At 73.3% G+C, this 57671-nt stretch carries 41 protein-coding genes, 1 pseudogene and 1 riboswitch (1 of these 43 only partly in view); of the genes and pseudogenes, 17 read left to right on the top strand and 25 right to left on the bottom strand.

Features of this window, described 5'->3' with window-relative positions:
- Positions 1–77: 77 nt before the first annotated feature.
- Positions 78–151, bottom strand: a riboswitch (cobalamin riboswitch).
- A gap of 129 nt (positions 152–280) precedes the next feature.
- The 3 genes from cobG to ABD269_RS24415 all read left to right on the top strand — a co-directional run bounded on the left by cobG (position 281) and on the right by ABD269_RS24415 (position 3821).
- The gene (cobG, locus tag ABD269_RS24405; protein WP_344121039.1) at positions 281–1612 is read left to right on the top strand and encodes a precorrin-3B synthase; all 1332 of its coding nucleotides are present in this window, start codon (positions 281–283) and stop codon (positions 1610–1612) included.
- Between the two features lie 77 nt (positions 1613–1689).
- Positions 1690–2316, top strand: coding sequence for a precorrin-8X methylmutase (locus ABD269_RS24410; protein WP_344122056.1), 627 nt, complete (start codon positions 1690–1692; stop codon positions 2314–2316).
- Positions 2313–3821 carry a precorrin-2 C(20)-methyltransferase gene (locus ABD269_RS24415; protein ID WP_344121041.1) on the top strand — a complete coding sequence of 503 codons (1509 nt, stop codon included), beginning with the start codon at positions 2313–2315 and terminating at the stop codon, positions 3819–3821. The genes ABD269_RS24410 and ABD269_RS24415 overlap by 4 nt, the downstream gene beginning before the upstream one ends.
- Positions 3822–3911: 90 nt before the next feature.
- Here the strand turns inward: ABD269_RS24415 and ABD269_RS24420 are convergent, their stop codons facing one another.
- The gene (locus ABD269_RS24420; protein WP_344121043.1) at positions 3912–4682 is read right to left on the bottom strand and encodes a cobalt-precorrin-6A reductase; all 771 of its coding nucleotides are present in this window, start codon (positions 4680–4682) and stop codon (positions 3912–3914) included.
- A gap of 80 nt (positions 4683–4762) precedes the next feature.
- Between ABD269_RS24420 and ABD269_RS24425 the strand changes: the two genes are divergently transcribed.
- Entirely contained in the window at positions 4763–5908 is a 1146-nt protein-coding gene (locus ABD269_RS24425; RefSeq protein ID WP_344121045.1) for a cobalt-precorrin-5B (C(1))-methyltransferase, read from the top strand.
- 12 nt (positions 5909–5920) lie between these two features.
- Here the strand turns inward: ABD269_RS24425 and ABD269_RS24430 are convergent, their stop codons facing one another.
- The 3 genes from ABD269_RS24430 to cbiE form a co-directional block, all read right to left on the bottom strand.
- The gene (locus ABD269_RS24430) at positions 5921–6619 is read right to left on the bottom strand and encodes an ester cyclase (protein WP_344121047.1); all 699 of its coding nucleotides are present in this window, start codon (positions 6617–6619) and stop codon (positions 5921–5923) included.
- 102 nt (positions 6620–6721) lie between these two features.
- A complete protein-coding gene (cobM, locus tag ABD269_RS24435) occupies positions 6722–7462 on the bottom strand; it encodes a precorrin-4 C(11)-methyltransferase (protein WP_301891125.1) in 741 nt (246 codons plus the stop codon).
- 49 nt (positions 7463–7511) lie between these two features.
- A complete protein-coding gene (gene cbiE / locus ABD269_RS24440) occupies positions 7512–8804 on the bottom strand; it encodes a precorrin-6y C5,15-methyltransferase (decarboxylating) subunit CbiE (RefSeq protein ID WP_344121050.1) in 1293 nt (430 codons plus the stop codon).
- Positions 8805–8908: 104 nt separating this feature from the next.
- On the opposite strand from cbiE, the gene tsaD reads away from it, so the two are divergent.
- Positions 8909–9973, top strand: coding sequence for a tRNA (adenosine(37)-N6)-threonylcarbamoyltransferase complex transferase subunit TsaD (tsaD, locus tag ABD269_RS24445; RefSeq protein WP_344122058.1), 1065 nt, complete (start codon positions 8909–8911; stop codon positions 9971–9973).
- Between the two features lie 112 nt (positions 9974–10085).
- Here tsaD and ABD269_RS24450 read toward each other — a convergent pair whose 3' ends face one another.
- Positions 10086–11558, bottom strand: a complete 1473-nt coding sequence (locus ABD269_RS24450) for an SDR family oxidoreductase (RefSeq protein ID WP_301891127.1) — start codon at positions 11556–11558, stop codon at positions 10086–10088.
- A gap of 364 nt (positions 11559–11922) precedes the next feature.
- Between ABD269_RS24450 and ABD269_RS24455 the strand changes: the two genes are divergently transcribed.
- On the top strand, positions 11923–12222 hold the full coding sequence (locus ABD269_RS24455) for a chaplin (RefSeq protein WP_301891128.1): 300 nt from the start codon (positions 11923–11925) through the stop codon (positions 12220–12222).
- A gap of 62 nt (positions 12223–12284) precedes the next feature.
- Here ABD269_RS24455 and ABD269_RS24460 read toward each other — a convergent pair whose 3' ends face one another.
- Together ABD269_RS24460 and ABD269_RS24465 are read right to left on the bottom strand one after the other, a co-directional pair.
- Positions 12285–12476 carry a hypothetical protein gene (locus ABD269_RS24460; protein ID WP_344121054.1) on the bottom strand — a complete coding sequence of 64 codons (192 nt, stop codon included), beginning with the start codon at positions 12474–12476 and terminating at the stop codon, positions 12285–12287.
- Positions 12473–13291 (bottom strand): sigma-70 family RNA polymerase sigma factor, encoded by an 819-nt coding sequence (locus ABD269_RS24465; protein ID WP_301891130.1) that lies wholly within the window; start codon positions 13289–13291, stop codon positions 12473–12475. Before ABD269_RS24465 ends, ABD269_RS24460 begins: the two co-directional genes overlap by 4 nt.
- 196 nt (positions 13292–13487) lie before the next feature.
- Between ABD269_RS24465 and ABD269_RS24470 the strand changes: the two genes are divergently transcribed.
- Complete coding sequence (locus ABD269_RS24470) at positions 13488–15905, top strand: phosphoketolase family protein (protein ID WP_344121056.1); 2418 nt, start codon at positions 13488–13490, stop codon at positions 15903–15905.
- Between the two features lie 7 nt (positions 15906–15912).
- Here the strand turns inward: ABD269_RS24470 and ABD269_RS24475 are convergent, their stop codons facing one another.
- The 3 genes from ABD269_RS24475 to ABD269_RS24485 are packed head-to-tail and all read right to left on the bottom strand — an operon-like array spanning position 15913 to position 21832.
- On the bottom strand, positions 15913–16524 hold the full coding sequence (locus ABD269_RS24475; protein ID WP_344121058.1) for a hypothetical protein: 612 nt from the start codon (positions 16522–16524) through the stop codon (positions 15913–15915).
- Entirely contained in the window at positions 16521–16889 is a 369-nt protein-coding gene (locus tag ABD269_RS24480) for a hypothetical protein (protein ID WP_344121060.1), read from the bottom strand. The genes ABD269_RS24475 and ABD269_RS24480 overlap by 4 nt, the downstream gene beginning before the upstream one ends.
- A complete protein-coding gene (locus tag ABD269_RS24485) occupies positions 16886–21832 on the bottom strand; it encodes an HD domain-containing protein (protein ID WP_344121062.1) in 4947 nt (1648 codons plus the stop codon). The genes ABD269_RS24480 and ABD269_RS24485 overlap by 4 nt, the downstream gene beginning before the upstream one ends.
- A 204-nt stretch (positions 21833–22036) precedes the next feature.
- Here ABD269_RS24485 and ABD269_RS24490 point away from each other — a divergent pair, with 204 nt between their 5' ends.
- The 6 genes and pseudogenes from ABD269_RS24490 to ABD269_RS24515 all read left to right on the top strand — a co-directional run bounded on the left by ABD269_RS24490 (position 22037) and on the right by ABD269_RS24515 (position 28419).
- Positions 22037–23044 carry a LacI family DNA-binding transcriptional regulator gene (locus tag ABD269_RS24490; RefSeq protein ID WP_344121064.1) on the top strand — a complete coding sequence of 336 codons (1008 nt, stop codon included), beginning with the start codon at positions 22037–22039 and terminating at the stop codon, positions 23042–23044.
- A 13-nt stretch (positions 23045–23057) separates the two neighbouring features.
- Complete coding sequence (locus tag ABD269_RS24495) at positions 23058–24629, top strand: sugar ABC transporter ATP-binding protein (protein ID WP_344121066.1); 1572 nt, start codon at positions 23058–23060, stop codon at positions 24627–24629.
- A pseudogene (locus ABD269_RS24500) lies at positions 24619–26510 on the top strand (ABC transporter permease/substrate-binding protein). Before ABD269_RS24495 ends, ABD269_RS24500 begins: the two are co-directional and overlap by 11 nt.
- Positions 26511–26537: 27 nt before the next feature.
- Positions 26538–27440: a ribokinase gene (locus tag ABD269_RS24505; protein ID WP_344122060.1), complete on the top strand. Its 903-nt coding sequence runs from the start codon at positions 26538–26540 to the stop codon at positions 27438–27440.
- A 196-nt stretch (positions 27441–27636) separates the two neighbouring features.
- The gene (locus tag ABD269_RS24510; protein ID WP_162890441.1) at positions 27637–28140 is read left to right on the top strand and encodes a hypothetical protein; all 504 of its coding nucleotides are present in this window, start codon (positions 27637–27639) and stop codon (positions 28138–28140) included.
- 33 nt (positions 28141–28173) lie between these two features.
- Positions 28174–28419: a hypothetical protein gene (locus ABD269_RS24515; RefSeq protein ID WP_425572969.1), complete on the top strand. Its 246-nt coding sequence runs from the start codon at positions 28174–28176 to the stop codon at positions 28417–28419.
- Here the strand turns inward: ABD269_RS24515 and ABD269_RS24520 are convergent.
- The 5 genes from ABD269_RS24520 to ABD269_RS24540 all read right to left on the bottom strand — a co-directional run bounded on the left by ABD269_RS24520 (position 28406) and on the right by ABD269_RS24540 (position 36200).
- On the bottom strand, positions 28406–30490 hold the full coding sequence (locus tag ABD269_RS24520) for a SpoIIE family protein phosphatase (protein WP_344121069.1): 2085 nt from the start codon (positions 30488–30490) through the stop codon (positions 28406–28408). The genes ABD269_RS24515 and ABD269_RS24520 overlap by 14 nt on opposite strands.
- A 220-nt stretch (positions 30491–30710) precedes the next feature.
- Positions 30711–31148: an ATP-binding protein gene (locus ABD269_RS24525; protein ID WP_301891139.1), complete on the bottom strand. Its 438-nt coding sequence runs from the start codon at positions 31146–31148 to the stop codon at positions 30711–30713.
- A gap of 419 nt (positions 31149–31567) precedes the next feature.
- Positions 31568–32215 (bottom strand): DUF4360 domain-containing protein, encoded by a 648-nt coding sequence (locus ABD269_RS24530; protein WP_344121072.1) that lies wholly within the window; start codon positions 32213–32215, stop codon positions 31568–31570.
- 555 nt (positions 32216–32770) lie between these two features.
- Positions 32771–34768, bottom strand: a complete 1998-nt coding sequence (locus ABD269_RS24535) for an ABC transporter ATP-binding protein (RefSeq protein WP_344121074.1) — start codon at positions 34766–34768, stop codon at positions 32771–32773.
- Positions 34769–35267: 499 nt separating this feature from the next.
- Positions 35268–36200: a D-alanyl-D-alanine carboxypeptidase family protein gene (locus ABD269_RS24540; protein WP_425572970.1), complete on the bottom strand. Its 933-nt coding sequence runs from the start codon at positions 36198–36200 to the stop codon at positions 35268–35270.
- Between the two features lie 199 nt (positions 36201–36399).
- On the opposite strand from ABD269_RS24540, the gene fhuB reads away from it, so the two are divergent.
- Both fhuB and fes read left to right on the top strand, forming a co-directional pair.
- Positions 36400–38592: a Fe(3+)-hydroxamate ABC transporter permease FhuB gene (fhuB, locus tag ABD269_RS24545; RefSeq protein WP_344121078.1), complete on the top strand. Its 2193-nt coding sequence runs from the start codon at positions 36400–36402 to the stop codon at positions 38590–38592.
- A 40-nt stretch (positions 38593–38632) separates the two neighbouring features.
- Positions 38633–39874: an enterochelin esterase gene (gene fes, locus ABD269_RS24550; protein WP_344121080.1), complete on the top strand. Its 1242-nt coding sequence runs from the start codon at positions 38633–38635 to the stop codon at positions 39872–39874.
- 27 nt (positions 39875–39901) lie between these two features.
- On the opposite strand, the gene ABD269_RS24555 is transcribed toward fes, so the two are convergent.
- From ABD269_RS24555 to ABD269_RS24565, 3 genes are read right to left on the bottom strand one after another with little or no spacing between them, the layout of a single operon-like run.
- Positions 39902–41272 carry a DHA2 family efflux MFS transporter permease subunit gene (locus tag ABD269_RS24555; RefSeq protein WP_425572985.1) on the bottom strand — a complete coding sequence of 457 codons (1371 nt, stop codon included), beginning with the start codon at positions 41270–41272 and terminating at the stop codon, positions 39902–39904.
- A 47-nt stretch (positions 41273–41319) separates the two neighbouring features.
- Positions 41320–41520: an MbtH family protein gene (locus ABD269_RS24560; RefSeq protein ID WP_344121084.1), complete on the bottom strand. Its 201-nt coding sequence runs from the start codon at positions 41518–41520 to the stop codon at positions 41320–41322.
- 4 nt (positions 41521–41524) lie between these two features.
- Positions 41525–48700, bottom strand: coding sequence for an amino acid adenylation domain-containing protein (locus ABD269_RS24565; protein ID WP_344121086.1), 7176 nt, complete (start codon positions 48698–48700; stop codon positions 41525–41527).
- A 140-nt stretch (positions 48701–48840) separates the two neighbouring features.
- On the opposite strand from ABD269_RS24565, the gene ABD269_RS24570 reads away from it, so the two are divergent.
- Positions 48841–49965, top strand: a complete 1125-nt coding sequence (locus ABD269_RS24570) for a M20 family metallopeptidase (RefSeq protein ID WP_344121088.1) — start codon at positions 48841–48843, stop codon at positions 49963–49965.
- Between the two features lie 61 nt (positions 49966–50026).
- On the opposite strand, the gene ABD269_RS24575 is transcribed toward ABD269_RS24570, so the two are convergent.
- Positions 50027–51034, bottom strand: coding sequence for an ABC transporter substrate-binding protein (locus ABD269_RS24575; protein WP_344121090.1), 1008 nt, complete (start codon positions 51032–51034; stop codon positions 50027–50029).
- Between the two features lie 173 nt (positions 51035–51207).
- On the opposite strand from ABD269_RS24575, the gene ABD269_RS24580 reads away from it, so the two are divergent.
- Positions 51208–52008 carry an ABC transporter ATP-binding protein gene (locus tag ABD269_RS24580; protein ID WP_301891150.1) on the top strand — a complete coding sequence of 267 codons (801 nt, stop codon included), beginning with the start codon at positions 51208–51210 and terminating at the stop codon, positions 52006–52008.
- An 18-nt stretch (positions 52009–52026) separates the two neighbouring features.
- Here ABD269_RS24580 and ABD269_RS24585 read toward each other — a convergent pair whose 3' ends face one another.
- The 6 genes from ABD269_RS24585 to ABD269_RS24610 all read right to left on the bottom strand — a co-directional run.
- Positions 52027–52590: an RNA polymerase sigma factor gene (locus ABD269_RS24585; protein ID WP_344121093.1), complete on the bottom strand. Its 564-nt coding sequence runs from the start codon at positions 52588–52590 to the stop codon at positions 52027–52029.
- A 138-nt stretch (positions 52591–52728) separates the two neighbouring features.
- Positions 52729–53949 carry a hypothetical protein gene (locus ABD269_RS24590; protein WP_344121095.1) on the bottom strand — a complete coding sequence of 407 codons (1221 nt, stop codon included), beginning with the start codon at positions 53947–53949 and terminating at the stop codon, positions 52729–52731.
- Positions 53950–54167: 218 nt separating this feature from the next.
- Complete coding sequence (locus tag ABD269_RS24595) at positions 54168–54554, bottom strand: GntR family transcriptional regulator (RefSeq protein WP_344121097.1); 387 nt, start codon at positions 54552–54554, stop codon at positions 54168–54170.
- 55 nt (positions 54555–54609) lie between these two features.
- Positions 54610–55599 carry an ABC transporter permease gene (locus ABD269_RS24600; RefSeq protein ID WP_344121099.1) on the bottom strand — a complete coding sequence of 330 codons (990 nt, stop codon included), beginning with the start codon at positions 55597–55599 and terminating at the stop codon, positions 54610–54612.
- Positions 55596–56549 carry an ATP-binding cassette domain-containing protein gene (locus ABD269_RS24605; protein WP_425572971.1) on the bottom strand — a complete coding sequence of 318 codons (954 nt, stop codon included), beginning with the start codon at positions 56547–56549 and terminating at the stop codon, positions 55596–55598. The genes ABD269_RS24600 and ABD269_RS24605 overlap by 4 nt, the downstream gene beginning before the upstream one ends.
- Before the next feature lie 141 nt (positions 56550–56690).
- Positions 56691–57671, bottom strand: the 3' portion of a protein-coding gene (locus tag ABD269_RS24610; RefSeq protein WP_344121103.1) for a serine hydrolase domain-containing protein. The gene runs 276 nt beyond the window's last position; 981 of the gene's 1257 nt are visible here — the last part of the coding sequence; its start codon lies beyond the right edge, outside the window; its stop codon occupies positions 56691–56693.

Here is a 57671-nt window from a genome sequence, read left to right on the forward strand (position 1 = left end):
CGTGCGGGACCGGAATGTGCGCATGCGGCGGCAGGCCTTCCTCGGGGTCCGCGCCCCGGGCGGTTGGAGGACGGCGGGAGTTCCTGACTCGCCCGGCATCGCTGCCGGGCTCACAGTGGCGGGACCGTGCCGGAGTCTCACCGGCTTCCTCCCCTGGCGCCGTCGCTGGCGTTCGGTGCGGGCCGGACCACCTGGGCCGACCCTTCCGTGAGCATAGTAAGCGCTGGCGGGCGCCGTAGGGGCCGGTGCGCGGGGCGCGGTCGTCGGTATGCTCGCCGCCATGTCCGTCACCCCCACATCCGGCCCGGACCGGGATAACTCCGGCGGCGCCGCCGTACCCCCGGGGACACCCGTCCGCACGGGCGGTGACTCCTGTCCCGGCGCGCTGCGGCTGCACGCCGCGGACGACGGCGCGCTGGCCCGCGTCCGGCTGCCCGCCGGGCTTCTGACGATCCATCAGGCAGACGTGCTGGCACGGCTGTCCGAGGAGCTGGGCGACGGGAATCTCGACATCACCTCGCGCGGCAACGTGCAGTTGCGCGGCCTGTCCGGCGGCTGCGGCGGCGAGCTCGGCGAGCGGCTGCGCGAAGCCGGGATGCTGCCGTCCGACCGGCACGAACGGGTGCGCAACACCGTGGCGTCACCGCTGTGCGGCCTGGACGGCGCCGGGCACGGCGATGTGCAGGCCTGGGCACGTGAACTGGACCGGCTGCTGTGCGCGAACCCGGACGTGACGGGCCTTTCGGGGCGGTTCCTCTTCGGTCTGGACGACGGCCGGGGCGATATCGCGGCCCTCGTCCCCGATGTGACATTGATCGCAACCGGGGGCGACCAGGCCCTGCTCGGCTACGGAACCTCCGCTTCCGGCCTGCGGATCGCCGCCGGGCACGGGCCGCGGGCGGCGGTTCTCGCGGCGGAGCAGTTCCTGGAGACGGCGCGCGTGAGCGGCACCGCCGCCTGGCGCGTCAAGGACCTGCCCGAGGAACACCGGCCGCGCGTCGGCCCGTTGGCCCACCGGCTCGCTGTCGCGGGCATCGTCTCCGCGCCCGCCACGCTCGCGCCGCCGCAGGGCGCCCCGGTGGAACCGGGCCAGGTCACCGGACCGTACGGGCACACCGCCCTCTCGGTGGCGGCTCCCCTCGGCCGGCTGACCGCCGCTCAGTGGCGGCTCGTCGTGCGGACCGCGGCCGAGTACGGGGCCGGTGAGCTGCGTGTGACACCCTGGCGCGGCATCGTCGTGCCCGGCCTGCCGGCGGTCACGGCCCCGGCCCGGCTGGCCGCCCTCGCGGACGCCGGACTCGTCACCTCCGCCGATTCCCCCTGGCACCGGGCGGGCGCGTGCGCGGGCCGCCCCGGCTGCGCGAAGTCCCGCGCGGACGTACGGGCGGACGCGGTGGCCTGCCTCGCGCACCAGCGGACCGGCGGCCTGCCGGTGTACTGGTCCGGGTGCGAACGAAGGTGCGGCCACCCCGGAGGGGCCTGGGTGGATGTCCTGGCGACCGGTGACGGGTATGAAGTCGCCGTACGGGGCGGCACCGCGGACGGCACGGCGCGGACGGTGACGGCCGAGGAGTCGGCGGCGGCGGTGACGGCGGCGCGCAGGACGACATGAGCCGTACGGACGGACGACACAGCGGCACCGTGCCGCACACCACTGATCCACAGAGCGAAACCAGCAAGCGAGGCGATGTGTTCGAGTACGAAAAGGACGGCGCGTCCATCTACCGCCAGTCCTTTGCCACCATCCGCGCCGAGGCCGACCTCGGCGCCCTGCCGCCGGACGTCAGTCAGGTCGCGGTGCGCATGATCCACGCCTGCGGGATGGTCGATCTCGTACGGGACATCGCCTACAGCCCGCAGGTCGTGGCCCGCGCCCGGGAGGCGCTGCGCGCCGGTGCGCCGATCCTGTGCGACGCGAACATGGTCGCGAGCGGCGTCACCCGCAAGCGGCTGCCCGCGGACAACGAGGTGCTCTGCACCCTCGCCGACCCGGCCGTGCCGGAGCTGGCCCGCGCCATGGGCACCACGCGCAGCGCCGCCGCGCTGGAGCTGTGGCGGGAGAAGCTCGACGGGGCCGTGGTCGCGGTGGGCAACGCGCCGACGGCGCTGTTCCGGCTGCTGGAGATGGTGCGGGACGGCGCTCCGCGCCCGGCCGCCGTCATCGGCATCCCGGTGGGCTTCATCGGCGCCGCCGAGTCCAAGGACGCGCTGGCGGAGAGCCCGTTGGGGCTGGACTACCTGGTGGTGCGGGGCAGGCGGGGCGGCAGCGCCATGGCCGCCGCCGCGATCAACGCGATAGCGAGCGAGGAAGAGTGAGCGAGCAGCAGCAGACCACGGGCCGGCTGTACGGGGTCGGGCTCGGCCCCGGCGACCCGTCCCTGATGACCGTGCGGGCCGTCGAGGTCATCGCCTCGGCCGATGTCGTCGCCTACCACAGCGCCCGGCACGGCCGTTCCATCGCGCGCTCCATCGCCGAACGCCATCTGCGCCCCGACCACGTCGAGGAGCGGCTGGTCTACCCCGTCACCGTGGAGACCACCGACCACCCCGGTGGCTACCGGGGCGCGATGGAGGAGTTCTACGAGGAGGCCGCGGCCCGGCTCGCGGCGCACCTGGACGCCGGGCGCAGCGTCGCGGTGCTCGCCGAGGGCGACCCGCTCTTCTACAGCTCGTACATGCACATGCACAAGCGGCTGGCCGACCGCTATCCCACCGAGGTGATCCCCGGGGTCACCTCGGTCAGCGCGGCCGCCGCCGCGCTGGGCACCCCGCTGGTGGAGGGCGAGGAGGTGCTGACGATCCTGCCGGGCACGCTGCCCGAGGAGGAGCTGACGGCCCGTCTGGCGTCGACCGACTCGGCCGTGGTGATGAAGCTCGGCCGGACGTTCCCGGCGGTGCGGGGCGCGTTGGAGCGCTCGGGCCGGCTCGCGGACGCGCGCTATGTGGAGCGCGCCACCATGGCCGGGCAGCGCACGGAGCCGCTGGCGGACGTGGACCCGGAGTCGGTGCCGTACTTCTCGGTGGCGGTGCTGCCGAGCCGCGTCGACGCGGCCCCGGCGGCCGGTGGCCGGGGCGAGGTCGTGGTCGTCGGGCTCGGCCCGGCGGGCCCGCTGTGGCTGACGCCGGAGGCGCGCGGCGAGCTGGCGGCCGCGCAGGACCTGGTCGGTTACAGCACCTACATCGACCGGGTGCCCGTGCGGCCCGGTCAGCGCCGGCACCCCTCCGACAACAAGGTGGAGTCCGAGCGCGCCGAGTTCGCCCTCGACCTCGCCCGGCAGGGGCGCCGGGTCGCGGTCGTCTCCTCCGGCGACCCGGGCGTCTTCGCGATGGCGACGGCCGTGCTGGAGGTCGCCTCGGAGGACCCCTACCGCGAGGTGCCGGTGCGGGTGCTGCCCGGCATGACCGCCGCCCACGCCGCGGCCTCCCGGGCGGGCGCGCCGCTCGGCCACGACTACGCGGTCATCTCGCTCTCCGACCGGCTGAAGCCGTGGGAGGTCATCGCGGAGCGGCTGCGCTCGGCCGCTGAGGCGGACCTGGTCCTGGCCCTCTACAACCCCGGCTCCCGCAGCCGCCAGTGGCAGGTCGGCAAGGCGCGCGAGCTGCTGCTGGAACACCGCACGCCGGACACGCTGGTGGTACTGGGCCGCGATGTGGGCGGGCCGTCGGAGAGCGTACGCATCGTGCGGCTCGGTGACCTGGATCCGGCGGAGGTGGACATGCGCACGATCCTGCTCGTGGGCTCGACGCAGACGCGAGCGGTCCGCCGCGGCGCGGACGCGACGGAAATCGTCTGGACCCCGAGAAGGTACCCGGAACGCTGACGCGCTGTCGCCGGACGGGCTGATTTCAGCCCGTCCGGCGTTTGAGGACACCGCGCGAAGCGCGGTCCGGGGTCCGGGGCGGAGCCCCGGTTACGGGAAGGGGCGGGGCTGGGGAAGAAGCTCCCTCAGCCACGACGCGGCCGCACCCGGATCCGCGACCTCACGCACACCGCGAGGCACACAAGGCCGCCGCACGACAACCACCGGTACCCCCACCTCCCGCGCAGCGACAAGCTTCGCCGAAGTCGCCGCCCCACCGGAGTCCTTCGTCACCACGACGTCGATGCGGTGCCGCCGCAGCAGCGAGCGCTCGCCGTCGAGCGTGAAAGGGCCGCGGTCGAGCAGCGTCTCCATGCGCGCGGGCACCGGCGGTTCGGGGGCGTCCACGGAGCGTACGAGGAACCACATATCCTCGAGGTGCGCGAAGGCGGCCAGCCCCATCCGGCCCGTGGTCAGGAACACCCGTTCACCCAGCGCGGGCAGCGCCCGCGCCGCCTCGTCAAGCGACGCGACGGAAGTCCAGCGGTCCCCCGGGCCCGCGACCCACCCGGGGCGGCGCAGGGCGAGCAGCGGGACACGGGCGTCCGCGGCCGCCTCCGCGGCGTTGAAACTGATCGTGCCGGCGAAAGGATGGGTGGCGTCGATGAGCGCGTCCACCTGCTGCTCGCGCAGCCAGCGGGCCAGGCCGCCGGGCCCTCCGAACCCCCCGATGCGCACCTCCCCCGCGGGCAGCCGCGGCTCGGCGACGCGCCCCGCGAGGGAGCTGGTGACGCGCAGGGCCGGGTCCGCGGCCAGCTCGGCGGCGAGGCGGCGCGCCTCGGTCGTGCCGCCCAGGATCAGGACGTGGCGCTCGGCGCTCACCGCGGGCCCTTCCGTTCGCTGTGCCCGTGCTGCTGCCGGGCGTTCATGGGTCGGGGCCCACTCTACGGCCGGAGGCCACCGTGACTGAGACCGAGGCCGCGCAGCCCAAGGGCGGGCGTACCGCGCAACTCGCGCACACCGGGCTGCGGCACGGCTGGACGACGGGTGCCTGCGCGACGGCCACGACGACCGCCGCCTACACCGCGCTGCTCACCGGCGACTTCCCCGACCCGGTGACGATCACGCTGCCCAAGGGCCAGACGCCCGCCTTCGCGCTCGCCGCCGAGGAGCTGGGCGGGGGCCGGGCCATGGCCGCGGTCGTCAAGGACGCGGGGGACGATCCGGACGTGACGCACGGCGCGCTGATCCGCTCGACCGTGCGCGTGCTGCCGCCCGGTTCCGGGGTGGTCTTCCGCGCCGGGCCCGGCGTGGGGACCGTGACCCGCCCCGGGCTGCCGCTGGCCGTCGGCGAACCCGCCGTGAACCCCGTGCCCCGGCAGCTGATGCGCGAGCACGTCGCCGAGGTCGCGGCGCGGCACGGCGGCACGGGCGACGTCGAGGTCGAGATCTCCGTGGACCACGGCGAGGAGATCGCCCGCTCCACCTGGAACCCCCGGCTCGGCATCCTGGGCGGGCTGTCCATCCTGGGCACCACGGGCATCGTCGTGCCGTATTCCTGTTCCGCCTGGATCGACAGCATCCGGCGCGGTGTGGACGTGGCGCGCGCGGCGGGCCGTACGCACGTGGCGGGCTGTACGGGTTCCACGTCGGAGAAGGTCGCGGTGGCCGTGCACGGCCTGCCGGAGGACGCCCTGCTCGACATGGGCGACTTCGCGGGCGCGGTGCTGAAGTACATCCGCCGGCACCCGGTGGACCGGCTGACGGTGGCGGGCGGTTTCGCGAAGCTGTCCAAGCTGGCGGCGGGGCATCTGGATCTGCATTCGGCGCGCTCGCAGGTGGACAAGGGGTTCCTGGCGGAGCTGGCCCGGCGGGGCGGCGCGGACTCCGGTCTCGCGGCGGCGGTCGCCGCCGCGAACACGGGCCTGGACGCGCTCCAGCAGTGCGCCGCGCGCGGCGTGCCGCTGGGTTATCTGGTCGCGGCCGCCGCGCGCGACGAGGCTCTCGCGGTGCTGCGGGGCGCGCCGGTCGCGGTCGACGTCATCTGCATCGACCTCGCGGGAACGATAGTGGGGCGGGCGGACCCCCGTGGCCCTCAGGGCGGTTGACGCCCCCCGGGACTACATCCGCACCGCGCCCAACTGCCGGGCCAGGCGCAGCAGGTCGTACGTCCACCAGCCCTCCTGGATCCGGCCGTCGCGGAAGAGGAAGACCGTGACGCCCGTCATCTCCACGTCGCGGTCGGTCGGTGCGACGCCCATGAACTCCCCCGTGTGCGTGCCCCGCCACGTCCACCGCGTGACCACCTCGTCGCCTTCGGCGAGTTGGCCGTGGAGGGCGAAGTGGAAGTCGAACGCGTCGCGCCAGCGGGTGACGTCGTCCTTGACGACGCCGGACCCGATCGCGGTGTCCGTCTCCTTGCCGATGTCGTGGTCGTGATAGTCGGCGGCGAACAGCTCGTCGACGAGGTCGAGGTCGCCCCCGACGGCGATGTCCTCGAAGAAGCGGCGGGCCGTGGCCTTGTTGAGCTGTTCGTCGCGGACCACGTCGAGGTCGGTGAAGACGGGCTCCCCCTCGCAGAGGGCCACCATCTCCTCGAAGATGCGGTTGGTCTCCGGGAGATCCGAGTTCTTCATCGCCTCCTCGTACGAGGGGAACTCTATGATCTCCACATAGTGATCGCTGTCGGAGCGGTCCCGGCCGACGACGGCGTGGGTGGCGGTGCGCTTGCCCTCGGTCGCCTCGACCCACTCGTCCATGAGCCGATTCATGTCGTCGTAACTGCGGGTCTTGCAGTCGACTATCTGCATAAATGCCATGACGGCCTCACCTCCCGGGTGATATCTCCAGGTTAGACCTGGTGCGTCCGCCCGAGCCGTGCGCCGATGCTCCGCGAGGGTCTACGCGGGGGTAGCCCCGCCTCAGCGCTCGCGCGTCGTGGAGTACAGGTGGCTGTCCGGGAACTGCTCAGCCGCCAGGGTGCGGCCGACGATGATGACCGCCGTCCGCACCACGCCCGCCTCCTTCACCTGTCCGGCGATGTCGGCGAGCGTGCCGCGCAGGACGAGTTCGTCGGGGCGGCTGGCCATGGCGACGACGGCGGCGGGGCAGTCCGCGCCGTAGTGCGGGAGGAGTTCGGAGACGACGCGGTCGGTGTAGCGGGCCGCGAGGTGCAGGACGAGCAGGGCGCCGCTGCGGCCGAGCGTGGCCAGGTCCTCGCCCGGGGGCATGGGGGTGGCCTGCTGGGCGATGCGGGTGAGGATCACGGTCTGGCCCACGGTGGGAACGGTCAGCTCACGGCCGAGCGCGGCGGCGGCCGCCGCGAAGGAGGGCACGCCGGGCACGATCTCGTACGGGATGCCCACGGCGTCCAGGCGCCGCATCTGCTCGGCGACCGCGCTGAAGACGGCGGGGTCGCCGGAGTGCAGCCGGGCCACGTCGTGACCGGCCTCGTGGGCGCGGACGAACTCGTCCGTGATCTGGTCCAGGTTCAGCCGCGCCGTGTCCACGAGACGGGCGTCGGGCGGGCACTCGGCGAGGAGTTCACGCGGCACGAGGCTGCCCGCGTAGAGGCAGACGCCGCAGCGGGCGAGCGTCCGCGCACCGCGCACCGTGATCAGGTCGGCGGCGCCGGGGCCGGCACCGATGAAGTACACGGTCATGACTGGAGGTCTCCTAACGGGATGGTGGGGCTGTTCTCTACCTGGCCGGTCAGGGACGTACCGGTGCGGCGCCGTCGGCTCCGGTCGCCGTCTTGACCGCCGCCCACTGCGTCACGGGCATCGCCTGCCGCCAGCCCGTGAAGCCGCCGACGGGGACGGCGCGGGCGACGGCGAGGCGCGTCAGCTCGCCGCCGTGGCGCCGGTACCACTCGGTGAGCAGTGCCTCGGACTCCAGGGTGACGGTGTTGGCGACGAGCCGCCCGCCCTCGGGGAGAGCGTCCCAGCAGGCGGCGAGCAGGCCGGTCGCGGTGAGCCCGCCGCCGATGAACACCGCGTCGGGCACGGGCAGTCCGGCGAGCGCGGCGGGGGCCGCGCCGGTGACGACGCGCAGCGCGGGCACGCCCAGCGCCTCGGCGTTGCGGGTGATGCGCCCGGCCCGTACGGCGTCGCGCTCGACGGTGACGGCCCGACAGGAGCGGTGGGCGCGCATCCACTCGATGCCGATGGAGCCGGAACCGCCGCCCACGTCCCACAGCAGCTCGCCGGGGGCGGGGGCGAGTGCGGCCAGCGTCACGGCCCGTACGTGACGCTTCGTCAACTGTCCGTCGTGCTCGAAGGCTTCGTCCGGCAGGCCGGGGGTGAGCGGCAGTCGGGGCGCGCCGGGCGCGCGCAGGCACTGGACGGCGATCACGTTGAGGGCGTCACCGGGCGGCCGCTCCCAGCCGGCGGCCGTTCCCTCGACGTGGCGCTCGCGCTCGCCGCCGAGCTGTTCGAGCACGGTCATCCGGCTCGGCCCGAAGCCGCGGGCGTCCAGCAGTCCGGCGACCTCGGCGGGGGTGTCCGCGCCGGAGCTCAGGAGCAGCAGCCGTCGCCCGTGGTGCAGGGCGGCGGAGAGGGCCGCGAGGGGGCGGCCGACGAGGCTGAGCACCTCGGTGTCGTCCAGCGGCCAGCCGAGCCGGGCGCAGGCGTACGACACGGAGGAAGGGTGCGGCAGCACCCGCAGGCGGGCGGTGTCGCCGAGGACGTCCACGAGCGTGCGCCCGATGCCGAAGAACATAGGGTCGCCGCTGGCGAGCACGCAGACCCGCCGCCCGGCATGCTCAGCCAGCAGCCCCGGCACGGCGGGACGCAGCGGCGAGGGCCAGGGGACGCGCTCCCCCGCGCACTCCTCGGGCAGCAGCTCCAGCTGGCGGGGGCCGCCGATCAGCACGTCGGCGCGGCACAGCGCTTCCCGGGAGGCCGGGGCGAGACCGGGCCAGCCGTCGGCGCCGATGCCTACGACGGTCACGGGGGCGTGGCTCACGGGGGCGCACCTTAAGGATCTGCGGTGGTCAGGGGGCATCGGAACTCTACTGACCTGGGGTGACGGCGGAACAGCCGGGATCCGCACCCCGCCTTGTTGCATATGATGTGCATTTACTTATCGATGGCAGGAGGCGTGGCGTGGTGCGTTCACCGGTGGTGCTGGGGATCGAGTCGTCCTGCGACGAGACCGGTGCCGGTCTGGTCCGGGACGGGGAGCTGCTGGGGCACGCGGTGGCCTCCAGCATGGACGAGCACGCGCGCTTCGGCGGCGTAGTCCCGGAGATCGCGGCCCGCGCGCACGTGCACGCGGCAGCGCCCGTGGTGCGGGCGGCGCTCGCCGACGCGGGGCTGTCGATGGGCGACATCGACGCGGTCGCGGTGACGACGGGCCCCGGGCTGTCCGGGGCGCTCCAGGTGGGCGTCGCGGCCGCGAAGGGCTTCGCGTACGCGCTGGGCGTGCCGCTGTACGGGGTGCACCACCTCGCCGGACACGTGGCCGTGGACACCCTGGAGCACGGACCGCTGCCCGACCCCTGCATGGTGCTGATCGTCTCCGGCGGCCATACGTCCCTGCTGCTCGTGCGGGACCTGGCGCGGGATCCGATCGTCCACCTCGGCGACACGCTCGACGACGCCGCGGGCGAGTGCTTCGACAAGGTCGCCCGGGTCTTCGGCCTGCCCTACCCCGGCGGACCCGCCGTGGACCGGGCGGCGCGCGAGGGCGATCCGCGGGCCGTGCCGTTCCCACGGCCGCTGACGGGGCCGCGGGACGACCGCTACGCGTTCTCCTTCTCCGGCCTGAAGACGGCCGCCGCCCGCTGGGCGGAGCAGCACCGGGCGGCGGGGCGGCCCCTGCCCGTCGCGGACGGCGCGGCCTCCCTCCAGGAGGCGGTGGCGGACGTCCTGACGCGCAAGGCGGTCGCCGCGTGCGTCGAGCACGGCGTGGGCACGCTGGTCGTGGTCGGCGGCGTCGCGGCGAACTCGCGCGTACGGGAGCTGGCCCGATCGCGCTGCGCGGCGGCGGGGATCGAGCTGCGCGTACCGCCCATGCGGCTGTGCACGGACAACGGCGCGATGGTCGCCGCGGTCGGCGACCTGCTGGTCCGCGCGGGCGCGGAGCCGGCGCCGCTGGATGTCTCGATCGACCCTTCGGCGCCGCTCGAATACGCGGCGCTGCATCCCCGGGCGCGCGTACGGGCCGCGTAGCGCCTGCAGCAGGCGCGGCTCCGCCGCATATGCGAAATGCCGGGCGGGCCGGATTTCTCCAGCCCGCCCGGCATTTCGTGACATCGCAGGGGCTGGAAAGCCCGCCGCCCGGTTACCAGTTCGCCCGGGCGTAGTCCTTGAGGAAGCAGCCGTAAAGGTCCTCGCCCGCCTCGCCCCGGACGATCGGGTCGTAGACGCGCGCCGCACCGTCGACCAGGTCGAGCGGCGCGTGGAAGCCCTCCTCCGCGAGCCGCACCTTGTCGGGGTGCGGGCGCTCGTCGGTGATCCAGCCGGTGTCGACGGCGGTCATGAGGATGCCGTCGGTCTCCAGCATCTCCTGCGCGCTGGTGCGGGTGAGCATGTTGAGCGCGGCCTTGGCCATGTTGGTGTGCGGGTGGCCCGCGCCCTTGTAGCCGCGGCTGAAGACGCCCTCCATGGCGGAGACGTTCACCACGTACTTCCGGCGGGCCGTGGAGGCGGCCATCGCCGGACGCAGTCGGCTGACCAGCACGAACGGTGCGGTGACATTGCACAGCTGCACTTCGAGCAGCTCGACCGGGTCGACCTCCTCGACCGTCTGGATCCAGGTGTTCGTGGCGTCCAGGTCGGGCACGAGCCCGCCCGCGTCGATCGCGGTGCCGGCCTCGACCCGCGCGAGCGAGGCGGAGCCGGTGGTCAGCGCGAGCTCGGTGAGGGCCTGCGGGGTGAGCTCGTCGTGCTTGGCTCCCGCCGGGGCGGGCAGCGCCGCCTGGGCACCGCTGCCGAAGGCGCCGAAGACGACCGAGGCGGGCAGCTCACCGGCGGGCAGCGGGGCGGCCTCGGCGGTGACGAGCTCGCGGTAGGCGGCCGGGGAGCGGCGGACGGTCTGGGCCGCGTTGTTGATCAGGATGTCGAGCGGGCCCTCGGCGCTGACCGAGTCCGCCAGGGCGACGACCTGGGCGGGGTCGCGCAGGTCGATGCCGACGACCTTCAGCCGGTGCAGCCAGTCCCCACTGTCCGGCATGGCCTTGAAGCGGCGGATCGCGTCGTTGGGGAACCGCGTGGTGATGGTGGTGTGCGCACCGTCCCGCAGCAGCCGCAGGGCGATGTACATGCCGATCTTCGCCCGGCCGCCGGTGAGCAGCGCGCGCTTGCCGGTGAGGTCCGTGCGCGCGTCCCGGCGGGCCCGGTTCTCGGCGGCGCAGGCCTGGCAGAGCTGGTGGTAGAACGCGTCGACCTCGACGTACCGCGTCTTGCAGATGTAGCAGGAGCGGGGGCGCTCCAGGATGCCGACGATCTGGGCGGTGGTCGTGGCCGCGAGGGGGATGCCGCGCGTCTCGTCGTCGATCCGGTCCGCGGCGCCGGTGGCGGTGGCCTCGGTGACGGCCTTGTCGTTGGCGGTCTTGGCGGCCCGGCGCTCCTGGCGGCGGCGCTGCTTGACCGTGCGGTAGATCCCGGCGGTGGCCCGGCGGATCTCGATCGCGTGCGGGTGGTCGACCGGCAGCTCGTCGAGCTCTTCGAGCACGCTCAGGCAGACCGCCATGCGCTCCGGATCGATGCCCGACTGGTGGACCGCACCGTCGCGGCTTTCTTCTGTGACCGTCATCGGCGCTGTCGTTTCCCAGTTCGTCTGATCTATTGGAGCTTCGAAGAACTGTACGTAGCCGAAGGCTGTCTGGACAAACCCGAGCGCGGAACATCACACGATCCGGTCGCGCTCGCACGGGTCACCGAACCCTCACTGTCGGTCACGACCGGCACGGCGTCGCACACCGCAAGCCGCCAACGGGCGGAAGGCGCCTGCCCGGCAAGGGAGTTGGCCATTTCGAGGGCGAACTCCCCCCAAATGCAGCCCATATGACTTATTGGGCTTTCCGGGTTAATTATGGTGTTCGGCGCCGATATTGGGCGAATCCCTTTGGATTCTCCGGCAACAATTGCCGCTCAACACCCATGAGAAAGGTTTAGCCATGTCGCGTATCGCCAAGGCCGCCGCCCTGACCCTCGCCGCCGGCGCCGTCGTTTCCGGCGCCGCGGGAATCGCTTCCGCAAATGCTGGAGCAGAGGGCGCGGCCGTAGGCTCCCCCGGCATCATCTCGGGCAATGCCATCCAGGTGCCGATTCAGATCCCGCTCAACCTCTGCGGCAACACGATCGACATCGTCGGTCTGCTGAACCCCACCTTCGGCAACACCTGCGCCAACGTCGACGAGGAGCGTCACGAAGGTCACCACCACGAGGGTGGCCGCGGCGAGCACGGCCGCTGGTGACCCACCTGCCCGGAGCGCGCTTCTAGCCGCACCGCGCAACCCGCGCCGGAGAGGGGTCACAGTCAGCCGCCGGAGTCCTCACCTGCGCGTTCGTGGCGCCCATCATGGTCATCATGGTGGGCGCCACTGCCATGTGCGGATTCCTCGCCGGTGCCGTCGGCGGGCTTGCCCCGGGGGCGCTGGGCGCCGGGCAGGTCGGGGACGTCGACGATCGGCGGCAGATCGGGGGTGAGGTGGGTGTGGCCGGACGTCATGGTGATACGCCTCCTGCCGTGCGGCCCGGCGAACCGGTCTTGTCGAGCAGTTCCCGGCGGAGCCGGGCACAGGTGCGGCTGAGGATGCGGGAGATCTGCATCTGGGAGACGCCCAGCCGGGCACCTATCTGCTTCTGGGTGAGATTGCCGAAGAAGCGCCAGTACAGGACGTACTTCTCCCGCTCCGGCAGCGCGCTCAGCAGCGGCCGAAGGGCCTGCCGGTCGACCACGAGATCCAGTGCGCGGTCCGCCCAGCCGAGGGTCTCGGCGAGCGGGAGGTCGTCGGCGCCGAGGACCGGGTGGTCCAGCGACAGCGTGTTGTGCACGCCCTCGGCCGCGAGCCCGCGGCGCACCTCCTCCTCGGTCAGACCGGTCTCCGCGGCCAGCTCCGCCGGGGTCGACCGGGCCCGGGCGTCCCGGTGGCCGAGGACCGTCTGCGCGGTGCGGACGGCCGTGCGCAGCTCCTGGTCCCGGCGCGGGATGTGCACGGACCAGGCGTGGTCGCGGATGTGGCGCTTGAGCTCGCCGTTGATGGTGGGGACGGCGAAGGTCTCGAAGGCGTGGCCGAGGCCGGGGTCGTACCGGTCGACGGCGTTGACCAGCCCGAGGGCCGCCACCTGACGCAGGTCCGCGGGGCTCTCGCCGCTGCTGCGGAAACGCAGGCTGATGCGCTCGGCCATGGGCAGCCAGGCGGCGATCACGTCCTGCCGGAGCCGGTCGCGCTCCGGGCCGGGGGGAAGGGTCGCCAGGAGCGCGAAGGAGTCGGCCGTGTCGGGGGCGTCGCGGGTGCGGCGCCGGTGTGTCGTCTCGGCCATGATCACGCTTCTCCCCTCGCTCACGCGTCCAAGGAGTGCCGGCACCAGCATCCCCCGCACCACCGGACGGCGCGACTCGGAGCACGCGACGGTGTACGGAGGGTGACGCCGGGCGGGGTGCCGTTTCCCGCGGGAGGCGAGGGGTACCCCGTCGGGGTCCCGGACGCCGACCCGCCGCGCTCACCAGGAGCAGCACATGCCACAGGCCCCCGCAGACCCCCAGCGCCCCGACCACGCCGCCGACCCGGGCCGAGGCGGGCTCACCGACGCCGAGGTCGCGTCCCTGGACGCCCACTGGCGCGCGGCCAACTACCTCTCCGCCGGGCAGATCTACCTGCTGAGCAACCCCCTGCTGACCGTCCCGCTGGAGCCCGAGCACATCAAGCCGCGGCTGCTGGGGCACTGGGGCACCACCCCCGGGCTCAATCTGATCCACACCCACCTCAACCGGGTGATCACGGCGCGGGATCTGGACGCGATCTGCGTCTGGGGCCCCGGGCACGGCGGGCCGGCCGTGCTCGCCAACTCCTGGCTGGAGGGCAGCTACAGCGAGGTGTATCCGGACGTGAGCCGGGACGCGGAGGGCATGGGGCGCCTGTTCCGGCAGTTCTCCTTCCCCGGCGGAGTGCCCAGCCACGTCGCCCCGGAGACGCCGGGCTCGATCCACGAGGGCGGCGAGCTCGGTTACTCCCTGGCCCACGCGTACGGCGCCGCACTCGACAATCCGGACCTGCTCGTCGCCTGCGTCATCGGTGACGGCGAGGCGGAGACGGGGCCGCTCGCGGCCTCCTGGCACGCGAACAAGTTCCTCGACCCCATCCACGACGGGGCCGTGCTGCCGGTCCTGCACCTCAACGGCTACAAGATCGCCAACCCCTCGGTCCTCGCCCGCCTCCCCGAGGAGGAGCTGGACCGGCTGCTGCGCGGATACGGCCACGAGCCGCTGTACGTGAGCGGTGGCGACCCCGGCCGCGTGCACCGGGCGCTGGCCGCCGCGCTCGACCGCGCCCTGGACCACATCGCCACCGCGCAGCGCGTGGCCCGCGCGGAGGGCGTACTCGACCGGCCGCACTGGCCGCTGATCGTGCTCCGCACGCCCAAGGGCTGGACCGGCCCCGCCGAGGTCGACGGGCTGGCAGTCGAGGGCACCTGGCGCGCCCACCAGGTCCCCCTGTCCGGGGTCCGGGACAACCCTGAGCACCTGCGCCAGTTGGAGGGCTGGCTGCGCTCGTACCGGCCGGAGGAGCTCTTCGACGCGCAGGGGCGGCCGCTGCCGCAGGTCCTGGAGTACGTGCCGCGAGGCGCCCGGCGGCTCGGTGCCAACCCGCACACCAACGGCGGCCTGCTCACCCGCTCGCTGTCCCTCCCGCCGCTGGAGCACTACGCCGTGCCTGTGGAGCGGCCCGGCACGGCCCTGCACGAGCCCACCCGGGTCCTGGGCCGTCTCCTCGCGCAGATCATGGCCGACACCGCGGAGCGCCGGAACTTCCGGCTGGCCGGCCCCGACGAGACCGCCTCCAACCGGCTGGACGCCGTCTACGAGGCGACGGGCAAGGCGTGGCAGGAGCGGACCCTTCCCACCGACGAACACCTCGCCCACGACGGCCGGGTGATGGAGGTCCTCTCCGAACACCTCTGCCAGGGCTGGCTGGAGGGCTACACCCTCACCGGCCGGCACGGGCTGTTCTCCTGCTACGAGGCCTTCGTGCACATCGTGGACTCCATGGTCAACCAGCACATCAAGTGGCTCAAGACCTCCCGCGCCCTGACCTGGCGCCGCCCCGTCCCCTCCCTCAACTACCTGCTCACCTCGCACGTCTGGCGCCAGGACCACAACGGCTTCTCCCACCAGGACCCCGGCTTCGTCGACCACGTGCTCAACAAGTCGCCCGAGGTCGTCCGGGTCTTCCTCCCGCCGGACGCCAACACGCTGCTGTGCGTGGCCGACCACGTGCTGCGCAGCCGCGACCAGGTCAATGTGATCGTCGCGGGCAAGCAGCCGAGCTTCGACTGGCTGGGTCTGGACGAGGCACGCGCGCACTGCGCGCGGGGCGCCGGGGTGTGGACCTGGGCGGGCACGGAGACCGGCGAGCGGCCGCCGGACGTGGTGCTCGGCTGCGCGGGCGACGTCCCCACGCAGGAGGTGCTCGCCGCCGCGGACCTGCTCCGCCGCCACCTTCCCGAGCTGGCCGTACGGGTCGTCAACGTCGTCGACATGACGCGCCTGCTGCCGAAGGAGGAGCATCCGCACGGGATGTCCGACGCGGAGTACGACGCGCTGTTCACCGCCGACAGGCCGGTCGCCTTCGCCTATCACGGCTACCCGTGGCTGATCCACCGCCTCACCTACCGCCGCACCGGCCACGACCAACTGCACGTGCGCGGCTACAAGGAGACGGGCACCACGACCACCCCCTTCGACATGGTCGTCAGCAACGACCTGGACCGCTACCGCCTGGTCATGGACGTCATCGACCGGGTGCCGGGGCTGGGCGTCCGCGCGGTCCCGGTCCGGCAGGCGATGGCGGACGCCCGTACCCGCCACCGCGCGTGGATCCGCGAGCACGGCACGGACCTGCCGGAGGTGACGGACTGGACGTGGTCGGGCAAGTGACCCCCGGTCAGCGTCCCGGGCAGCTCCCGACCGGTTCCACCGAGGTCACCGACGCCGCCGGGATCACCCGGAGCAGGCGCTCACGGCCCTCGCCCGTCCAGACCGCCGTGCCCCGCGCGCCCGCGTCCGCGAGCTCGCCGCACACCGTGGCCGCCGGGGTGGTGACCCGGACGAGGTGCTCCGCGGCGGCGCCCGTCGTCGACCAGGCCACGGCGACCGCGGCGGCGACCAGCACGAGGCCCGTCACACAGCAGACGGCCGCGGTCACGATGCGCCGGGTGACGCGGACGACTTCGCGCTCGGTCCACGCGCGCAGCGCCTGGCCACCGAGCGTGATCTCATCGCCGGGGCGCCCGTAGGAGGCGCGTACGGCAAGGAGGGAGCCCGCGGCCAGGAGGAGGAACGCGGCGGCCAGCAGGGCCGTCGCCGCCACGCGGGCGGCGGACGGGAGGCCGTCGAGGTTGTCGCGGCCCTTGAGGACGACGAGGACGGCGAACAGGGCGGTGAGACCGGTCAGTCCGGTGCGCCAGCCCTCCGCCTGGCGACGCAGTTCGGGGAGCTGCCGGAGCTCCAGCTCGCGCGCCAGCTCCGCCCACCGCCGGTCCGTCGACCCGCTCACGGTCCGCCACCGGACGCGGTGTCGCGCACGCGCCAGCTCGCACCGCAGCCGACGAAGACGGCGTCGGCGGGCTGCCGGGGGTGGGGGTAGCCGCACTCGCAGAAGAGAACTTCGGTCGCGAGCGGATCGGCGTCGTCGGCCGCCGGGGTCCGGTGCAGGAGGCGGGAGAGCACACCCTTCGTGCCGGTGCCCGGCACGCCGCGCCGGAACTCCGTGGCCGTGCGCCCCCGGCAGCAGGGGCAGTGGCCCTCGACGACGACGGCGCGGCCGTCGGGGCCAGTGCGCCGGCTGAAGTCCGCGGGGACCTCGCCGAGGTCGCGTTCGGCGTAGACGGTGGCGAAGTCGTGGACAGGGGCGGCGGTCATGCGTCCTCCGGGGCGGGGAGTGCGGTGAGGTCGAGCGTGAACATCCGCGCGTAGAGCCGGAGTCGGGCCGTGACCCAGGCTTCGGTCTCCTCGATCTCGCGGGCCACGAGGGTCACATGGCGCGGGGGCACGCGGCCGGCGAGGGCGGGCAGCCGCCCGTCCAGGTGGACCGAGAGGATGGCCAGGTCCTGCCAGAGGGGGACGAGGTCCGGGGCGTGGGGGATGTCCGGCGCGGGGCCGAGGGGTGCGTAGGGCGCGATGCGCGCCCACGTGCGGCCGATGTCCTCGCCGAGGCGGCCCGCGATGCTGACGAGGTCGAGGGGGCACAGGGGTTCGGACGGCGGGGAGACCCGGTACGTACTGCCCAGAGCGAGCAGATCACGTCTGTCCGGAACGCCGGTGCGCAGGGAATCCAGCGCTTCCGGGGCGAGTTCGGGGATGAGGGCGCCGAGGGCGCGCAGCGGTGCGAGACGGCCGTACGCGGAGGCGGCGTCGGTGGTGGTGTGGTGGGCGTATGTGGCAAGCCTGATGGGTGAGAGCGGTTCCCAGTGGGGTGTTTCCTCCTCGTTGGTGTTCCAGTTGTCGAGGAGAATCCCCTCGTGCTGGGACGGGCGATGAACGGAGAGAGCTTCCGGGAGCTCCGGCACGCTCAGCCCGAACGGTCCGGCCTCCTGCCGGGCCAGCCGCCACAGCTCTCCCAGCGGCTCCTGGAGCTGCACGCCCGCGGCGAAGAGCACGCTGGAGGTGATGTGCGGCGCGGGGGAGGTGCCGTCGTCGTTCCACGGGTTCTTGCCGGACAGCACCACTTGGGTCAGAGGCGGCAGCTCCTCCCACCGATGAATCAGTTCGATGGTGTCCGGAACCGTCAGCCCGATCGCCCGTATCTCGGAGACGGCCCTGTCGAATTCCTCGCGGCTCGCCCCACGAGGTCGGCATGCGTAGAGCGTCTCCATGTCGATACTGTCGTCCAGGGTGAATCGCCACTCGTACGCGATCGCCTCCATGATGCGAGCGCACTCCCGGGACACCGGAGCACCACCGACGGGCACACCCCGGGACCTGTGCCGATAGGTCACGCCGAGGCGGTCGGTCGCGATGATCAGTTCAACATGGGCGTCGCAGAAGGGAATTCCGCGTTTCGCGGACAGCACGAAGGCCGCCTCCCAGCCCACGACGAGGGTCCCGTCGCCCAGGTGTCTCCCGTGCTCCCCCAGCACGGCGACGATGTCGTCCTCCAGACTCATCCATCTGTCGACCTCGTCGGCGGACGGCACAGGCCAGCCGAGCCAGGCGAACGCGGCCAAGTGCTCCAGCACCGCGCCCGGTGGAACGTCCAGCCGGGTGGCGACCTCGCGCACGTCCCACGGCCCGACGATCTGGCTCATGACCCCGATACCCCCGGGTCGCCGGGTGTACAGCAGGCGCTCATCCGCGTCACTGCACACGTGGTGTTCGTGGTGCTCGGGTGCGCGGGGAACCGGTCCTGTCAGAATCGGCGCATAGCGCAGGCATCTGCGGGTGAGCTGCCCGAGCGTCAAACCGTGCTGCCAGGACAGCTTCACCAGTCCCTCGAGCCTCCCGTCGGCGCCAGCGGAGTCCGTGCCCGGCCGGTCCCGCAGGATGCCCTTCAGCGCGGTGCTGATCTCTTTGTCCATCGGATCCGGCACCCATTCCAGGGCTCCCTCGACGACTTGAGGAGGCGCCAGCCTCGGATGCAGGATCCGCATGCGGCGCAGAGCCCGTACCGCGTCGATCACCGGCGTCGATGCGTCGGCCGCCGCGTCGATCACTTCGGCCCACCCCGGGTTGGCGAATCGCTGGCTCGTCCGTACGACGCCCGCATCACCCGGCACGGGCAACGGGTGCCCAACGAGCGACGAAGGGCTGACCGACGTCTCACCGAGGGGGCCCGGCCCGTCCCACACCGCCACCCGCCATGGTCCGGCGAGATCATTGCCTGTGATCGAGATGGACGTGCCATTCGGCCCGATCACCGTCGCGTCATGTCCGAACCACCCGACCTCGTCAAGGGAAACGCTCTTCCGCCCCTTCCGGTCGAGGTCCACACGCACGCCCTTGCCCCGCAGCTCCTCCCACAGCACACGGGCCACCGGAAGACTCGAACGCTCCAGCTCCCACAGCCATCTCATGGTCAGCCCGGACCATCGCGGCAGTGCCGCGGCCCCCAGCCGCCAGTTCTCCCGCGCCCACTCCTCGTCATGGTCGAGCAGTTGGTTGCGGTTGACACTCAGGATGCCCGCGTGGGTGCCGGTGAGGTTGAGGACGTAGCCGAACGGCTTCTTGTCCGTCGCGACGCCGTCGCAGAGGACGGCCCCTTCCCCGTCGACCCACCACAGCACATCCGGCACGGCCACACAGGGCAGACTCCGTCCGTGCAGTTCGTTCGGCTCCCACGTGTCCCGCGCACCGCTGTCGTCCCGCACCTCCATGTGGAACTCGCTCACCGCGACCAGCTCGCGCATCTTCGCCACGCACGACAGCTCCCCCGATTCGTCGTCGTCGCGCAGATACAGCCGGACGCGCGTTCCGCCCTCCGCGCGGCCGTCCTCCGCGTCGTCGTGCCGCTGGACGCGGAACAGGCTGCCGCTGCTGGGGATGTCGACGTGCAGGGCGTCCCCCGCCACCGCGCCCGAGGGGCCGACGCGGCGGGTGACGATCGTCATCTCGTCCGCCAGCATGAAGTAGCTGAGGACGCCGATGCCGAAGCGGCTGTTCGGGTGGAGCCGCAGGGAGGGGTCGCGGCGCAGCCAGCCGGCCTGCTCGCGGCGGAAGGCGCGGGACTGCTCGAACCGGCTGCCCGCCCGGGTGAAGGTGTTCTTGAGCTGCTCCAGGTCCATGCCGATGCCGTTGTCCCGGCATTCGACGTACCGGCCGCGCCCGTCCACGCCCTGGACGACGGTGATGCGGCCGGACCAGTCGGCGGGGCGGCGGTCCCGGTGGCGCAGATAGCTCCAGCGCATGGCGCGGTAGCGGCAGGCGTCCAGGGCGTTCTGGTAGAGCTCGCGGAGGGCGAGGGCGGGGTCGCCGTAGAGCTGACGTCCCATCAGGAGGTCGCGGACCTCGGTCTGGGCCAGGTGGAAGCGGAGCAGGGGGACTTCGTACGCCTTGCGGCCCTGACAGCTGCGCGGGCGCAGGCCGCGGGCCGTCACCCGGGCGGGCACCGCGGCCAGCAGGTCCGCCTCGTCCGACGGGAGGGCGGCCGCCAGTTCGCGGGTGAGCGCGGCCAGCCGGTCCGCGCGCTCGACGATCTCGGTGAGGGCGGCGTGCACGGCCTGGTGGGGGCAGAGGACGTCGAGGTGGAGGCCGTCGCCGTCGGCCGTCCAGTCCAGGCAGTGGCGGGCCAGTTCGAGGATGCCCTCGGGCCGCACCGGGTCCGTGACGGCGAGGTGGTCGGCGATGATGTCGGGGAAGGTGCGGACGTCGGCGGCGAGGGCGGCGGCCAGGCGCAGCAGCGCGCTCAGCGGGCGGATACGGAGGGGCTGGCGCCGTTCGGGCAGGCGCACGGTGCGGGCCGGGCAGTCCTGTCCGTCGTCGAGGGGGGTGTCGAGGCCGATGCCCGCGGCGAGGGAGGCGAGGGTGGCGGAGAGTTCGCCGACCCGGTCGGAGTCGCCGCTCCCGGCGTCGAGCAGGCCGGCGGCGAGCCGGTCGCACAGGTCGGCGGGGACGGGTTCCTCGTCGGTCTCGAAGCGTTCGGCGATCCAGCGGTGCACCAGCCACAGGGCGACGGCGTGTTCGTCCTCGGTCCGGCCGCGGCCGGCGCAGGCGGCCTGCTTGCGTGCGACGTGGGCGTAGTGGTCGCGCAGTTGCTCCAGGTGTCGGCGCTGCTGGCCCGCGCCGGGGAGCCGCCCGGGGCTGAGCGGTTCGGCCTCCTCGGCCTCGGCCAGGCGCCGGGCCCACGCGGCCTCGCGCAGGAAGGGGGCCGCGGCCAGGGCCGCCACTTCCAGGGCCGACAGCCGGGGCGCGTGCGACAGCAGGGGCAGCAGGGCGCGGCGCAACAGCCGTACGGGGAAGTCCTCGTCGGCCCAGGGGTCGGGCAGCGACTCCTGGGCGAGGCGGACCTCGCGGGCGCAGGATTCGACCAGGGCGGCCAGGGCGGCCCGGAGCCGGGGCGCGCTCGGCGCGGTGGCGGGGTCGACGAGTCTCCACAGGTCGTCGTCCTCCACGGCGGCCCGCCACTCCTCCAGCAGCAGGCGGCCTTCGCAGACGCGCGCGGCCCGGGTCTCCTCCTCCAGGTCCGTGCCGTAGCGGATCCACACCCTCTGGGTCATGCCGTGGCGGTGCGCGGTGCGGGCGGTGCGGGTGCGGGCCTCCTCGAACACCTCCTGGACGGTCTGCGGCGCCGACAGCGAGCCCAGCGCCCGGACCAGCCCCCGGGTGAAGAAGCTGCCTTCGGACGTACAGCCGCACCGTTCGCCGGGCGAGCAGCCGACCATGAGGGCGAACCGCCCACCCGGCGGCCCCTTGACGATGCCGCTGCCGAACGCCCCCTCCGCTCCGGGCAGTTCCTTGCGGCAGGCGTCGATGAGCCACAGGACGGTTCCGGCGCGGCAGCCCTTGAGGTATCTGCTGATGTCGGCGGGGAGGAGCGTGTCGAGGTAGGGCTCCTGCCAGACGCCGTCGGGGGGTGCCTGGGCGTCGGCCGGGACGAGGTAGTCGGTGTCGCCGTGGCGCACCCCGTGGCCGGTGAAGTAGAGCAGCAGCGTGCCGTCCTCGGGGACGGCGCCGGCCGTCTCGAAGATGCGGGTGCCGATGGCCGGGCCCCCGGCCCCGGACAGGGTCTCGACGTCGTAGCCGGACTCCTCCAGTGCCGCCCGCATGGCGCGCAGGTCGGCCTCGACCGCCTCGTCCAGGGCGTCGAACTCGCCGAGCGCGGCGGGCGAGCGGGCGACGCCGATCAGCAGCGCCTTGCGGACCTGTGCCATGGGCCTCTCCTTGCCGTGAAGGGACCATGATGACAGGGGAGTTGGCCGGTCAGGGACGGTTCCGCGGATGGGCCGACCGCGCACCCGCACCCCGGGAGCCGTGACGCGCGTCACGTTTGCGACATCTTGACGGGCCACCCGTGCAATCGATTACCTGAGCCGCACGAAATCGATTACATCCCCGGCCCCCACCTGTGGAGCACCATGGCGAACATCAAGGACGTGGCCGAGCGCGCCGGGGTGTCCGTCGCGACCGTCTCGCGGGTGCTCAACGGCCGCTCCCCCGTCGCCGAGACCCGCGACCGGGTCCTCGCGGCCGTGGCGGAGCTCGGCTACCGGCCCAACGTGGTCGCCCGCGCGCTGCGCACCGCCCGCACCCGCACGCTGGGCCTGGTCATCAGCGACCTGCGCAACCCCTTCTTCACCGAACTCGCCGACGCCGTCGAGCAGGAGGCCCGCCGACTCGGCTACAGCCTGATCATCGGCAACGCCGGGGAGAGCCCGGAGCAGCAGGACGACTACATCCGTACGCTTCTGGACCGGCGCATCGACGGCCTGATGGTCAGCTCCGCGGGCACCGGGTCGGCGATGCTCCGCGAGGTCGTCTCCCGTGACACCCCGCTCGTCCTCCTCGACCGCGCCGTTCCCGGCATCGCCGCACCCTGCGTCCGCGCGGAGGGCCGCCAGGCGCTCACCGACCTCGCCGCGCACCTGGCGGCGCTGGGGCGGCGCAGGCCCGCCGTCATCGTCGCGCCCGCCGGGACGCCCATCGGCGAGGAGCGGCTCGAGCTGTTCCGTACGGCCCTGGCCGGGCACCGGATCGACCTGCCCGGGGAACGGATCGTCTCCTCGCCCGACCTCTCCCCCACCGGCGGGCAGCGGATGATGCGCACCCTGCTCGACCTGCCGGAACCCCCGGACGCCGTGCTGGCCACGGACAACCTGATGGCGCTCGGCGCGCTGGACGAGGTGCGGGCACGGGGCCTGCGCATCCCCGGCGACGTGGCGCTGGTGGCCTTCGACGACGTGGCGTGGTTCGCGCACACCGATCCGCCGCTCACCGCCGTCGCCCAGCCGACGCGGGAGCTGGGCCGGGCCGCCGTGCACACGCTCCTGGAGCGCATCGAGGGGCGCGAGGCCCCCTCCGTCCTGCTGCCCGCGCAGCTCGTACCCCGCCGCTCGTGCGGCGAACAGCCAGAGACACGTCATTAGAGAGGGGCAGCGCATGACCGGCGTCAACGACGACGTACCGGCCGGCGGCCGCGAACTGCTGCGGGTGGAAGGGGTCACGAAGTCCTTCCCCGGCGTCCGGGCGCTGGACGGCGTGGACCTGAGCCTGCGGGCCGGCGAGGTGCACGTCCTGCTGGGGGAGAACGGCGCGGGCAAGAGCACCCTCATCAAGATGCTCTCCGGCGCCCACCGGCCCGACGAGGGCCGCATCCTGGTCGACGGCCGGGAGGCCGTCATCCGCTCCGCGCAGGACGCCGAGCGCCTCGGCATCGCCACCATCCACCAGGAGTTCAACCTCGTCCCCGGGCTCACCGTCGCGGAGAACATCTTCCTGGGGCGGCAGCCGCGCACCGCGCTCGGCCTCGTCGACCGGCGCGAGATGCGGGCCCGCGCCGCGGAGCTGCTGCGCCGGGTGCGCCTGGACGTCTCCCCTGCCACGCCCGTGGCCGAACTCGGCATCGCCCGGCTCCAGATGGTGGAGATCGCCAAGGCGCTCAGCCTGGACGCCCGCGTCCTGATCATGGACGAGCCGACCGCGGTCCTCACCTCCGAGGAGGTCGCCACGCTCTTCGGCATCGTCCGTGAGCTGCGGGAGGCCGGCGTCGGCGTCATCTTCATCACCCACCACCTGGACGAGATCGCCGCGCTCGGGGACCGGGTCACGGTGCTGCGCGACGGGCGCTCGGTGACCGAGGTGCCGGCCTCGACCGACGAGGACGAGCTCATCCGGCTCATGGTCGGCCGCGACATCGCCGAGCAGTATCCGCGGCGGCGCCCCGAGGGGCCGGGCGCGCCCCTGCTGAGGGTGCGCGGGCTGACCCGCGCGGGGGCGTTCGCCGACATCGGCTTCGAGGTGCGGGCCGGTGAAGTGGTGGGCCTGGCCGGGCTGGTGGGCGCGGGCCGCACCGAGGTCGCGCGGGCGCTGTTCGGCGTGGACCGCTACGACGCGGGCACCGTCGAGGTGGACGGCCGGGCGCCGGCCCGCGGTGACGTACGGGCCGCGATGCGGGCCGGGCTCGGGCTCGTCCCCGAGGACCGCAAGGGCCAGGGCCTGCTCCTGGACGCCTCGTTGCGCGACAACCTCACCCTGGCCCGGCTCGACCGCGACACCCGCGGCGGGTTCGTGGACCGGCGGGCGCAGCGCCGCGAGGCGGCGGCGGTGGCCGAGCGGCTGAAGGTGCGGATGAGCGGTCTCGAGCAGTCGGCGCGCACCCTGTCGGGCGGCAACCAGCAGAAGATCGTCATCGGCAAGTGGCTGCTGGCGGGCGCCCGGCTGCTGATCCTCGACGAGCCGACGCGCGGCATCGACGTCGGCGCGAAGGTCGAGATCTATCAGCTCGTCAACGAGCTGACGGCGGCGGGCTGCGCGGTCCTGATGATCTCCAGCGACCTGCCGGAGGTCCTCGGGATGAGCGACCGGGTGCTGGTGATGGCCCAGGGCCGGATCGTCGGCGAGCTGGCGGGCGAGGAGGCCACGCAGGACGCGGTGATGGAACTGGCGGTCCGCTCGCCCGGTGGCGTGGGAAACAGGAACGAGAGCGCGATGGAGGGCTCCGATGTCGGCTGAGGTGCTTGCGGCGCCCGGGAGCACTCCCGGGCAGTGGTTCACCAGGGCGGTGCTGCGCAACGGCCCGCTGGGCGGGCTGATCGCCCTGACCGTGGTGATGGCGGTGCTGTCCCGGGACTTCCTGAACGGGCAGAACCTCCTCAACGTCGGTGTGCAGGCGTCGGTGACGGCGATCCTCGCGTTCGGCGTGACGTTCGTGATCGTGTCGGCGGGCATCGACCTGTCCGTCGGCTCGGTGGCCGCGCTGTCGGCGACGGTGGTCGGCTGGGCCGCCACGTCGCAGGGCCTGCCGGTGGTGGTGGCGGTGCCGCTCGGCCTCGCGGTGGGCGCGGTGGCCGGGCTGGTCTCCGGCGCGCTCGTCGCGTACGGCCGGCTCCCCGCCTTCATCGCCACGCTGGCGATGCTGTCGGTGGGCCGCGGCCTCGCGCTCGTGATCTCGGGCGGCTCCCCGATCGCCTTCCCCGCCTCGCTCGGCCGGCTCGGTGACACCCTCGGCGGCTGGCTGCCGGTGCCCGTGCTCGTGATGGTCGCCATGGGGGCGGTCGCGGCGCTGGTCCTGGCGCGGACGTACACGGGGCGCGCGATGTTCGCGATCGGCGGCAACGAGGAGGCGGCCCGCCTTTCGGGCATCGACGTGCGGCGCCGCAAGCTCGTCATCTACGCCCTCTCCGGGCTGTTCGCCGCGGTGGCGGGCATCGTGCTGGCCTCCCGGCTGACCTCGGCGCAGCCGCAGGCCGCCGTCGGCTACGAGCTGGACGCCATCGCCGCCGTCGTCATCGGCGGGGCGAGCCTGTCCGGCGGCTCGGGCAAGGCGTCGGGCACGCTGATCGGCGCGCTGATCCTCGCGGTGCTCCGCAACGGGCTCAACCTGCTGTCGGTGTCGGCCTTCTGGCAGCAGGTCGCGACGGGGCTGGTCATCGCGCTGGCCGTGCTGCTCGACACGCTGCGCCGCCGGAGCGCGCGATGAGGGGGCGCGCGGGTGCGGTGGCCGCGGCGGCGGTGCTGGCCGGTTCCCTCGCGCTGAGCGGCTGCGACCGCGGCGGCCACACGGATCTGGGGCTCGCCCTGTCCACGATGAACAACCCGTTCTTCGTCGGCATCAAGGAGGGCGCGCAGGCGGAGGCGAAGGCCCGCGGCCTGAAGATCAACATCACGGACGCGCAGAACGACCCGACCCAGCAGATCAATCAGATGGAGACGTTCACCAGCCAGAACGTCAAGGCGGCGGTCATCAACCCCGTCGACTCCGACGCCGCGGTGCCCGCGGTGGGTGTCGCCAACCGCGCGGACGTCCCGGTGATCTCCATCGACCGCGGGGTCAACGGCGGCAAGGTCGGCTCGACGATCGCCTCCGACAACGTCGCGGGCGGGCGGCTGGCGGCGAAGGCGCTCGCCGAAGCGGTCGGCGGCAAGGGGAAGGTGGCGTTCCTGGAGGGCCTGCCGGGCACGTCGGCCGCCCGTGAGCGCGGCAAGGGCTTCGAGGAGGGCATCCGGGCCTGGCCGGGCATCGAGGTCGTCGCCCGGCAGCCCGCGGACTTCGACCGCACCAAGGGCATGGACGTCATGGCGAACATGCTCCAGGCGCACGGAGACATCGCCGGGGTCTTCGCCGCCAACGACGAGATGGCGCTCGGCGCGTCCAAGGCGCTGGGCTCCGCGTCCGGCAAGGTGAAGGTCGTCGCCTTCGACGGCACGCCGGACGGCATCGCGGCCGTACGGGACGGGGCCCTGACCGCGACCGTCGCCCAGCAGCCCAGGCTGCTCGGCAAGCAGGCCGTGGACTGGGCGGTCCGGGCCGCGGAGGGCAAGCCGCTGCCGCGCGAGGTGAAGGTTCCCGTGGTGCTGGTGACCCGGGAGAACGCCACGGCCTTCACGGGCTGAGAGGGTGGGAACGTGAACGAGAAGAAGATGTACGACGTGCTGGTCGTGGGCTCGGCCAACGCGGATCTGACGGTCCGGGTGAACCGGCGGCCGGGCGCGGGCGAGACGGCGCTGGGCACCGACCTGGTCGAGTCGGCCGGCGGCAAGGGCGCCAATCAGGCCGCCGCGGCCGCCCGGCTCGGGGTCCGTACGGCCCTGCTGGCGAAGGTCGGTGACGACGCCTACGGCGAGCTGCTGCTGGCCGCCCAGCGCGCGGCCGGCACCGGGCTGCGGCACGTCCTGGTGGAGAAGGGCGCGCGGACCGGCACCGCGATGATCGTCGTCGACCCGGACGGCGACAACAGCATCGTGGTCTCGCCCGGCGCCAACGCGCTCCTCTCCCCGGCGGAGGTGGCCGCGGCCCGCGAGGTGATCGCCGCGTCGGCGGTGGTCTCCCTGCAGCTGGAGATCCCGTACGGGACGGTACGGGAGGTGGTCCGCATCGCGCGGGAGACCGGCACCCGGGTCGTGCTCAACCCTTCCCCGACGCCGGAGGAGCTGGACCCCGAATTCTTCGCCGCGGCCGATCCGTTGATCGTCAACAAGCACGAGGCCAGGTGGCTCACCCAGCTGCACTGCGGGGGGCCCGACGAATGGGCCCGCGCGCTGCGGAAGGCGGGGGCCCGCTCGGTCGTGATCACCCTCGGCGAGCGCGGTGCACTCGTCCTGGAGGAGGGCGCGGCGGAGCCGGTGCGACTGCCGGGGATCGAGGTCGAGGCCGTGGACACCACCGGCGCGGGCGACGCGTTCACGGGCGCGCTGGCGGGCCGGCTGGCGGCGGGAACTTCGCTGGTGGAAGCGGCGCGGTTCGCCGTGCGGGTGGGTGCGGCGGCGGTGACCAAGCCCGGTGCGCAGCCGTCGTATCCGACGCTTTCGGAGCTCCCCGGGTAGCCGGGGAGCGGCCCGGAAGTTCGGATATCGTCAACTCCGTTCAACTATCGAACATTTGGCTATATCTCGCGGGTAACAATGTGTCGACAGACGGTCGCTCCGCGATACCGTCGGCGTCGAGGTGAACGCAGCGCCGGGCGGGACGGATGGGGGAACTCCGGGCCCGGGCTGCTCCGACTCGATCTGGAGGATCGACATGTTCCGTGACCGTCCCCGCCGCACGATGAGCATCGCCGCCGCCGCGGTGGCAGCCGCCGGCGCCGTGACGATCAGCGTGCTGTCCCTGCAACCCGCCGCGGCGGACGGGGAGAAGGATCTCCGCCTGACGACGGTGCAGAAGGTCGGCACCGAGCCGGAGCACCCCCGGACCGGGGACCGCTGGGTGACCTACTTCGACCTGCACTCCACGACCACGGACAAGGACGGCAAGGAGCGCGCGGGCAAGCGCGTCGGCGACGCGAGCGACCGCTGCGACGTGGTCCTGGCCCGCTACGAGGGCACGGTCGTCCAGTGCGAACGCGTCCTGCGCACGGACCAGGGCACCCTCGTCCTGACCTCTCTGACCGACCGCTTCGGCCGCCCGCCCTACCCGACGACGGCCGCGGTGACGGGCGGCACGGGAACGTACGCGGGGGCGACGGGCGAGGCACGCCTGACGCTGAACGGGGACGGGGCGTCGTACCGCATCCAGCTGCGCTGACCTCCGGCCGAACGCCCGGGGCGGAGCCCCCGGTTGCGGGAAGGGGCGGGCGGGCGGGGGCAGGATCCACCGGGCATCGCGCCCCGCACCCTACCGATAGGCAAGCTGTCGCTGAACAAGGCGCATTCGGGCTCGGGTTACCAAGGCTTCTCCCTCCCGCCCGCGCTGGACGCCAATCTGCTCAACATCGACGCCGCCGACCATCTGCGCCTGCGCCGCCTCGTCTCCCAGGGGTTCACGCCCCGCCGCGTGGAGGAGCTGCGCGTCACCGACCGGTAGGCGCGGGCCCCGGCTCGACGCGGGCGATGAGGAGGGCCACGTCGTCCTGGTCGTTGCCGTCGCGCAGGGAGCTCAGCAGCAGGTCGCAGGTCTCCTCCAGGTCGTGGGGGGCGTCGGCGAGGACGGCGAGGAGGGCGTCGAGGCGGGTGTCGATGTCCTCGTCGCGGGTCTCGACCAGGCCGTCGGTGTACATCACGAGCTGATCGCCGGGGGCCAGCCGCAGGCAGACGCTCTCGAAGGGGACGCCGCCGACGCCCAGGGGCGCTCCGGCGGGCAGTTCGATCAGCTCGGGACGGTGGCCGGGGCGTACGAGGGCGGGCGGCAGGTGGCCCGCGGTCGCGATGTGGCACCGGGCGCGGTGCGGGTCGTAGACGGCGTAGACACAGGTGGCGATCATCTGGTCCAGACCGGTGGCAGTGTGGTCGAGGTGGTGCAGCACCCGCGCGGGCTCGATCCCCAGCTGGGAGAGCGTGCGCGCGGCGGTGCGCAGCTGGCCCATCGCCGCGGCCGCGTTGATGCCGCTGCCCATCACGTCGCCGACGACCAGGGCACTCTTCTCCTCCGCCTGCGGGATGACGTCGAACCAGTCGCCGCCGACATTGCCTGCGGTGCCGGCGGGCTGGTAGCGGTAGGCGATCTCCAGGCCCACCGAGTGCACGGGCCGCTGCGGGAGCAGATTGCGCTGGAGGGTGAGGACGGTGCTGCGTTCGCGCTGGTACCAGCGCGCGTTGTCGATGCTGACGGCGGCCCGCGCGGCCAGCTCCCCGGCGAGCGCGATGTCGTCCTCGCCGAAGGGCCGGGGGTTGCCGATGCGCTTGAGGTCCAGCGCGCCGAGCACCTCGCCCCGGGCGATGAGGGGGACCGCGAGATAGGAGCGCAGCCCGGCGTGCGCCAGCAGTTCGGCCGCGTCCCGGTCACGGGCGATGCGCGGCAGGTCGCGGTCGTGCACGCGGGCGACGCACACCGGCCGCCCGGTGGTCACGCACCGGGTGACCAGCCGGTCCGCCGCGTACCGCGCGATCTGCCCCGGCGGGTCGGCGGCGCGGACGGCGTCGGCGGAGTCGGTGGAGGCCACGGCGAGCGCCCGGAAGACGGCGGCGCCCCCGTCCGGCGGGACGGCGCGCCCGCCGGCCAGCACCGTGTCGAGGACGTCGACGGCCGCGACGTCGGCCAGGCCGGGCACCACGGCCTGGGCGAGCTCCTGGGCGGTGCGGTCGAGGTCGAGGGTGGTGCCGATCAGCACGGAGGCGTCGGCGATCAGGGTCGTGCGCCGCCGGGCCTCGTTGTTGGCCCGGTGCCGGTCGGTGACGTCGACGACGGAGGTGGCGAGGCCCAGGGTGCGCCCGGCGGGGTCCTCGAGACGGTAGTACGAGACCAGCTGGGCCTGGTCCTCGGCGGCGCCGCCGCCCGCGCGGCCCACGGCGAACCGGTCGAGCAGCGGGGTGCCGGTCGCCAGCACCTCGCGCATGGCGGACTCGATCTCGGCCACGTCCGCGAGCGGCAGGGCCTCGCCGACGCGGCGGCCGAGGTGTTCCTCGGCGGACAGGCCGTGGATGCGTTCCAGGGCGGGGTTGACCATCACGAAGCGCAGGTCGGTGTCGAGGACGGCGAGGCCGATCGGCGACTGGGCGACCAGCCGGAGCGAGAGGGCGAGGTCCCGTTCGACGTGGCGGAGCACTTCCTGGTCGGTGGCCATCCCGAGCGCGTAGAAGTCGCCGCTGCGGTCCTCCAGCCGCATGTTGCGGAACTCCACCAGGCGGGCGGTGCCGTCCTTGTGCCGGGCGGGGAAGACGCCGGCCCAGGACTCGCCGCCGCCCATCACCTTGGCGAACAGCTCGAGCACCGAGTCCAGGTGCTCGTCGATGACCAGCAGCTGGGCGGCGTAGCGGCCGAGGGCCTCCGCGGCGGTCCAGCCGAAGAGCGCCTCGGCCTGCGGGCTCCACAGGACGATCCGCCCCTTCTGGTCCAGGACGACGGCGGCCACGTTCAGCACGTCCAGCAGGCCGCCCGGCTCGTACGGGGCGCCCGTGGCAGGGCCGGGTTCCGACCGGTACGCGTCGGTCGTCCCCATCGAGGTCCTCCTTCCGCCCGCGGAGGGTGGTGCGGCGGCCTCGCGCCGGTCGGGCCGGACCGGCAGTCCGTGCTCCCCGGGTCTCCCCCGGCTTCTCCGCCATGTCACCGCAGCGACTTCCATGGTCTCTCCGAACCCGCTCGGAGCGCAGCCCGCGGCACAGGGCGCGTTCGCGCGCAAGCCGTGGAGGACGTGGGGAGGAGGGGGCCGCCGGGGGGATCTACCGGGCGAAGGCGGGGAGCGCCAGCGTGAACCAGACGGTCTTGCCGCGGGCGGAGGGCCGGTGGCCCCACCGCGTGGCGATCTGCTCGACGAGCCACATCCCGCGCCCGTTCTCGCTGTCCGGGCCCGCCTCGCCGCACCGCGGCAGGTGCCCGCCGGTGTCGGTGACCTGCGCGATCAGGTGTCCCTGCGCCCGGGTCAGCGCGAGCTCGATGTCGCCGGCGGCGTCGGGCACGTGGACCACGGCGTTGGTGACCAGCTCGGAGAGGAGGAGGGCGGTGTCCCCGGCGAGCTCGTGCAGCCCCCATTCGGCCAGCAGCCCTTCCGAGAACCGGCGGGCGGCGGCCACGGACCGCACGGTCGCGGGCAGCGAGATCGTGCGGGAGGGGTGGGGCGGCGGGTAGTGCGGCTGCCGCCGCGCGGCCGGGCTGTGCATGCACAGGGGGATCCCGGCGGCCCAGGGGGGCCGGGGGCGCGGTGGGGAGGCCGCCCAAGCGGTGACCGGGTCTGGCACGCCGGCAGCGGCGTCGGCCATGTGCGGGGGACTCACGGTGTCGCGGCTGGTTGCAGGCATCTGACTCAATGGCAATCGAGGTAGCGCGAAGGGCGCTGGACGGAGGTGTCTCCGACGCCGGGACGGTCCTGCGGGGGCGGGTTCGGGCCGCTGGTCTTCGCGGTGGTTCCCCCCACATTCGCGCGCTTTCCTCCAGAGGTCTATACCCATAATGTGACCAAGGCCATGCGGAGTGCTATTTCCGCAGGTGGCGCCGGTTGTGTGCGGCGTAAAGTCCCGGCCCGCACCCGGGGCGGCGAGCCTGCGCCCGGCAGGCCCGCCGCCCCTCACAGAAGCCGTGCCTACTTCGGGCACTCCTTCCAGGACAGGTGGTAGGTCGTGTTGAGGTTGCCGTCCGTGGAGTCCATGGTCATATAGCTGGTGGTCTTCGTGGGGTCCGAGGTCCCGGCGTTGACGCGCAGCTCCGTGTTGATGTTGAAGTTGCGCTGCTCACCGCACGGCGCCCAGACCAGCGCGGCGACGTCGACGTTGTCGGTCGCCTGCCAGTTGTCGGCGTAGGAGCCGTTGAAGGTGTGCACGCTGGGGACGGTCTGGGACTGCCCCTGGAAGTAGTACGACGCCTTCTCGGAGCCGGTCGCGCCGCGCTCCAGCTGGGCGTAGCCGCGGTAGTCCGCGCTGGCGATGGCGTAGGTGAAGCCCTGCGGTACGTGGACGATCAGGTTGAGCTGGCAGTTCTTTCTCGCGTCCGTGGGCTTGGACCCGACACCCACCTGCGCGAGGTAGTCGCTGTAGGTGACCGTGAAGGCGGTGTTGTCGGGCGACACGGCCACGGCGGCGGTCCCTTGCGGACAGCCCGAGCCGTTGACGGTCGCTATCTCGATCACGATCTTGTCCGGCGGCGGATTGACGATCACCGAGGGGCCGTACGTGGAGAACGGCGCGCTGAACAGCGCCGCGATCGTTGCCCCTGCTAAAAGACCGGCGGGCATGGCTCTCCAATCGTTGTCCTGGACCGAGCGGATGCATTCCGGCCGGACACCGGGGACGGATTCCGGAAACGGAATGAATGAGAACTGAACATTTCAGGGCATGATCATGACAAGTCACACCCTGAGGGTGACCCGTGGGGACGGGAGCGTTCGAATGGTAGGAGGCGGCACACGGCTCCGCCAGAGTCGGCGTCGGCCATGCGGCCTCTTGGCCGGTATTGACCGACGCCCGACTCCGTTCACTTGGCCGAGAGTTCGGGAAACGCGTGGCTCAAGTGAACACAGATAAAGGAGATGAGAACCGCGGCCGTGATCACACCGAGGCACCCGAAGACATCGCGCAAGGTGCTCGCCAGCGGCCCCAAGGGCGGCCGGTCCGGCCGGGGTTGCGGAGACGAGGGCGGGGGTGACGGAGCCTCGGACGCGGGCACGGACCGGACCGCCGGCGAGGGCGGTGGGGCGGACGGGGAGGGCTGATCGGACGGGGGCCTGGGACGTGGCAGGGACGGAGCGGGGGGCGAGGGCCGGGACGGGGACGGGGCGTCGGTGCGGCCGTCAGGCCTGGGCGGGCTGTGCATGCGGGGAACCATTGCGCCTGGCGGGGTCGGGGACGGATCGCGGAGCGGACTCGATGCCGTACTGGGCGGCCTGGAGCTCGTACATCGAGCGGTACAGCCCGCCTTCGACGGCCATCAGCTCCTCGTGGGTGCCTTCGCCCACGAGGTGCCCGCGGTCCAGTACGTAGATGAGGTCGGCGGTCGCGGTCGCGGCCAGCCGGTGGGTGATCAGCAGAACGGTCGTGCCCTCGTCGGTCAGCGTCCGCAGCGACTGGAACGCCTCCGCCTCGGCCTTCGGGTCCAGCGCGGAGGTGGGTTCGTCCACGATGAGCAGGGGGGCGCGGCGGTAGCGGGCCCGTGCGCTGCCCAGCCGCTGCCACTGGCCGCCGGAGATCTGGGTGCCGCGCTCGAAGCCCTTGATCACCAGGCTGTCCCACTGGTGCGGCAGGGACTTGACGACGTCGGTCGCGTCGGCGTCGGCGGCCGCGCGGTCGATGAGGTCCTGGTCGAGCGGCTGCGCGGAGCGGCCGATGTGGACATTGGCCCGCGCGGTCATGGGCCAGCGGGGGAAGTCCTGGGACAGGACGGCGACCTGGTCGAAGAGCTGGTCGCGGTCGGCCTCCCGGACGTCGACGCCGTTCCAGGACAGACACCCCGACGTCGGCAGATAGAGCCCGGCGACCAGCTTGGAGAGCGTGGTCTTGCCGGAGCCGTTCGCGCCGACCAGGGCGACGACCTTGCCGGGCGGGATGGCCAGGCTGACCTCGTAGAGCGCCGGGGCGGTGGTGTCGGGGTAGACGAAGGAGACCTTCTCCAGCCTGATCTCCCGCACCCCGGCCGCCAGCGGCGTACCGCCCGAGGGGATGGCGTGGCGCTCGGCGGTCCGGCAGGCGTCCTCCAGGTCGCTCAGGTACATGGCCTCCTCGTAAAGGCGGTTGATCTGCATCACCAGGGAAGTGAGGCCGGCGCCGGAGGCGCGCACGGCGATCACGGCGGTGCCGGCGACGGCCAGCGGCACTCCGCCGGAGGCCAGCAGCAGCCACAGCACGCCGTACGCGGCGACGGCCGCCAGCCCGGACAGCGCCGAGGACGCGCTCTGGGTGGCCGCCTGGGCGCGGGCCAGGCGCTGCTGTTCCTTCTCCATGGTGGCCGCCATGTCGTCATAGGCGTCGACGAGCATCCGGCCCGCGCCGTGGACGCGGATCTCGGCGGCGGAGTCCTGGCTGGTCAGCGTGGAGGTGATGACGGAGATGGCGCGCCGGTGCTCGATCCAGGCGTGCCGCGAGGCGTACTGGCGGCGGGCCGAGACCACCGCGCCCCAGCCCTTGGGCGCCGCGATCAGCAGCAGCATGAACATCAGGGACGGGTGCAGCAGGGCCAGCACGCCGGCCGCGGAGACCAGCCCGATCAGGGCGTTGACGACGAGCACCGAGGAACCGAGCATCATCCGCACCGAGTCGGTGCCGAAGCGGCCGGCGTCGAGCTTGCGGTGGAAGTCCTTGTTCTCCAGCGTCGCGAGCTCCACCCGGACCGCGGTGCGGTAGAAGCGGGCGGTGCACACCCGCTCCACCTTGGGCTCCAGCTGCCCGGCGGCGGCCACGGAGACCGAGGCGAGCAGCGCGGAGGCCGCGGTGACCGCGGTGACGGCCAGGAGGGCGGGCACCGCGCGGTGGATCCGCTCGGGGGTGGGCCCGGCGGCGAAGAGGGCGACGAGCACCTGGTTGGTGGCCACCAGCCCGAAGGCGCGGGCGCCGCCCTGCCCCAGCTCGGCGCCCAGCAGGGTGAGCAGCGCCGCGGGGTCCTCGCGCCAGGCGGCCTTGGCGACGGTGCCGACCATGGCCGGGAACTGCCGCGCCATCGACCGGAAGGTGAGCCTCAGCAGGGGCCGTTCACGGTTCGCGAACGGCGCGTCGCACCGCAAGGCGCCGCCGAACAGCAGCAGTTCGCTCGCCGAGACGGGGATCGCGCGTGATGTCCGCCATTTGATGGCCGTCATCGTGCCTCCGGCGCGCCACTCGCCGCGGCTTCCTGGGGCTTCGGTGCGGCGGCCCGTGGCCGGTGGGCTCGCGGGCTGTTCCGGGGCTCGGTTCGGGCGGACATGGCGCCTCCAGGGTTCGGTGGACGAAGTGGTGGGGGTGCGCTCCCGTTCTTGGGCAGGGCCCATGGGCATGCGAAAGCCGCAGGGGTGGGCGGCGACGTGCCGAGGAGTCGGGGTGGGGGTGGCGGGCCCCGGCGCGCGGCGATGCGGTCCGGTACAACCGTCGGCGAACGCGGGGGCCCGATGTCCGTTTCCGGACAGGAAGGACTCTATCTCCCCCTGCGCGCCGGGGAGTTCGGCATCCGGTACTTCCCGTCCGACGGTTCACTCGTTCAGGTACAAAACAGTGCCGGTTCCTGGGATGTGACGGACACTCACACAAGGGTCCTCACATGCGGAGAGCCCGGACCTCCCGTCGGGGGTCCGGGCTCTCGGGGGCGCCGTGGCGCGGGCGGCCTCAGTCCTCGCGGGCCATCGGGGGGAGCTTGCGGAGCTTCAGCTCGGTGTGCTTGCCGTAGGCGTAGTCCAGCATCCTGGCGGCGTCGGGGTAGCGGCCGGGGCCGTCGTTGAGGATCACCCCGACCACGGTGCGGCCGCGCCGCTGCGCGGCGAAGACCAGGCAGGGGCCGGCGGCCGAGGTGGTGCCGGTCTTGATGCCGATGACGTCCTTGTAGGAGCCGAGCAGCTTGTTGGTGTTGTACCAGGTGTAGAGGCGGTTGACGTTGGTCGCCTTCTGCTGGGTGTTGAGGGCGCCCATCACCTCGCGGAAGGTGCGGTTGCCGAGCGCGTGCCGGGAGAGCTTCGCCAGATCGCGGGGGGTGGTGAGGTTGCCGCCCCGGGAGGAGATCCCGTCGAAGGAGTCGTAGGTGGTACGGCTCAGCCCGAGTTCGGACGCCTTCCTGTTCATCATGGAGACGAACGAACGGGTGCGTGCCACCTCGTCGTCACCGCTGCCGAAGGAATCGGCCAGCGCGTAGGCGGCGTCACAGCCGGACGGCAGCATCAGCGCGTAGAGCAGCTGCCTGACTGTCAGCTTGTCACCGGTGCGCAGGTCGGCCGTGCTCGCTCCGGTGCGTACGACGTAGTCGCGGTAGGACTGCTTGACGGCGATCTGCCGGTCGAGGTCCACGCCGGGCGCGTCGAGCACCACGACCGCCGTCATGATCTTGGTGGTGCTGGCCATCTGCCGCCTGGTGTCCGCCTCCTTGGCCCACAGCTGCTTGTTGGTGCCGCTGTCGAGCAGGAACGCGCCCTTCGCGGCGACCTTCGGCGGGCCGCTCGCACCGGCGGCCTCCGCCATGGGCGCCGGTAGCGCGAGGACGACGGTCGTGGCCGACGCGATCATCGCCGCTCCCCAGCGGCCGACCGATGCTCCCCCACATCGCTGCATTCAGGCTCCAATTACTCTGATAGTCGGTTCGGGCGAGCGCATCGTTGCACCCGTCGCCTCACGTGGCGAAATCCGCCCCACTAACGGGTGATGGGGCCTTGAAGTGCTGACGCCGAGAGGGTGCGGCCATCTGATAAGGACCCTGTCACCGCGGGCGACCGCCGACGGCAGCCAAAAACGCTTAGGCTAGCCTTACCTTATGACTCTGTCGCAAGTGGGCCCCCCGGAGGTGCGCCCCGACCGCCGACCGCCCCTGACGGTGCGCTCGCACGGGAACCGGGCCCTTCTGGCCGCCACCGCCACTCTCGCGCTGGCCGTCCTCGTGCTGACGGCCCTGTCGTTGTCCGTGGGCGCGGGCGAGGTCGGCCCCGGCGACGTCCTGGACTACGTCCTGGGGCGCAACGGCGCGCGCGACAGCTCCCGTCTCTCCCTGGTGGTCGGCGATCTGCGGATCCCGCGTACGCTCACCGCCCTGCTCGTCGGCGCGGGCCTCGGCACCGCCGGCTGTCTGCTCCAGGCGGTCACCCGCAACCCCCTCGCGGAGACGGGCCTGCTCGGCGTCAACGCGGGCGCCTCGCTCGGCGTCGTCGCGGGCATCATCCTCCTCGGCGTCCAGAGCAGCTACGGCTATCTGCTGTGGGCCTTCGGCGGCGCGGTGCTGGCCAGTGCGCTCGTGCTGCTCATCGCGGGCCGCCGGGGCGGGGGTTCGCCGATGCGGCTCGTGCTCGCCGGGTCCGCGCTGGGTGCCACGTTCGGCGGCGTCACCAGTGTGCTGATCGTGAACTCCGCCGAGGCGTACGACCGGTTCCGCTTCTGGGTGCTGGGGTCGCTCGCGGGCGTCGAGGGCTTCGGGAAGCTCGAGGCACTCGTGCCCGTGCTCGCCGTGGGCTTCGTCGTGGCGCTGCTGATCGCGCGCCCGCTGTCGGCGCTGGCGCTCGGCGACGACCTCGCCCGCGGCCTCGGCCACCGGCCGGGCGCCGTCCGCGTGGTGGTGGCCGTGGCGGTCACGCTGCTCACCGCCTCGTCCGTGGCGCTCGTCGGGCCGATCTCCTTCCTCGGGCTGCTCGCCGGCTTCCTCGCCCGGGCGATCACCGGCCCCCGGCTGCTCCCTCAGATCGGGCTCGCCGGGCTCATCGGGGCGGGCGTGCTGACCGGGTCCGACATCCTCGCCCGGGTGGTCTCCCGGCCCTTCGAGGCGCCGGTCTCCGTCATCATCGCCCTCTTCGGCGCGCCCGTCCTGATCGGCATCGTCCGCTCCAAGCGGCTGGGCGCGATGGGCATGACGGACCCCGCCACCGCCGAGAGCTCCCCGCCCGCGCGCCGTCTCGTCCCCGCGCTGCCGCGCCCGCGCCCGTCCGGGAAGCGGGCCGAGAGCCTGGTCGTACGCCGCGGCGTCCTGTCGTTCCTCGTGCCGCGCCGCGCGGCGGTCGCCGGACTGGCCCTGGCCGCGCTGCTGGTGGGGGCCGTGGTGCTGTCCGCGTACGCGGGGCAGAGCGAGATGGGGCTCGGCCGCACCTTCAGCGCGGTCTTCGGCTCGGGCGACCGCTTCGACGTGCTGCTGGTGCAGAAGTTCCGCCTCGGCCGGATCGTCGCCGGGCTGGCCGCGGGCGCGGCCCTCGGCCTCGCGGGCTGCCTGACCCAGACCCTCGCCCGGAACCGGCTCGCCACCCCCGAACTCCTCGGCGTCAACGACGGGGCCACCGCCGCCGTCCTGCTGTCCGCGACGCTCAGCGGCACGTTCGGCGCCTGGTGGGCCGGCCCGGTCGGCGCGCTCGCCGCCGTCCTCGTCGTCACCACCGTCTCCGGCGGCCTCGGGCAGCGCGGCTACCGCGTCCTCGTCGTGGGCCTGGCCATGTCGGCGCTCGCCTCCGCGGTCACCCAGGTCGTGCTCTCCCGCCGCTCCCTGAACTCCGCGAGCTCGCTCTACGTATGGACCTCGGGCAGCCTCAACGGCCGCAGCTACTCCGTGGCCGTGCCGGTGCTCATCGGGCTGGCCGTGCTCGTCCCGCTCGCCCTCGTCGTCGCCCGGCAGCTCAACGTGCTGCGCTTCGACGACTCCACGGCGGCGTCGCTGGGCGTCGCGCCGGGACGGGTGCGGCTGGTGTGCATGCTGCTCGCGGTCGGTCTCGCGGGTCTCGCGGTGGGCATCTGCGGGCCGGTGGGCTTCGTGGCACTGGCGTCACCGGTGATCGCGGGGCGGCTCGCGGGGCCGCTGCGGGTGCCGCTGCTCTCCTCCATGCTGGTCGGCTCCGTCCTGGTCGTCCTGGCGGACACGGTGGGGCGTGTGGTGCTGGACGGTGTGGAGATCCCGGTGGGGATCGTGACGACCGTGCTGGGCGGACCCTTCCTGCTGTGGGTGCTGCTGGGCCGGTCGGCGGCGACGCGCGTCTAGGACGCCGGTGTTTTTCCCAGCACAGAAACCGAGGAGCCCCATGAGGATCGACAGCCCGATACTTCGCGAGCTCGCGGAAGCCGTTCGAGGGGGCAGGCCGCACGCCCTCGAAGACTTCTGGCAGCGCGCCGCGGCGACCGGCACCCCCCTCGTCGAGCCCGACGCCACCGACCCCTCCTACCGCCTCGTCACCTTCCTCTGGCGGGACGACCCCCGGCGGCCCGCCACCGACGTCCTGGCCCTGCTGCACACGGTCACCGACAAGGACCGGCACTCCCATGACCTGAGCCCGCATCTGATGGCCAAGGTGCCCGGCACCGACGTGTGGGCGATCGGCCACCGGCTGCGGGCCGACCACCGGGCCGCGTACCAGTTCTTCGTGGCGCACGGGCCCCGCGAGGAGACGCTGCGGACGGACCGTCCGGCGTGGCTGCGGGTGCTGGACTCGGCGCTGCCCGACCCGCTGAACACCGCTCCCCCGCTGCCGTCGCGCGACGGCCGTCACCCGTCGTCCGTGCTGGCGCTCCCCGACGCGCCCGCGCAGCCCTGGGCGCTGCCGCGCGCGGACGTGGCGCGGGGCGAGCGGGTGGCGGCGGAGGTCGACGGGCGGCGGGTGACGGTGTGTCTGCCCGCCGGTCACGGGGGCGCGGGCAGCGGCCCGTACGCCGTGGCCGTGCTGCTGGACGGCGAGATGTGGGGGCCCGTGCTGGGCTTCGGCGACACGCTGGACAACCTGCACGCGGAGCGGGCCGTCGAGCCGACGGTCGCGCTGCTCGTGGACACCATGGGCCGGGACCGGCGGGTGGCGGACCTCAGTTGCAGCGAGGAGTTCGTGGACTGGCTGGCGGACGTCCTGCTGCCGTGGGCCGCGGAGCGCTACGGCGTGACGGCGGATCCGGGGCGCACGGTCGTCGCGGGGCAGAGCGCGGGCGGGCTGACGGCGGCGTTCGCGGCGTTCCGCAGGCCGGAGCGGTTCGGGAACGCGCTGTCGCAGTCGGGGTCCTTCTGGTGGCCCGACGGCACCGAGTTCGACAGCGGCAGCGAGTGGCTGACCCGGCAGTACGCGCTGCGCGAGAGGCTGCCGGTCCGCTTCCGGCTGGAGGTGGGGCTGCAGGAGTGGATGCTGCTCCCCCAGAACCGGCACCTGCGCGACGTGCTCCAGGCGCGCGGCTACGAGGTGGCGTACGAGGAGTTCAACGGCGGCCACGACTACGCCTGCTGGCGTGGGGGGCTCGCCGCGTGGCTCGCCGGGCTGCTGGGTCCGCGGCCGGCGCGCGGCTGAGCGCGCCGGCCGCGGAAGTCCCGCGGGTCAGGCCGCGGCCCGGGCCTCCTGGTCCTCCGGCTCGTCGTCGAAGGGCGGCGGGGCGGGGGCTTCCCTGGGCAGCCGCAGGGCGCACAGCGTCCCCAGCGCGACCAGTCCCGCGGTCGTGAGGATCGCCGCCCGGTACGGGCCGGGGGTCGCGTCGTGCGCGCCGGAGCCGCCCGCGGCGGAGATCACGGCCGCGGTGACGGCGATGCCCAGCGCGCCGCCGAGCGTGCGGACGATGGTGAACAGCCCCATCGCCTGGCCCATGGCCGGGGGCGGCACGTCCGCGAACCCGGCGATCTGGACGGTGAGTACGGCCGTGCCGAGCACGAGTCCGACGCAGAACATCAGGGCCCGCACCGCCCAGGCGTGCTCGGCGACGCCCGGCACCGCGAGGGCGGCGAAGACGGCCGTGGCCAGCACCAGGGCGGGCGTGGCGAGCAGCCGGGGGCCGAGCCGCGGCAGCAGCCGGTCGACGGCCTGCGAGGCCAGCATCAGGCCGAGTGCCTCGGGAAAGACGCTGAGCCCCGCGTCCAGGGCGGAGGCGCCGAGCGCCGCCTGGTAGAGCAGCGGGAAGGCGAAGAGGACGCCCATCAGCCCGGCGGAGGTGACGAGGGCGAGGACGGTGGCCGAGGCGAACACCTTGTCGGCGAGGAGCCGCAGTTGGAGCAGCGGTTCGGCCGCCCGGAGCTGGTGGACGCAGGCCGCTGCGATCAGGACGAGCCCGAGGGCCGCGCTCACGGCGATGCCCGGCGAGGTCCAGCCGTGTGCCGGGCCGAAGCCCAGCGCGTAGGTGAGGAGCCCGAGCGCGGGGGTGGCGAGCAGGAAGCCCGTGCGGTCGAAGCCGCCCGCCGTGCCCTCCACCTGTTCGCGCAGCCCGAGCACGCCGAGCAGGACGGCGGCCGCGCCGATCGGGACGTTGACGAAGAACAGCCAGTGCCAGGAGAGGTGTTCGGTGAGGAAGCCGCCCAGGGGCGGGCCGAGCGCCGGCATCAGGGCGGTCGGCACGATGAGCACCTTCGACAGCTTCATCCGCTCGTGCGGCGGGAAGGCGCGGAAGAGCAGGGTCATGCCGACGGGGGTGAGCAGGCCGCCCGCGATGCCCTGGACGACCCGGGCGAGCACGAGCGCGGTCAGGCCCTGGGCGAGGCCGCAGGCGGCGGAGGCCGCGGTGAAGACGGTGAGCGCGCCGAGGAAGACCCTCTTGGTGCCGAAGCGGTCGCCGAGCCAGCCCGCGACGGGCAGGGCGACGGCGAGCGCCACGAGGAAGGCGACCTCGACGGTGTTGGCGGCCGACACCGGTTCGCCGAAGTCCCGGGCGATGGTGAGCAGCGCGGGGTTGACGATGGTGGAGTCGAGCCCGTTCATGCACATCGCCGCCGTGTAGACGATCACGACGGCGATGCGCGGCGGTATGCCCCTCACCGGGCTGCCGGGGCCAGGTCGGTCCAGTGCTCGGCGATCCAGTCGAGGGCTGCCTGCCGCTCGCAGGGGCCGTGGACGACGGTCCAGCCGTCCGGCACGGCGGCGAACCCCGGCCACAGGCTGTGCCGGCCCTCGTCGTTGACGAGGGCGTGGAACTCTCCGTCGCCGTCGAAGGGGTTGGTGGGTGCGTCGCTCATGGGGTCAGTTCTCCAGGTTCCGAAGGTGGTCGCCGATGACGCGGGCGATGTGCGCGATCGGGGCGGGCAGGGTCATGTCCTTGTGCGAGCAGGCGACGTCGGTGTTGTCGATCCGCCCGGTCACGTACGGGGCCCAGGTGTCGGGGGTGAGCTCGTCGTCGATGGTGTCGACGGTGGCGCGGAAGAAGAGCACGTCGCCGTGGAAGACGCGGTGGTCGAAGGCGCGCACCAGGTGGTTGGTGTTGAGGTAGGTGGCGTTGAGTGCCTCGATGGTGGCGTCGTCGAGGCTGGCCAGCGGGGAGCCCTCGCGGCGCAGCACCTCGGTGACGTGGGCGAGTTCGAAGGGCCTGCCCTCCAGGCTGTCCGGCCCGTAGCCGCCCATGGCGAGCAGTGCTTCGAGTGCCTCGGCCTGGTCGGGCACGGGCAGTTCGCGGAAGCCCTCGGCGGGGTAGGCGTCGAGGATGGCGAGGGTCTCGACCTCGTGGCCGAGGTTCTGGAGGCGGGTGGCCATGGCGTGGGCGATGATGCCGCCGGTGGACCAGCCGAGCAGCCGGTACGGGCCTTCGGCCTGGACCTCGCGGAGCCGGTCGACGTAGTGGGCGGCGAGCTCCTCCAGGGTCCGCGGCAGGGGGTCGCCCGCGGTGGCCGGGCCGACGCCCTGTGCCTGGAGGCCGTAGATCGGCACGTCGGCGGGCAGATGGCGGATCAGTCCGGCGTAGCACCAGCTGAGACCGCCGGCGGGGTGGACGCAGTACAGGGGTGCCCGGTCGCCTTCGGCGGCGGGGCGCAGCGGGAGCAGCACGTCCAGTTCGTCGGTGCGGTCGGCGGCTTCGAGTGCGGTGTCCAGGGCGGCGGCCGTGGGTGCCTGGAAGAGGGTGCCGATGCCGACGTCGGCGCCGAGCGCCGCCTTGATCCGGCCTGCGAGGCGTACGGCGAGCAGTGAGTGTCCGCCGAGGTCGAAGAAGTTGTCGTCGACGCCGACCCGGGGCAGGCCGAGGACGTCGGCGAAGAGGGCGCAGAGCTGTTCCTCACGGGGTCCGCGCGGGGCGCGGCCCCCGGTGACGGCGGCGGTGAGGTCGGGGGCGGGCAGGGCCTTGCGGTCGAGTTTGCCGTTGGCGGTGAGCGGCAGCCGCTCCAGGAGGACGACGGCGGACGGCACCATGTGGGCGGGGAGCCCGGCGGCGGCGTGCTCGCGCAGGGCGGCCGGGGTGGTGTCGGCGGCGGGGACGGCGTAGGCGACGAGGCGCTTGTCGCCGGGGGTGTCCTCGCGGACGACGACGGCGGCGTCGGCGACGTCCGGGTGGTCGGCGAGGACGCCCTCGATCTCGCCGAGTTCGATGCGGAAGCCGCGGATCTTCACCTGGTGGTCGGCGCGGCCGAAGTAGTCGAGGCTGCCGTCGTGGCGGCGGCGGGCGAGGTCGCCGGAGCGGTACATCCGGGTGCCGCTCTCACCGAAGAGGTGGGCGTAGGGGTCGGCGACGAAGCGTTCGGCGGTCAGGGCGTGCCGGCCGAGGTAGCCGCGGGCCAGGCCCTCGCCCGCGACGTACATCTCGCCGGTGACGCCGGGCGGCACGGGCTGGAGGTAGCGGTCGAGGACGTAGACGCGCAGGTCGGGGATGTTGACGCCGATGGTGCTCGACGCGCCCGCGGCAGCCTTGGCCCGGTCGAGTGCGATGTAGGAGACGTGCACGGTGGTCTCGGTGATGCCGTACATGTTGACGAGGGTGGGGGCGTCGTCGGCGTGGCGGTCGTACCAGTCGACGAGGCGGGCGAGTTCGAGGGCCTCGCCGCCGAAGACGACGTAGCGCAGGGCCAGTTCGGTGCCGGGCCTCTCCTTGTCGGCGGCCATGAGCTGGTAGAAGGCGGAGGGCGTCTGGTTGAGGACAGTGACGCGCTCGTCGGCGAGCAACCGCAGGAAGGCGGCGGGGTCGCGGCTGACGAGGTGGGGGACGACGACGAGCCGGCCGCCGTGCAGCAGGGCGCCCCACAGCTCCCAGACGGAGAAGTCGAAGGCGTAGGAGTGGAAGAGCGTCCACACGTCGTGCTCGTCGAAGCCGAACCACTGGTCGGTGGCGGAGAACAGCCGGGCGACGTTGTGGTGGGTGACGGGGACGCCCTTGGGGCGGCCGGTGGAGCCTGAGGTGTAGATGATGTACGCGGTGTCGGTGGGGCGCACCGGGCGGGTGCGTTCCTCCGGTGCGAGGTCGGTGGTGGCGTACGCGTCGGCGTCGGTGCCGTCGACGAGGACGGTCGGCAGGTCGTGGGAGGGGATGCGGCCCGCGGTGGCGGTGTCGGTGAGGACGGCGGCGGGGGACGCGTCCTGGAGCATGTAGGCCAGCCGGTCGGCGGGGTAGTCCGGGTCCAGGGGGAGGTAGGCGGCACCGCACTTGGCGACGGCGAGCAGGCCGACGACGAGTTCGAGTGAGCGGGGCAGGGCGAGCGCGACGACGGAGTCCGGGCCGATGCCGCGCGAGGCCAGCAGGCGGGCGAGGCGGTTGGCGCGGGCGGACAGCCCGGCGTGGTCGAGGGTGCTGCCCGCGCAGGTGACGGCGGTGCGGCCGGGGTGGCGGCGGGCGGCGTCCTCGTAGAGCTCCACGAGCGTCTGCTTGGACGGCTCGGGGGCGGGGGTGCCGGTGTTCCACTCGACCAGGCAGCGGTGCCGCTCCTCGGGGCCGAGCAGCGGGAGCCGGCCGATGGGGGTGTCGGGGTCGGCGGCGGCCGCGGCGAGCAGCCGGGCGAGGTGGGTGGCGAGGGCCTCGGCGGTGGCGCGGTCGAAGAGGTCGGTGCGGAATTCGAGGAAGCCGGCGATGCCGCCGCCGGGCCGCTCCCCCGCGTTGAGGGTGAGGTCGAACTTGGCGGTGCCGGAGGGTATCGCGCCGGTGCGGGCGGTGAGGCCGGGCGCCATGGTGAACTCGCCGTCGGGCAGCGACTGCCAGGCCAGCATCACCTGGAAGAGGGGGTGCCTGGCGAGGGAGCGGGGCGGGTTGAGCTCCTCGACGAGCCGGTCGAAGGGCAGGTCGGCATGGGCGAAGGCGGCCAGGGTGCCCGTGCGGACGCGGTCGAGGAGCGTACGGAAGGTGGGGGCGCCGGAGGTGTCGGTGCGCAGGACGAGGGTGTTGACGAAGAAGCCGACGAGGTCGGCGGTCGCGTCGTCGTCGCGCCCGGCGACGGGGGTGCCGAGGGGGATGTCCGTGCCGCAGCCGTAGCGGGTGAGGAGGGCCGCGAGGGCGGCCTGGACGGTCATGAAGACGCTGGTGCCACTCTCGCGGGCCAGGGCCGCGACGGCGGCGTGCGCGGTGGCGTCGAGGTGGAAGGGGACAGTGTCGCCCGCGGAGGAGGCGACGGCGGGGCGGGGCCGGTCGGTGGGGAGTTCGAGCTGGTCGGGGAGGCCCGCGAGGGCCTGCTTCCAGTGGTCGAGCTGCCGGGCGGCGAGCGGGGTGGGGGCGTCGGCGGTGCCCAGGAGGCGCTGCTGCCACGCGGTGTGGTCGGTGTACTGCACGGGCAGGGGCGGCAGTTCGGGGGTCCGGCCCCGGGCGCGCGCCGCGTAGGCGGTGGCGAGGTCGCGGGCGAGCGGGGTGGTGGAGGCGCCGTCGCCGGCGATGTGGTGGAGGAGGAGCAGCAGGGTGTGGCGGTCGCCGCCCTGGCTGAACAGCGTGATCCGCAGCGGAGGTTCGGCGGCGAGGTCGAAGCAGTGGCGCACGGCCTCGGTGAGGTCGGTGGCGAGGGGTTCGGCGTGGAGCTCGGGGTGGGCCTGGTCCGGGGTCAGGATCCGCTGGTGGGGCTCGTTGTCGACGGCGGGGTAGACCGTGCGCAGGGTCTCGTGGCGGTCGGTGAGGTCGCGGAGCGCGAGGCGCAGGGCGTCCTGGTCGAGAGGACCGGAGAGGGTGAGGAGGAGGGGGATGTTGTAGGTGGGGCTGGGGCCTTCGAGGCGGTGCATGAACCACAGCCGCTTCTGGGCCGGGGAGAGCGGCATCCGGTCGGTGCGGGGCACCGGCAGGAGCGCGGGCCGCTCCTCGGCCGCGGCCGTGTCGTCCAGGTGGGCGGCGAGGCCGGCGGGGGTGGGGTTGGCGAAGACGTCGGCGAGGCGGAAGTTGTCGTCGACGGCGTCGCGGATGCGGGAGGCCAGGCGCCCGGCGAGCAGCGAGTGGCCGCCCAGCTCGAAGAAGTCGGCGTCCGTGGAGGGCGGGGCGTCCAGGGCCAGGACGTCCTGGAAGAGGGCGCACACGAGCTCTTCCCGCGGGGTGCGCGGCGCCGCGTGGCCGGTGCCCGTGGTGGGTTCGGGGTCGGGCAGGGCCCGGTGGTCGAGCTTGTCGTTGGCGGTGCGCGGCAGGGCGTCGAGGGTGATGATCGCCGCGGGGACCATGTGGGCGGGCAGTCGTTCGGCGAGGTGGGCGCGCAGGGTGTCGGGGCCGGCCGGGGCGGTGCCGTCGGCGGGCACGACGTAGCCGAGGAGGCGCTTGCCGTGCGCGGTGTCTCGGGCGATCACAGCAGCCCGGTCGACGGCGGGGTGCGCGGCCAGCGCGGCCTGGATCTCGCCGAGTTCGACGCGGAAGCCGCGGATCTTCACCTGGTCGTCGGCGCGGCCGAGGAATTCGAGGGTGTTGTCGGGGCGGCGGCGCACGAGGTCGCCCGTGCGGTACATCGCGGCTCCGGGCTCGCCGTGGAGGGCGCCGAAGGGGTCGGCGGTGAAGCGTTCCGCGGTGAGGTCGGGGCGGCCGAGGTAGCCGCGGGCCAGGCAGGCTCCGGCGATGTAGAGCTCGCCGGTGACGCCGGGCGGGGTGGGGCGCAGGGAGGTGTCGAGGACGTACGCCCGGGAGGCGCGCACGGGGCTGCCGACGGCGGTGCCGTCCGCACCGGGCACCCAGGAGTAGGCGTCGACGGTGGTCTCCGTCGGCCCGTAGAGGTTGAGGGGGTTGAGGCCCTCGGTCGCGGCGAGGCGCCGCCACAGCGGTTCGGGCACGGTCTCGCCGCCGACGACGACGGTGGCGGGGCGGTGCCGGCCCTCGTCCAGCAGGCCTTCGGCGAGGAGGGCCTCGACGTAGGAGGGGGTGGCGTCCAGGTAGTCGATGCGGTGGTCGTGGACGTACGCGGCGAGGGCGGCGGTGTCGCGGTAGCCGGCGTCGTCGAGGAGGTGCAGCTCGTGGCCGTGGACCATCCAGATGACGGGGTCCCAGGAGGCGTCGAAGGCGAAGGAGGCGCTGTGGGCGACGCGCAGCCGGTCCCGGCCGGCGCGGGCGACGGCGGGCGCGATGTGGTCGGTGCCGTGTCCGGCGTGGAGGTTGGCGAGCGAGGCGTGGGTGACGACGACGCCCTTGGGGCGGCCGGTGGAGCCCGAGGTGTGGATGATGTACGCGGCCTGGCCGAGGGCGGGCGCGTCGGGCGCCGTGGCGGGCCGGGCGTCGATCCGGGCGCGGGTGGCCCGGTCGTCGAGGAGCAGGGTGGGTATGGAGTGCGGGGGCAGTCCGGCCACCGCGTCGGCGGTGCCGACGACGCAGGCGGGCCGGGTGTCCTCCAGGACGGCGGCGAGGCGCTGTTCGGGGTGGCCGAGGTCGAGGGGCTGGCAGACGCCGCCGGCCTTGAGGACGGCGAGCAGGGCGACGACGGTGTCGGCACTGCGGGGCAGGGCGAGGGCGACGGGCGTCTCGGCCCGCACCCCGGCCGCTCGCAGCTCGTGGGCGAGGCGGTTGGCGCGCTCGTCGAGACGGCCGAAGGTGAGGGCTTCGCCGCGGCTCCGCACGGCGACGGAGTCGGGGGTGCGGGCGGCCTGTTCGGCGAAGAGTTCGGGGAGGGTGCGGGTGACGGCGGGCTCGGCGCGGCCGGCGGTGGCGCGGCGGATCTCCTCGGCGTCGAGGAGGTCGATGGTGCCGACGGGCCGGGCGGGGTCGTCGAGGAGGAGGTCGGTGAGCGCGTCGAGGTAGCGGAGGAGGGCGTGTTCGTGCCCGGCGAGCGAGGTTTCGTCGTAGCGGGCGGGGTTGGCGTCCAGGCCGAGCCGCAGGGAGCCGTCGGGGGCCGGGGTGGCGGCGACGGCGAGGTCGTCGACGGGCCCGGCGGCGAGGTTGCGGACGGCGCCGGGCAGCCCGCCGAAGTCGAGGTCGCCCTCGAACGCCTTGATGTTGACCATCGGCCCGAAGAGGGGCTGCGCGGCGGCGGAGAGCTGGAGGTCGCGGCGGAGGTCCTCCAGCCGGTAGCGCTGGTGGCGGCGGACGGCACGCACTTCGAGGACGACGCGGCGCAGGAGCGCGGCGCCGGTGTCGTGGGGGTGCACGGCGATGCGCAGCGGCAAGACGTTGACGGTCATGGCGGGGGTGCGCAGGGCTGCGGACCCGCGCCGGTTCATCAGCGGCAGGCCGAGGACGATGTCGTGGGCGCCGGAAACGCGGTGGAGGTATCCGGCGGTGGCGGCGATCAGCAGCTCGGCCCAGGTGGCCCTGGCGGTGTCGGCGGCCTTGCCCAGGCGGTCCATGGTGCCCGCGGGGAGGGTGCCGGTGCGGCGCAGCACGGTGCCCGCGGGGGCGGCGGGGCCGTCGGAGAGCGAGACGGGGTCGGGCCGGCCGGCGAGGCGCTCGCGCCAGAAGTCGCGGTCGGCGGCGAGGTGTTCGCCGGTGCGGTAGGCGGCCTCGTCGTCGACGAGCTCGCGGAGGGTGCCGAAGGGGTTGGCGGAGGGTTCCCGGCCATCGGCGAGGGCGGTGTAGACCTCGGCGACGCGGCGGCCGATGAGGGTCAGGGCGTAGGCGTCGACGGCGAAGTGGTGGACGCGCTGGTACCACCGGTAGCGGTCGTCGGCGACGCGCAGGAGGGCCTGGGTGACCAGGGGGCCCTCGGTGAGGTCGACGGGGCGGTCGAGGTCGGCGCGCATCCAGGCGTCGGCCTCGGCGCAGGGGTCGGCCGCGGTGCGCAGGTCGATCCGGTGGAGGGCGGGTTCCGCGGGCGCGATGCGCTGGGTGGGAGGAGCTCCGGCGTCCCCGGCGACGGCCAGGAGGGAGAGGGTCTCCGCCTCGGCCGTGGTGTGGCGCAGGGCGCGCTCGAAGAGGTCCTCGTCCAGGCGGCCGTCGATCTCCACGCAGTCACCGGTGTTGTAGACCGGGTTGCCGGGGTCGAGCTCCTGCGCGTACAGGATTCCCGCCTGGGCGGCGAGCAGCGGCAGCGCGGCAGGAAGAGGCTCGGCCTGGTGGTGACGCATGGTGTGGGAACTCCCGTGGGACGACGGCGATCTGGGCACACCGGTACCCCCCGGTATGTCAGCTTAGGTAAGCCTAAGCTATTTTTTGACTGCCCGTGAGAGTGCTTCCGAAAGCGGGTACGACGAACAGGAGCCAGACCATGACCGCGGCCGACGGCCTCAAACCCGCCCTGCGCGCCCGAGTGCTCGCCCACCGCGAGGACCTGCTCGCGCTGAGCCGCCGCATCCACGCCCACCCGGAGACGGCGTTCGCCGAGCACCGCGCCGCCGCCTGGTGCGCCGACTTCCTGCGCGGGCACGGCTTTTCCGTCACCGCTCCCGCGTACGGCCTGGACACCGCGTTCTGCGCGACGGCCGGTTCGGGCCCGGTGACCGTGGCCATCGCCTGCGAGTACGACGCGCTGCCGGACCTCGGGCACGCCTGCGGCCACAATCTGATCGCCGCGGCCGGGCTCGGCGCGGCGCTCGCCCTGGCCCCGCACGCCGACGAACTGGGCCTGACCGTACGGGTCCTGGGCACCCCGGCCGAGGAGCGCGGCGCGGGCAAGGCGCTGCTGCTGGAGGCCGGCGCGTTCGACGGCGTGGACGCGGCGATGATGGTGCACCCGTGCCCGTTCGAGGTGGCGGAGTTCCGCTCGTTCGCGCTGGGCACCCTGTCCGTGGCGTACACCGGCAGGGCCGCCCACCCGAGCCTCAATCCGCACGAGGGCCGCAACGCCGCCGACGCCCTGACGGTCGCTCAGGTCGCGCTGGGGCTGCTGCGCCAGCAGCTGCCGCCGCAGTGGAAGGTGCACGGCGTGACGACCGGCGCGGGCACGGCGCCGAACGCGATCCCCGACCGCGCGACCGCGGAGTACGAGATCCGCGCCTCGGCCGCGGAGGACCTGCGGGAGCTGCGCGAGCGCGTCGAGGCGTGCTTCCGGGCGGGCGCGCTGGCCACCGGCTGCGAGGTGGAGCTCACCCGCCCGGAGCCGGACTACCTCGACTTCCGCACGGACGCGCGGCTCATCGCCCTCTGGCAGGAGAACGCGCGGGCGCTGGGGCGGCCCGAGCCCGGGCGCCGGGAGGCGTTCGCCTGCACGGACATGGGCAACGTCTCGCACGTCGTGCCGTCGATCCATCCGGTGCTGGACATCACAGGCGGCGCCTGCGGTCCGCACGAGGCGGAGTTCGCGGCGGCGGCGGTCTCGCCCCGGGGCGAACAGGCCCTGCTGGACGGGGCCATAGGCATGGCCTGGACGGCCGCCGACTTCGCGAGGGCGTGAGCCCGGGCGGGAAGGGAGCCGCTTCCGGCCCCTTCCCGCCCGTCCTGCGCCGGCGTCCGGATCAGGACTTCGACAGCGCCTTGGTGATGTCGTCCACGACGACCCCGCTCGCGATCGGGCCGCCGCGCGTCGACCAGACCGAGCCGTTCACGGTCACGGCGTGGTTCTTCTTGACGGCGTTCAGGTCCTTGTACGCGGGCTTCTCCTGCACGTCCTTCAGCGCCTTCTCGCCGTCCGAGGTGAGGGTGGAGAGGAACAGCCAGTCGCCGTCGATCTCGTTGATCTTCTCCAGGCTCAGCGCGGGCGCGTGCGCGTTGCCGTCCTTGTCCTGCGTCTTGGGCCGCTTCAGGCCCATGTCGAGGGCGACCCCGCTCGCGAACTGCTTCTTCTCCATCCAGCTGGGGCCGTCCGGGTTCCAGCGCACGATGCTGACCTCGGCGCCCTTGTTGGCGCCCAGGCCCTCGCCGGCCTTCTTGGCCTTGGCCTCGTAGTCGCCGATGGCCTTGTTGGCCTGGTCCATCTTGTTGAGGGCGTTGCCGACCCCCCGGAAGGAGAGCTTCCAGTCGTCGGTGGGGGCCATGGTGACCAGCGTGGCGGGGGTGATCTCGCGCAGCTGCTTGAGCATCTGCTCGTCCTGCATGTCACCGGCCAGGATGAGGTCGGGCTTGGCGGCGACGACCTTGTCCATCACCGGCTGGAGCAGGTTGCCGACGACGTTGATGTCCTTGACCTTGTCCGCGAGGTAGGCCGGCGGCTTGTTCAGGCCCTGCCCGTTGGTGATGCCGACCGGCTTGACGCCGAGCGCCAGCACCGCGTCCAGGTCCTCCTGAGTGAGCGTCACGATCCGCTGGGGGTTCGCCGGGACCTCGATCGCCTTGCCGGTCGCGTCCTTGACCGTACGCTTCCCGCCCGTGCCCGACGCCGCCTCGGCCTTGCCGTCCGAGCCCTTGTCCGAACCGGAGTCGGAGCCGCAGCCGGTCACCAGCAGCGTGGCCGCCCCCACGGCGGCGAGGACCTGAACCGCGCGGCGCGGGGCGGCGGACAGCAGGAAGCGGTGGGGTGAGGTCATGGAAGGCTCCGGACGTGACGTGAAGGGAAGACGAAAAGGGAAGGGCAAGGCAAAGGCGGTCCGTACGAGAACCCTCGCACTGACCTGCGATAGACATTAGGTTAGCCTTACCTTAAAGCCCTGCCGTACGAGGGTCCACACCGATCGGCGATCTTCTGGAAAGGCCCCTGCCCGTGGAGCTCCGCGTCGAACAGCTCATCGCCGGATACCCCGGCCACCGCGCCGTGGCAGGCGTCGACCTCACCATCCCCTCCGGCCAGGTCGCCGCGATCGTCGGCCCCAACGGCTGCGGCAAGTCGACGCTGCTGCGCGCCGTCGCCCGCCTCCACCAGCCCGAGTCCGGGCGGGTGCACGCGGGCGACGCCGACATCTGGCAGCTGAAGCAGCGTCAGGCGGCGCACCGCATCGCGCTCCTCCCCCAGTCCCCGCTGGCGCCCGAGGCCGTCACCGTCGCCGGGCTCGTGCGCTACGGGCGCCACCCGCACCAGGGCCTCTTCCGCCAGTGGTCGCGCGACGACGAGCGCGCCGTGACCGAGGCCCTGCGGGCCACCGGGGTCGAGGGGCTCGCCGACCGCCGCCTGGACCGGCTCTCCGGCGGCCAGCGCCAGCGCTGCTGGCTGGCGATGGTGCTCGCCCAGGAGACCCCCATCGTCCTCCTCGACGAGCCGACGAGCGCGCTCGACATCGGCCACGCGGTCGAAGTCCTCGATCTCGTGCGGGAGGTGGCCACCGCCGGGCGCACGGTCGTGATGGTCCTCCACGACCTCGCGGGCGCGGCCCGCTACGCCGACTCCGTGATCGCCATGAAGGACGGCCGGGTCGTCGCCCACGGGGCGCCCCGCGACGTCGTCGACACGGCCCTGGTGCGCGAGCTGTACGGCATCGAGGCCGACATCCTCCAGGCCCCCGCGGACGGCTCCCCCGTGGTCGTCCCCGCCGCGCGCCGCACCCCGGCTGTCACCGCCGCCCCGTGAAGACACGGCCGGGCGGCGTCAGTTCCCGCTGACGGGGTCCAGGACGGGCAGGACGGACGTGAGCCGGCGCTTCGCGTGGCCGATGTGGGAGCGCACCATGGACTCGTCGGCCCCGAGGAGGCCCGCGACCTGGCCCACGCTGTAGCCGATCACATGGTGGAGGAACAGGGCGTCGCACTGCCGCTCGGGCAGGCGGGCGACGGCCGCGTACAGCGCCATCCGGTTCTCCAGCAGCTCGAACCGCCGCCGGCACTCGTCCGGCAGCCGGTCGGCACAGCCGAACGCCGCCGTCACCAGCGCGGAGTCACGGCCGCGCACCGCGAGCCAGGCCGCCAAGTGCCCCTTGAGCAACGACCAGGCGTACGCGGCGGCGGACGGCCGGCGCAGCACGTGCGGCCACTGCCGGCACAGCTGCCCGAAGACCGCTTCCGTGATCTCCTCCGCCGCTGCCCCGTCCCCGGTGTGCACATGGGCGTACGCGCTCCAGCGGTGCGCGTGCATCTCACGGAAGGCGGCGAAGGTGATCGCCAGGCGGCGGTCGCCGTTACGGACCGGCGGGGGCCGGTCCGGTCGTCCAGTCACAGATCCCTCGATCCGTCGTGCGGTGCGTCCAATGAACCGGAAGGCGGAGCTGGTTGTGCGGCAACACGTCAAAAATTTTAACTCTCCGCATCGATGCGATTACTCACGTGCGCCCCTGGGGTGGCCGGGCTCCCGTGCTCAGATCGCGTAGCGCCAGATGGTGAGCATGTGCGCGCCGTACCAGCAGCCGAAGGCCGTCGCCGCCGTCAGGGCGAGCACCGCCGTGCCCGGCCGCGCCCGTGCCAGCGCCCTGGCCGCCGGCACCAGGAAGAGCAGGCCCGGCACCAGCAGGCGCAGCTTCGAGTGGGAGTAGTTGCTCTGACAGAGCGTGAGCACCAGGATGCCCGTGCCGTGGACGAGCAGCGGCGGCCACGCGTCGCGCCGCCAGGCGATCACCGTCGCGCAGACCAGCCCGAGCAGCAGCACGGCCGTGCTCACCGGCACCCATCCCTCGCCGTGGGCGAACGACTCGCGGAGGAAGTCGAGGAAGGCGGCCCCGTTGTCCCAGTGGGTGCCCCAGCCTGCCTCCTGGATGGTGAACCACGCGTCCATGTCACCGACGCGCGCGCCCACCCACCACAGATACAGCGGCGTGCCCGCGCAGGCCAGGGCGAGCGCCGCCAAGGGGCGGGCCCGCCACCGGCGTTCCCGGAGCAGCTCCAGGGCCACGGCCACGGCCAGGGCGGCCACCACCGCCGCGGCGGCGGGCCGGGTCAGCCCGGTGAGCAGCGCGAGCGTGCCCGCGGTGAGCCAGGCGCGGCGGTGCGCGGCCAGCAGCGTCCCGGCGGCCAGGGCGAGGAACAGCGACTCGCTGTAGGACATGAGGAAGGAGACGGCCATCGGCTGCGCCCCGGCCAGCAGGACGACCGCGATGACGGCGGTCCGCCGCCCGTACAGCCGGGTGAAGAGGGACTGCGCGACGATCAGCGCGGCGATCAGCGCGAGGTGGGCGGCGACGATGCCCGCCGTCTCGTGGTCGAGGCCGGTGAGCGTGTGGACGACCCGTATCAGCAGCGGATACAGCGGGAAGAAGGCGAGGTTGTTGCCGGTGAGGCTGCCGTCGGCGGCGTAGGAGTAGCCGTCGGGGTAGCCGTTGGCGGCGATGTCGACGTAGAGCTTGCCGTCCCAGGAGAGCAGCCGCTCGCGCAGCCCGGGGCCGTCGGGGCCCGCCATCGCGGAGAGCAGCGCGAGGTGCAGGGCCGCGGTGACGGCGTAGATCGCGAGGGGCGGCCACACCAGCGGGAAGATACGTTTCGCCATGCGGGTGGCCGACGACTCGGGCAGCGCCGGTCCGCCGCCGGGGTCCGCCGCCGGGGCGGGGTCCTTCGTACGGGAGCCGGGTATCGGGACCGGTTTCATGGTGTCGTCATGCCGTTTCGTCAGTCAGGTGTCGGTGGGTTCGCTTTGCTGGGGCGTTGGCGCCTGCGGTCGCGGTTGCGGAGGCAGCCACATCAGCCACCTCCAGCCCGTGGGGGCACCCCTGGACGGAGTCTGGGGGAGATTGAGGACGCCTCCGCGCAGCGGTGGTGCGGACGGGACGGCCCGCAGCCGGGCACACACGTCGGCCACAACCCCCGTCACCCCGCAGGGAAGTGCTCCGCGCGTGCCGCCGTGATGAGCGCCGAGACGTCCGCCCAGTCGAGTCCCGCCACGCGCGCCCGGCGCATCCACTCCGCCAGCTCGCCGCGGAGCGGGGAGTCGGCCAGCGGCCTGCGCTGCGCCGGGACGGCGCTGACGAAGGTGCCCACGCCGGGGCGGGGTTCGACGAGCCCCAGGTGTTCGAGCTCCCGGTACGCCTTCAGCGTCGTGTTGGGGTTGAGCTTGGTGTCCCGCGCGACCCGTGCGGCGGTGGGCAGTTGGTCGCCCTCGGCGAGGATGCCCATCCGCAGCGCTTCCTGGACCTGCTGGACGATCTGGAGGTAGGCGGCCATGCCGCTGTGCCGGTCGATCCTGAACTCGACCATGTCGCCCCGCCCCCTCATGCCGTCCGTGCGCGCGTGGACGCGGCGGCCGCGCGGCTCACAGCGGGCGCCGGCGGACCCACCACAGGGTGAGGCCCGCGACCGCGAGGGCCGCCGCCAGCAGGATCGCGGCCCACGTCCACTGCATGGCGCCCATCTGGTCGTGGCCGAAGTATTCCAGCCGCTCGGCGACGATGCCCTTGTTCGCCCGGCACGCGGCGGGCGTGCGCTCGTTGGAGCAGGCGCCGAAGCCGTGGAGCCCGCCGTGGGCGTCGACGGTCCAGTTGTCGAACCGCGCGCCGCCCTCGGGCACGGGCGGCTGGCCCTGCTCCACCGGGTTGGTGATCACCCGGGGCGTGAAGGGCAGCAGCCGGATCTTGTCCCACACCACCATCCCCATCGCGAAGAAGAGGCCGAGCGTCAGCATCATGGCGGGCAGCACCCGGCGGACGAACACCCCGAACGCGATGCCGACGGCGAGGTAGAGCAGTGACCAGGCCACCGGCATGGGGCCGGTGGTGTCGAAGTCGCTGCCGCCGGTCCAGTCGCTGAACGTGACGGCGTGCACCCCGTCCCACCACCAGGTGAAGACGGCGGAGAGCGCGACCGAGCACACCAGGGTGACGAGCACCGCCATGCCGGTCTTGGTGCCCAGCCAGCGGCGGCGGGTCATCGACTGGGTCGTCACCAGCTTCAGGGTGCCGCGCTCCAGGTCTCCCGCGATCAGCGGGGCGCCGAGGAAGACGCCCACGACCACGGGGAGCATCGACATCACCCAGGCGCCGTCCTGGAAGGCCGAGGCGTACGACGTCCCCTGGAAGGCCATCCTGAAGTCGCCGTCCGGCATGCCCGCCCGGCCGCCGGCCAGGTAGTCCATCGTCGAGGCGCGCTCCCACAGCATGTTGAGGCAGGCCGCCGCCGCGAGGGCCAGACAGGCCAGGAAGGCCGTGCGGTGCTGGCGCCAGACCAGCCACGCCATGCCGCGCAGGACGCGCGGCGGCTGCTTGCCGGCCTCGTTCTTCGAAGGTGTCTCCACGGTCGCGCTCACGCGGCCGCCTCCTCTTCCCCGCGGGTCCCGCGGTCCTCGTCCTCCACCTGGGCGTCCGCGGTCAGCAGGGCGGGCGTGCCGGGCGAGCGCAGATAGCCCAGCAGCACCTCCTCCAGGCTGGGTGCGGAGACCTTCCAGTCCCCCTCGACCGGGCCGCGCGCCTGGATCAGCGCGGTGAACTGCCGTCCGGTGGTGCGTGATTCGACGACGGTGTGCCGGGCGATCTGCGGCGGTACGCCCTCCACGAGGTGCGCCCCGGTGACGAGCCGGTGGGCGCCGAGCAGTTCGTCGACCTCGCCCGCGAGGCGGACGCGGCCCTCGGAGACGGCCAGCAGGTGGTCGCACATGGTGGCCACGTCGGTCAGCTGGTGGGAGGACATCACGACGGTCGTGCCCTGCTCGGCCGCCTCGGCCATCAGCAGGCCCGCTATCTCGTGCTGGGACAGCGGGTCGAGCTCGGCCAGGGGCTCGTCGAGCAGCAGCAGTTCGGGCCGCTTGCCGAAGGCCAGGGCGAGCGCCACCCGGGAGCGCTGGCCGCCGGAGAGCGTTCCCACGCGGGCGCCGAGCGGCACCTTGCCGGACCGCACGATCCGTTCGGCGACCGCCCGGTCCCAGCGGGGGTTGAGCTCCGCGCCCAGCCGCAGGGTCTCCTCCACGGTGAACCGCGGGAACAGCGGCTTGTCCTGTGCCAGGAAGGCGTAGTCGGCCAGCACCCCCGGGTCCGTCACGGGCAGTCCGAAGATCCGCAGACTGCCGGTCGTCGGCCGGGCGAGTCGCGCCGCCATGTTCAGCAGGGTGCTCTTGCCCGCACCGTTGGAGCCCACGAGCCCGCAGATCGCCCCGGCCGGGAGCCGGAAGGAACAGTCGCGCAGCGCCCAGTTCCGTCCGTAGCGCTTGCCCAGCCCCCGCGCTTCCATCGCCCAGCGGCCCGCGCCGTCGGCTGATCTCATCCCACCCATCGCCCACCTTGCTAATTAACTAGTCAGCTAGTGGAATGAGCATTATGGATCGCGGCGCCGCGTGTCAATATGGAGCACCAAAGTGGACAAAGGGGTGTAAGTCCATCGTGCGGCGATGGACTTACACCCCTTTTAGGGCGTTTTCGCCCACTTCTTCGCAGTCTCCGTAGTCGGCCGTGCGCACAGGGCGTTGTCGACGAGCTTCCGGGCGGCGGGGTTGAGGCGCGCCGAGTCGGGGCGGTCCCCCGAGCTGGTGATCGACACCGCGACGGACCGCTTGCCGTCCGGGGTCACGCCGGTGCGGGTGTACGAGCCGAAGCCGTCGCCCTCGTGGTGCCAGTAGCCGCTGCCGCAGGACAGCGGGACCCAGCGCAGCCCGAGCCCGTACCCTCCCTGCGGCCACTCGGCCAGGTCGTCGCTGTCATCGGTCCGGGCCACGGTCCGCTGCATCTCGGCCAGTTGGGCCTTGGGCAGGAGCTTGCCGGTGACGAGGCCGCGGAAGAAGGTGTTGAGATCGCCCGTGGTGCTGACGACCCCCGAGTCCGCGGTGTGCTGGAGGCTGTGCTCGGTGACGTCCAGCCGCGCACCGCCGGGCAGGTCGAAGTACACCCGGGCGTGCGGTCCGGCGAGGAACGGGTTGGCGCCCGCGACCGTGGTGTGCCGCAGGCCGAGCGGGGCGATGACGCGGTGTTCGACCTGCTCGCGCCAGGGCAGGCCGCCCGCCTTCTCGACGATCATGCCGGCGAGGAGGTAGTTGGTGTTGGAGTAAGCCCAGCGGGGGTGCTCGCGGTCCGGAGTGAACAGCGGCCGGTGGCGCATCGCCACGGCGACCCACTGCTCGGCGGGCGTGGCGTCGTAGCGGAACTTCTCGAAGTCCCCGGCGAGTGCGCGGGAGAGCTCCGGGTCGTCCACGTAGTCGAAGAGGCCGCTGGTCTGCTGGAGCAGGTCCCGGACCGTGATCCTCGATCCGTCGTTGCCGTTGCCCGACACGACTCCGGGCAGCCACTTGTCGACCGTGTCGTCCAGGGAGAGCTTCCCTTCGGCGGCCAGCTGGAGCGCGACGGTGGCGGTGAAGGTCTTCGTGGTGCTCGCCACGCGGAACTGCGCGTCCCA

Source organism: Streptomyces blastmyceticus (assembly GCF_039521185.1).
GTDB lineage: Bacteria > Actinomycetota > Actinomycetes > Streptomycetales > Streptomycetaceae > Streptomyces > Streptomyces blastmyceticus.

What these genes read in the sequence shown, in the direction of transcription:
- cobG (WP_344121039.1), top strand. Translation starts at nt 281, where the DNA reads ATGTCCGTCACCCCCACATCCGGCCCGGACCGGGATAACTCCGGCGGC.
- ABD269_RS24430 (WP_344121047.1), bottom strand. Translation starts at nt 6,619, where the DNA reads ATGGCATTTATGCAGATAGTCGACTGCAAGACCCGCAGTTACGACGAC.
- cobM (WP_301891125.1), bottom strand. Translation starts at nt 7,462, where the DNA reads ATGACCGTGTACTTCATCGGTGCCGGCCCCGGCGCCGCCGACCTGATC.
- cbiE (WP_344121050.1), bottom strand. Translation starts at nt 8,804, where the DNA reads ATGCCCCCTGACCACCGCAGATCCTTAAGGTGCGCCCCCGTGAGCCAC.
- ABD269_RS24450 (WP_301891127.1), bottom strand. Translation starts at nt 11,558, where the DNA reads ATGACGGTCACAGAAGAAAGCCGCGACGGTGCGGTCCACCAGTCGGGC.
- ABD269_RS24455 (WP_301891128.1), top strand. Translation starts at nt 11,923, where the DNA reads ATGTCGCGTATCGCCAAGGCCGCCGCCCTGACCCTCGCCGCCGGCGCC.
- ABD269_RS24460 (WP_344121054.1), bottom strand. Translation starts at nt 12,476, where the DNA reads ATGACGTCCGGCCACACCCACCTCACCCCCGATCTGCCGCCGATCGTC.
- ABD269_RS24465 (WP_301891130.1), bottom strand. Translation starts at nt 13,291, where the DNA reads ATGGCCGAGACGACACACCGGCGCCGCACCCGCGACGCCCCCGACACG.
- ABD269_RS24470 (WP_344121056.1), top strand. Translation starts at nt 13,488, where the DNA reads ATGCCACAGGCCCCCGCAGACCCCCAGCGCCCCGACCACGCCGCCGAC.
- ABD269_RS24480 (WP_344121060.1), bottom strand. Translation starts at nt 16,889, where the DNA reads ATGACCGCCGCCCCTGTCCACGACTTCGCCACCGTCTACGCCGAACGC.
- ABD269_RS24485 (WP_344121062.1), bottom strand. Translation starts at nt 21,832, where the DNA reads ATGGCACAGGTCCGCAAGGCGCTGCTGATCGGCGTCGCCCGCTCGCCC.
- ABD269_RS24490 (WP_344121064.1), top strand. Translation starts at nt 22,037, where the DNA reads ATGGCGAACATCAAGGACGTGGCCGAGCGCGCCGGGGTGTCCGTCGCG.
- ABD269_RS24495 (WP_344121066.1), top strand. Translation starts at nt 23,058, where the DNA reads ATGACCGGCGTCAACGACGACGTACCGGCCGGCGGCCGCGAACTGCTG.
- ABD269_RS24505 (WP_344122060.1), top strand. Translation starts at nt 26,538, where the DNA reads ATGTACGACGTGCTGGTCGTGGGCTCGGCCAACGCGGATCTGACGGTC.
- ABD269_RS24510 (WP_162890441.1), top strand. Translation starts at nt 27,637, where the DNA reads ATGTTCCGTGACCGTCCCCGCCGCACGATGAGCATCGCCGCCGCCGCG.
- ABD269_RS24520 (WP_344121069.1), bottom strand. Translation starts at nt 30,490, where the DNA reads ATGGGGACGACCGACGCGTACCGGTCGGAACCCGGCCCTGCCACGGGC.
- ABD269_RS24525 (WP_301891139.1), bottom strand. Translation starts at nt 31,148, where the DNA reads ATGCACAGCCCGGCCGCGCGGCGGCAGCCGCACTACCCGCCGCCCCAC.
- ABD269_RS24530 (WP_344121072.1), bottom strand. Translation starts at nt 32,215, where the DNA reads ATGCCCGCCGGTCTTTTAGCAGGGGCAACGATCGCGGCGCTGTTCAGC.
- ABD269_RS24535 (WP_344121074.1), bottom strand. Translation starts at nt 34,768, where the DNA reads ATGACGGCCATCAAATGGCGGACATCACGCGCGATCCCCGTCTCGGCG.
- ABD269_RS24540 (WP_425572970.1), bottom strand. Translation starts at nt 36,200, where the DNA reads ATGCAGCGATGTGGGGGAGCATCGGTCGGCCGCTGGGGAGCGGCGATG.
- fhuB (WP_344121078.1), top strand. Translation starts at nt 36,400, where the DNA reads ATGACTCTGTCGCAAGTGGGCCCCCCGGAGGTGCGCCCCGACCGCCGA.
- fes (WP_344121080.1), top strand. Translation starts at nt 38,633, where the DNA reads ATGAGGATCGACAGCCCGATACTTCGCGAGCTCGCGGAAGCCGTTCGA.
- ABD269_RS24555 (WP_425572985.1), bottom strand. Translation starts at nt 41,272, where the DNA reads ATGTGCATGAACGGGCTCGACTCCACCATCGTCAACCCCGCGCTGCTC.
- ABD269_RS24560 (WP_344121084.1), bottom strand. Translation starts at nt 41,520, where the DNA reads ATGAGCGACGCACCCACCAACCCCTTCGACGGCGACGGAGAGTTCCAC.
- ABD269_RS24565 (WP_344121086.1), bottom strand. Translation starts at nt 48,700, where the DNA reads ATGCGTCACCACCAGGCCGAGCCTCTTCCTGCCGCGCTGCCGCTGCTC.
- ABD269_RS24570 (WP_344121088.1), top strand. Translation starts at nt 48,841, where the DNA reads ATGACCGCGGCCGACGGCCTCAAACCCGCCCTGCGCGCCCGAGTGCTC.
- ABD269_RS24575 (WP_344121090.1), bottom strand. Translation starts at nt 51,034, where the DNA reads ATGACCTCACCCCACCGCTTCCTGCTGTCCGCCGCCCCGCGCCGCGCG.
- ABD269_RS24590 (WP_344121095.1), bottom strand. Translation starts at nt 53,949, where the DNA reads ATGAAACCGGTCCCGATACCCGGCTCCCGTACGAAGGACCCCGCCCCG.
- ABD269_RS24595 (WP_344121097.1), bottom strand. Translation starts at nt 54,554, where the DNA reads ATGGTCGAGTTCAGGATCGACCGGCACAGCGGCATGGCCGCCTACCTC.
- ABD269_RS24605 (WP_425572971.1), bottom strand. Translation starts at nt 56,549, where the DNA reads ATGAGATCAGCCGACGGCGCGGGCCGCTGGGCGATGGAAGCGCGGGGG.